Source organism: Rhodococcus sp. IEGM 1381 (assembly GCF_030056795.1).
Taxonomy (GTDB): domain Bacteria; phylum Actinomycetota; class Actinomycetes; order Mycobacteriales; family Mycobacteriaceae; genus Rhodococcoides.
In genome coordinates this window covers 1-57671 of record NZ_JASHKQ010000011.1, presented here as the reverse complement: position 1 = coordinate 57671, position 57671 = coordinate 1, and the positions used below count along the sequence as shown (strand labels likewise).

Sequence of the window (57671 nt, the reverse complement as noted above, 5' to 3'; positions counted from 1 at the left end):
TTCGGTACAGCAACACACCCGGCCCACACAGTGGGAGCCGTTCTCGACTCACTGAGCATGCACCCCAAACGCAGCGCCGCTCATCACCTGAAGATCTACACCGCAGCGATCGGCGTGCCAGACAGCCGCGCCCTCGACGTGCTGCACCTGGTCGGCCTCGGCGATGCTGCCCACCGCCCCGCAGGCGGCTTCTCGCTCGGTATGCGGCAGCGTCTGACGTTGGCGACAGCTCTGCTCGGAGATCCCGAAATCCTCGTGCTCGACGAACCGGCGAACGGTCTCGACCCCGAGGGCATCGCCTGGCTCCGCGATTTCCTGAAGGCATTCGCGGCCTCGGGGCGGACGGTACTGATTTCGAGTCACATTCTTCGTGAAATCGAGCAGACCGTCGACAATCTGGTGATCGTCAGCGCTGGCTCGTTGATGTATCAGGGTTCGATCGCACAGTTGCGGTCCACCCGGCCGAGCCGCGTGCTCGTGGCGGCATCGGACCCGGCGAAACTGGCGATCGCCTTGGCATCGAACGGCCTCAACGACACCCAGCTCCTGCCCGACGGCCGCATCGGCGTCGCCGGCACCGACGCGGCCACGATTGCACGCATCGCCGCCGATGCCGATGTCACGGTGTTCGGCACCACCGCAGAGCACGTCGATCTCGAGCAGGTGTTCCTGTCGATGACGGCGGGGCAGTACACCGCGGCACCTGTCGGTCAGAATCCATACGGGCCGCCGCCGGGACAGCAGCAGGGTTATGCGCCGCCGCAGAATTACGGACCACCACAGAACTACGGCCCGCCGCGGGGGTACGGCCCACCTCCACCCGATTACGGTCCGCCGCAGAACTGGAACGGGGGCCAGCGATGAACGCGCTGCTGACGTCGGAGATCCGCAAGGTCACGACGCTGAAGTTCTGGTGGGCACTGGCGATCGCGCCGATCGTCGTCGGAATCTTCGCGTCCGTCATCACCTCGGTGATCGCGAACCAGCTGGGTCCGTACGAGGAGGACCTCGATATCTCGGGTGGCGTCGCCTCGATCGGCCTGTACGTCGCTGCCGGAGCCGCAATCCTCTTCGCCGGCATCTTCGGTGCCGTCAATGCCGGGACCGAGTTTCGCCACAAGACCATCACCACCAGCTTCTTGACGGCTCGCGGCCGCGACGGGGTGATCGCCGCCAAACTGATCGTCACCGCACTGTTCGGACTCGGGTACGGCCTGGTCGTACTGCTGGCCAGCCTGATCTGCCTGCTGATCTTCAACGACCGCACCGTGATCCTCGACGGCCCGTTCATCGGTGTGGTCGCGTCGTGCCTGCTGGCCGTCGTGCTGTGGTCGATGATCGGTGCGGGGCTGGGCCTGCTGCTCAAATCTCCGACGTGGGCGGCCATCGTGCTCGTCGCCTGGCTGCCGTTCGGCGAGGGTCTGCTCTCGCTGATCCTGTTCGGGGTGGGCTTGGGACCGGTTGCCACTGCGCTGCCGTCGAACCTGACCCTGCCGACGATGGCGGCCACCCAATTGGACGACGCCGGCGATCTGGCGTCGTGGCCGTGGGCACCGCTCGGGCTTGCGTTGTGGGCCGCGATCCTCACCGGCGGCGGCTGGTTTCTGGCCCGCACCCGCGACATCGACTGAGGTCGGAGCCGGTACCCGCGATCGCCGACGAATGCTGTCGGTGATCGGGTCTACTTTGGTTCATCGATGGCACACAGTAATTCGGTGACGAACCGCGGCGCGGCAGTGAATCGCGACGCGGCGAACAACGGCACCCTCGTCGAGTCCGTTCCGCCACGTGATGATGTCCCGGCCGACAGCACGGCGTCGAGCACCCCACGTGGTTGGGTCCGCCGCCTGACAGCGCAATGCATGCTGCACCGGCGCACGGCGCTGGGCGCACTGGGTGTGACGATGATCGCCGCGGTCATCGACATCTCGTTCCCGCTGCTCACCAGAGTGGCGATCGACGACGCGACCGCAGGCAAGGGCGACGTGATTCTCACGGTCGCCGTCGCCATCGCACTGCTGGGTCTGGTGCGATTCGCCTGCCAGTTCGGCAGACGCATGCTCGCCGGCAGGCTCTCGATCGACGTTCAGCACGATCTACGTCTGGATCTGCTTGCATCGTTGCAGCGGCTCGACGGTCGCAAGCAGGACGAGATTCGTACCGGCCAGGTGGTGTCGAGATCGATCACCGACCTGCAACTCGTCCAGGGTCTACTGGCCATGGTGCCGCTCTCGGCCGGAGCGATTCTGCAGTTCGTCCTCGCCCTGGTGGTGATGGCGTATCTCTCGCCGTTGCTCACCGTCGTCGCAGTCCTCATCGTTCCCGCGGTGAGCATCGTGGTCTATCGAATGCGGCCGACCCTCTTCGCCGCCACGTGGTCGGCTCAACAACGTGCCGCCGATCTGGCGCAACATGTCGAAGAGACCGTCACCGGAGTTCGAGTGGTCAAGGGTTTCGGTCAGGAAGCCCGCGCGGTCGATCGCATCGAAGCACTCGGCCGCACGTTGTTCGCCGAGCGCATGCGGTCGGCGAAGATCAACTCGCGGTTCGCGCCGTCGATGGCCACCATTCCGCAGCTCGGTCTCGTCGGAGTCATCGCCCTCGGCGGATACCTCGCGCTGCAGGGCCACATCACCATCGGCACGTTCCTGGCTTTCGCGACCTACGTCGCCACCCTGTCCGCCGTCACCCGAACCGTCTCGTCCGTGGTGATCATGGCCCAACTCTCCCGCGCGGCCGTCGAACGCGTCTACGAGGTGGTCGACACCGAGCCGTCCGACCCGGAACCGGCGCAGCCTCTTTCCTTGCCGGACGGACCTCTCGGGGTTCGCATCCGCGAGGTGTCGTTCGGGTTCGAGCCCGAGCGGGACGTACTCACCGATCTGAGCCTGACCATCTCACCCGGGGAGACCGTTGCCGTCGTCGGACATGCGGGTTCCGGGAAAACCGCACTCGCCCTCCTGCTCCCCCGCTTCTACCGTCCTGCCCAGGGGCACATCGAGCTGACGTCCGACGGCACCTCCATCGATATCGACGACCTCGACTCCACGTCACTGCGCGAGGCGGTGTCCTTGGTGTTCGACGAGCCGTTCCTGTTCTCCGACACCATCGCCGCCAACATCGCCCTCGGCAGACCCGACGCCACTGCCGACGACATCGAACGCGCGGCGCGCCTGGCGCAGGCCTCCACCTTCATCGACGCATTGCCCGAGAGATACGACAGCCTGGTCGGCGAACGCGGGCTCACACTCTCCGGAGGACAGCGCCAGCGCATCGCCCTGGCGCGCGCCCTCCTCGTGGAACCGCGAATTCTGATTCTCGACGACGCCACATCCGCCGTCGACGCGGAAACCGAAGCCGCAATATTCGACGCGTTGCGCGGCATCCGGACGCGGGCGACTCTCGTTCTCGCTCATCGCCGTTCGACCCTGACACTGGCCGACCGCGTCGCCGTACTCGACAACGGTCGGATCATCGACACCGGAACGGTCGACGAACTCGACCGGCGCTGTCCGTTGTTCCGCGCTCTCCTGGCCGGTGGCGACGACGAACCGGGCACCGAGCCGGCCCACGACCCGATCGAGGAACCCTCTGCCGAGACGCTGTGGCCCGAGACCGCGCCGGAATCGTCGGCCGAGCCCGGCAGCGTCGCAGCGCCCGGAGGTGGCGGTGGGCACGGAACTGCGATGGCGGGGGCGTTCGGCTCGCTGGCACCGACACCTGCAATTTCCGCGGCCGTCGCGGCCCTGCCTCCGGCAACTGAGGACCCGGGCGCATCGGGGTCCGATCTCCGCCGACCCGACCCGGGATTCCGGTTGTCGAGATTGCTCGGCCCGGTCCGCATGTTGCTCGCCGCCGTGGTCGTTCTGCTCGCTCTCGACTCGTTGGCCTCCATCGCCTTTCCCTCGCTCGTTCGCTATGCGGTGGACAGCGGAGTGGCGCGCGGAGACTCGAACACGCTGTGGATCGCCACGTCGATCGGCGTCGCACTGGCAGCGTCGAGTTGGTTCGTCGTCTGTTGGACGACGGTCATCACCGCGCGGGCAGGCGAGCGGGTGCTCTTCGGTCTTCGTGTGCGTAGCTACGCACACATTCAGCGGCTCGGCCTCGACTACTACGAGCGGGAGCTCTCGGGTCGCATCATGACTCGGATGACCACCGACGTCGATGCACTGTCGTCGTTCATTCAGACCGGGGCATCGACCGCTGTGGTGAGCGTGTTGACCGTCATCGGTATCGCGGCCGCCCTGCTCGTCACGGACCCCACTCTCGGCCTGGTGGCGTTGGCGGTCGTACCGCCCCTCGCCGTGGCCACCGTGATCTTCCGCCGGATCTCCTCGGCGGCGTACTCGACGTCTCGCGAGCGAATCTCGATCGTCAACGCCGACTTCCAGGAGAACGTCACAGGCCTGCGCGCCGCGCAGGCATACCGGCGTGAGGAGTACGCCGCATCCCGGTTCGCCGAACGCTCCGACAGTTACCGGACCAGCCGAATGCGCTCGCAGACCGCAATCTCGGTGTTCTTTCCGCTCATCACACTGCTCTCCGACATCGCCCTCGCTGTCGTCGTGTTCGTCGGGGCACATCAGATCGCCACGGGCACCACCACCGCAGGCACCCTCGTCGCGTTCGTCCTGTATCTCGGGCTGCTCTTCGGACCGATTCAGCAGCTCTCGCAGGTGTTCGACGGTTACCAACAGGCACGTGTCGGCGTCGGACGCATCGGCGACCTGCTGCGCACCGCGAGTTCGATCGAAACCGCCACGACCGCGAACACCACCGCACTTCCCGGCGGGCGCCTACGTGCCGACATCGACCTCGTCGACGTGGGGTTTCGCTATGCCGGAGCTCGTTCCGACGCACTGAGTGAGGTATCTCTCACCATCCCCGCCGGCACTACCGTCGCATTGGTCGGGCGCACCGGAGCAGGTAAATCCACCGTGGTGAAACTGCTGGCCCGCTTCTACGATCCGACCTCCGGATCGGTGCGCGTCGGCGGCAACGATCTGCGCGACTATCGACTCTCCGACTATCGGCAGCGACTGGGCGTCGTACCGCAGGAAGCGCACTTGTTCACCGGAACCGTTGCGTCGAACATCGCCTACGGCAGACCCGATGCCAGCCGCGCCGACATCGAGAACGCGGCTCGCTCGGTGGGCGCTCTGACCACCATCGCTGCACTTCGCGGCGGTATGAACCAACCCGTCGGAGAGCGAGGCCAGGGGCTCTCTGCAGGCCAACGGCAACTGATCGCGCTGGCGCGAGCCGAACTGGTCGACCCCGATCTGCTCCTCCTCGACGAGGCAACCGCCACGCTAGATCCGGCTGCCGAACGCACCGTGCTCGCGGCCAGTGATGCCGTCGTACGCACGCGCACGGCAGTGGTGGTCGCACACCGATTGGCGACCGCCGCACGAGCAGATCTGATCGTCGTCGTGGACGGCGGACGTATCGTGGAGACCGGACGACATTCGGAACTTCGCGCCCAGGGCGGTTTCTACGCCCGGTTGTGGACTGCGGCCGAAACGAACCGGGGGAATAATTCGATAGTCCAAGGAGTCATCGACAACGAGGCCGATGGTTACCGGTGAGTACATATCACAGCTACGTCCCGGGCGCACGTGAGCTGGACCAAAGGTCTAGCCTGGACTTGTACGCGCGCTGAACGGGAACGAAGACAGAAACGAGGCGAACTACTGCCGTGAGCAGCAGCTCTACTACCCAATTCGGACAGAATCAATGGCTGGTCGACGAGATGTACCAGCGATTCAAGCAAGACCCTTCCTCCGTCGACGCGAGCTGGCACGAGTTCCTCACCGATTACGACCCCGAGGCCGTGGCCGACGAGACCGCCGTCAGCTCGAACGGTGCGTCCGGTAACAGCAACGGCGCAGCCTCGAACGGTAGTTCGGCCAAGTCCGCTCCCCCCGCAGCACCCGCGCCTCCCGCCAAGCCTGCCGCCTCGGCTCCGCAAAAGGACAGCGCTCCCAAGGCCGACGCTCCGAAAGCCGCAGCACCCAAGGCTGCCCCGAAAGCCGCCGCTCCCAAGGCCGAGCCCGCGAAGCCTGCCGCCGCTGCAAAGCCTGCCGAGAAGAAGGCCGCTCCGGCGAAGTCAGCCCCTGCAGCAGCCGAATTCGGCGAAGAGTCGAGCAAGATCCTGCGCGGCGCAGCAGCAGCGGTAGCGAAGAACATGTCGGCCTCGCTGCAGATTCCGACTGCAACCAGTGTGCGTGCGATTCCGGCGAAGTTGATGGTGGACAACCGTCTCGTCATCAACAACCACCTCGCTCGTACCCGCGGTGGCAAGATCTCGTTCACCCACCTGCTCGGCTACGCCATCGTGCAGGCCGTCAAGGCGTTCCCGAACATGAACCGCCACTTCGCCGAGGTCGACGGTAAGCCGAACGCCGTTACTCCGGCCGCGATCAACCTCGGTCTGGCGATCGACCTGCCCGGCAAGGACGGCAACCGCTCGCTCGTCGTCGCCGCCATCAAGAACACGCAGAACTTCACGTTCACGCAGTTCTACAACGCGTACGAGGACATCGTCCGGCGCGCCCGCGACGGCAAGCTCACCGGTGAGGACTTCCAGGGCGTCACCATTTCGCTGACCAACCCCGGCGGAATCGGAACCGTGCACTCGGTGCCGCGTCTGATGAACGGCCAGGGTGCCATCATCGGTGCCGGAGCAATGGAGTACCCAGCGGAGTTCCAGGGTGCCAGCGACGAGCGTCTCGCCGAGTTCGGCGTGGGCAAGCTCATGACACTGACCTCGACCTACGACCACCGCATCATTCAGGGTGCCGAGTCGGGTGACTTCCTCAAGACGATCCACAACCTGTTGATCAGCGACGAGTTCTACGACGAGCTGTTCCACTCGCTCAAGATCCCGTACGAGCCCATCCGCTGGCGCAAGGATCTGCCCGAGGGCACGGTCGACAAGAACACCCGCGTGCTCGAGCTCATCGCGGCGTACCGCAACCGCGGTCACCTCATGGCCGACACCGATCCGTTGCAGTTCACCAAGGACAAGTTCCGGATGCACCCGGACCTCGACGTGATCAGCCACGACCTCACGCTGTGGGACCTCGACCGCGAGTTCAAGGTCGGCGGATTCCACGGCCGGGACAAGATGAAGCTTCGCGACGTGCTCAGCGTGCTGCGCGACTCGTACTGCCGCCACGTCGGCGTCGAGTACACCCACATCCTCGAGACCGAGCAGGTCTCGTGGCTGCAGGAGCGCGTCGAGGCAAAGCACGTCAAACCGACTGTGGCGCAACAGAAGTACATTCTGAGCAAGCTCAACGCGGCCGAGGCTTTCGAGACCTTCCTGCAGACCAAGTACGTCGGCCAGAAGCGCTTCTCGCTCGAAGGCGCGGAAGCGGTCATTCCGATGATGGACTCCGTCATCGACCAGAGCGCCGAGTACGCCCTCGACGAGGTTGTCATCGGTATGCCGCACCGCGGCCGACTCAACGTGCTCGCGAACATCGTCGGCAAGCCCTACTCGAAGATCTTCACCGAGTTCGAAGGCAACATGAACCCGGCTGCCGCACACGGCTCCGGCGACGTGAAGTACCACCTCGGCGCCGAGGGTACGTACATCCAGATGTTCGGCGAGAACGACATCAAGGTCTCGCTCACGGCGAACCCGTCGCACCTCGAAGCCGTCGACCCTGTTCTCGAGGGACTCGTCCGCGCCAAGCAGGACCTGCACGACAAGGGCACCGGCCAGGGTGGCTACTCAGTCTTGCCGTTGATGTTGCACGGAGATGCTGCCTTCGCCGGCCAGGGCGTTGTCGCCGAAACACTGAACCTGTCCGATCTGCGGGGTTACCGCACCGGTGGAACAGTGCACATCGTCGTCAACAACCAGGTCGGCTTCACCACGTCGCCGGAGTTCTCGCGTTCGTCCGAGTACTGCACCGATGTGGCCAAGATGATCGCCGCGCCGATCTTCCACGTCAACGGCGACGACCCCGAGGCCTGCGCCTGGGTCGCTCAGCTGGCGGTGGACTTCCGTCAGAAGTTCCACAAGGACGTCGTCATCGACATGATCTGCTACCGCCGTCGCGGTCACAACGAGGGCGACGACCCCTCGATGACCCAGCCGGCGATGTACGACGTGATCGACACCAAGCGCAGCGTCCGCAAGAGCTACACCGAATCGCTCATCGGCCGTGGAGACATCTCGCTCAAGGAAGCCGAGGATGCTCTTCGCGACTACCAGGGTCAGCTCGAACGCGTCTTCAACGAGGTACGCGAACTCGAGAAGTACACCCCGGAGCCCAGCGAATCGGTCGAACTCGACCAGCAGCTGCCCGCCAAGCTCACCACGGCCGTCGACAAGGCTGTCCTGCACCGCATCGGCGACGCCCATTTGAACGTCCCCGACGGCTTCAACGTGCACCCGCGCGTCAAGCCGGTGCTCGAGAAGCGTCGTGAGATGTCGTACGAGGGCAAGGTCGACTGGGCCTTCGGCGAACTGTTGGCACTCGGATCGTTGGTGGACGAGGGACGCAATATTCGCTTCTCCGGCCAGGACACCCGCCGCGGCACGTTCACCCAGCGGCACTCGGTGATCATCGACCGCAAGACCGGTGCCGAGTACACCCCGCTGCAGAACATCGGCAGCGACAACCCCGGCAAGTTCATGGTCTACGACTCCGCGTTGAGCGAGTTCGCGGCCGTCGGCTTCGAGTACGGCTACTCCGTGGGCAACCCGGACGCGCTGGTGATGTGGGAAGCGCAGTTCGGCGATTTCGTCAACGGCGCGCAGTCCATCATCGACGAGTTCATCTCCTCCGGCGAAGCCAAGTGGGGTCAGCTCTCCGACGTCGTGCTGCTGCTGCCGCACGGCCACGAGGGCCAGGGTCCCGACCACACCTCAGGACGCATCGAACGCTTCCTGACGCTGTGCGCCGAGGGCTCGATGACCGTCGCACTCCCCTCGACCCCCGCGAACTACTTCCACCTGCTGCGCAGGCACGCGCGTGACGGCATTCGTCGCCCGCTGATCGTCTTCACCCCGAAGTCGATGCTGCGCAACAAGGCAGCAGTGAGCAACATCGAGGACTTCACCGACGGCAAGTTCCACTCGGTGTTCGACGAGCCCACCTACGACACCGGCACCGGTGACCGCAGCGCGGTCAAGCGAGTGCTGATGGTCAGCGGCAAGCTCTACTACGAGCTCCTCGCTCGCAAGCAGAAGGACAACCGCGAAGACGTCGCGATCGTTCGCGTCGAGCAGCTGTACCCCGTGCCGGTCCGCCGGATCCGGGAAGCGCTCGAGAGCTACCCGAACGCAACGGAATTCCGTTGGGTTCAGGAAGAGCCTGCGAACCAGGGTGCATGGCCGTTCTTCGGTCTCGCACTCCCCGAGCTCATGCCCGAGAAGCTGGTCGGCATCAAGCGCATCTCCCGTCGCGCAATGTCCGCACCGTCTTCGGGCTCGAGCAAGGTGCACGCCGTCGAGCAACTCGAAATCATCGACGAGGCCTTCAACGCAGTCGGCCAAGGCTAGAGACGTTCGGTAACGACAGCGGCCCACTTCTTCGGAAGTGGGCCGCTGTTGTCGTTGCTGGGCTCCCGTTCCGCGTCAATGGACCCTTGCATACGTCTGAGCAGTGGAATGGTCCATTGACGCAGAGCGAGCGGCTACGTGAATGGACCCTTGCATACGTCTGAGCGGTGCAATGGTCCATTGACGCGGGCGGGGGCGGGCAGCGGGGGGCGGGGGCGGGCAGCGGGCGGGGGCGGGCATCGGGGGCGGGACGTCGCGGTGGGGGCGCGCTCAGGCGTCGGCGTCGGCTCCCAGGAGTGCGGAGATCATGCTCGGTGCCAGGGCGACGGCCGGCAGGGCATTGACATTGAGGTCGATGAGTTCGTCACGGCTGATGTGGGGATCCCGCAGCCAGGTGATGGTCGCTTCCTCCACGAAGGCGATCCAGCCGCGGACGGCGAGGTCGATGGTGGGGGTCACTTCCATGTCGAGGCCGGCGAGTTGGACGAGGGTGCGCTCGGCCATGGTGGTGCGGGTCTGCTCGAACACCTCGCGCATCAGGGGGTCTCCGCTCGCGGTGCCGCGAAGCAGGGAGATGAAGGTGTCGCGCTTCTCGGTGACGTAGTCGACGTAGTTGGCGATGGAGTCGCGGAGAATCTCGAAGGGTTCGAGGCCGGGATCGGGGGCGGTGCGTTCGATCATCGACCGGGAGGCCTCGCGAACTATTTCGAGGTGAAACTCCTGCTTGGACGAAAAATAGTGGAACAGTAGTCCTCGGGAAACACCTGCTTGGTCTGCGATGTCTTCGACGGAGATCTGTTCGAGTGGGCGGTCGGCCAGCATCTCGGTGCCGAGCTCGATCAGCTGAGCTCGGCGTTGCTCAGGACTGAGTCTGGTCCTCTTCGTCGTGGATGCGCCGGGGCTGTTCACGAACGCCATGCAACCACCCTACTGAATATTAGTCAACAACTATTGACTCACACTCAATAAGCTTCTACGCTCCCCTACATGAGTCTTCCCGTAACAGACACTTCGGACCGTGCAACGTCGCCGCGTCACGTCGATACGCTGATCATCGGCAGCGGATTCGCCGGCCTCGGTGCCGCGATCAAGCTGACGAAGGCAGGCAAGAAGGACTTCGTCGTCATCGAACGCGGCCACGACGTCGGCGGCACCTGGCGCGACAACACCTACCCCGGGGCCGCCTGCGACGTGCCGTCGCACCTGTACTCCTACTCGTTCGCCCTGAACCCCGACTGGACCCGGTCGTTCTCCACGCAGCCCGAGATCCAGAAGTACATCGCCGGGGTGGCCCGCAAGTACGGCGTCATGGACAAGCACGTGTTCGGCACGGATGTGACCTCGGCTCGCTGGAACGCCGAGACCAACCGCTGGGACGTCGAGACCACCTCCGGCAACTACACCGCAAAGATCGTCGTCTCGGCCGTCGGCGCACTGTGTGAACCGAATCTGCCCGACATCAAGGGCATTCACGACTTCGAGGGCGACGTCTTCCACTCCGCCCAGTGGAACCACGACGTCTCCCTTGCCGGCAAGCGCGTCGCCGTCATCGGCACCGGCGCGTCGGCAATCCAGATCGTGCCCGCCATCGCGGGCCAGGTGACACACCTCGACGTGTACCAGCGCACCGCGCCGTGGATCCTCCCGCGCGCCGATCGTCCGTACACCAAGCTCGAGCGCTTCGCCTTCAAGCACGTTCCCGGCTTCCAGCGTCTGTCTCGCGCCGGCATCTACGCGATGCGTGAGACCCAGGTCGTCGGACTGGCCAAGGCTCCGGCCTTCATGAAGCCCCTGCAGTGGGCGTCGGAGAATCACCTGCGTACCCAGATCAAGGACAAGGCGTTACGCGCCAAGGTGACGCCGAACTTCCGCATCGGCTGCAAGCGCATGCTGATCTCGAACGCGTACTACCCGGCTCTCGCCCAGAGCAACGTCGATCTCGTCACCGACGGCATCGCGGAGGTCCGCAAAGGATCCATCGTGACCAAGGACGGCACCGAGCGGCCGATCGACGCACTCGTCGTCGCCACCGGCTTCCACGTCACCGACTCCCCCGCCTACCGCGGAATCACCGGCAAGGACGGCCGGACACTGGCCGAGACATTCGAGGACGGCGGTCAGCAGGGCTACAAGGGCGCAGCGGTGGCGAACTTCCCCAACATGTTCTTCCTGGTGGGCCCCAACACCGGTCTGGGACATACCTCGATGGTCTTCATGATCGAGTCGCAGATCAACTACTTGGTCGACGCGCTGAACACCATCGACAAGCACGACATCGGCACCATCGAGGTGCGCAAGGACGTGCAGGACGAGTACAACGTGACTCTGCAGGACCAGCTGTCCAAGAGCGTCTGGATGAACGGCGGCTGCGCAAGCTGGTACCTCGACAAGCACGGTAACAACACGACACTGTGGCCCGGCTTCACGTTCGAGTTCCGCAGAATCACCAAGCAGTTCGATCTGGATGCGTACCGTAGCGTCGCCAGTGCAGACCTCACCTCCGCAACCTCGGCGAACACCGCCGGCAACAACACAGACAAGGTGGTCGCTCGATGAGCGCATTCACAGGCAAGGTAGCCGTCGTCACCGGCGCGGGTTCGGGAATCGGCCGCGCATTGGCCCTCGAGCTGGCCGGGCGCGGAGCGAAGTTGGCACTGTCCGACGTCGACACCACCGGGCTCGACGAGACCGTTCGACGAGCCGAGGCGTTGGGTGCCGAGGTCAAGTCGGATTTCTTGGATGTTTCCCAGCGCGAGACGGTACTGGACTACGCCGAGGCCGTCGTGGCGCATTTCGGCAAGGTCAACCAGATCTACAACAACGCCGGCATCGCGTACCACGGTGACGTCGACAAGTCATCGTTCAAGGACATCGAGCGCATCGTCGACGTCGACTTCTGGGGAGTCGTCAACGGCACCAAGGCATTTCTGCCGCACATCCAGGCCTCCGGCGACGGCCACATCATCAATATCTCCAGCCTCTTCGGCCTGCTCGCGATCCCGTCGCAATCCGCGTACAACGCAGCGAAGTTCGCCGTCCGTGGATTCAGCGAGTCGCTACGCATGGAAATGCTGATCGCCAAGGCACCGGTGAAGGTGACCGTCGTCCACCCCGGCGGCATCAAGACCGCCATCGCGCGCAACGCCACCGTCGCCGAGAATTACGACCAGGCGGACTTCGCGAAGTTCTTCGACACCAAGCTCGCCAGGACCACCCCGCTCGACGCGGCCAAGACCATCCTCAAGGGGGTCGAGAAGGGCAAGGGACGCGTGCTGATCGGCTCCGATGCGATCGCCCTCGATCTGCTGCAGCGCATCACCGGCTCTCGATACCAGGGCCTGATCGTCGCCGTCTCCAGGCGCGCACTGCCGCGCACGAAGAAGTAGGCGGGTCGCGTCGTGAAAGCCTTCTACGTTCCCCTGCCGATCGTCGCGGCAGCGCTGAAGCCCTTCTATCGCCTCGCACTGAATCCGCGCCTGTCTTTCCGGGCGCAGCGGGCCTTCCTCGAGGCCGCGGCTCCGGCGCAGACGCTTCCGCACGGAACGGTCTCGCAGAAGATGACACTCGCGGGCCGAAAAGCCGAGCGTGTCACCGTCGGCGCGACCGAACGCGACACCGCGATTCTGTATCTCCACGGCGGCGCGTACACGATCGGATCGATCAACACGCACCGCTCGCTGGCCGCGCACCTGGCCCGGGAATCGGCCAGTGCCGTCTACGTGCTCGATTATCGGTTGGCCCCGGAAAACCCGTATCCGGCCGCACTCGACGACGCGGTGGCCGCGTTTCGTGAGCTGGTCCGATCACACGGATTCACTGCCGATCGCATCGCCATTGCAGGCGATTCGGCCGGCGGCGGTCTGACGGTGGCTACTGCCCGCCGTCTGGTGGACGACGGAACGAGCCCGGCCGCCCTCGGACTGATTTCGCCGTGGGTCGATCCCGGCGCGCGCGACGCTCCGAAGGACCGCGATCTGGTGGTCAACACCGGCTGGTCGTACAGCTCGGCCGACGCGTACCTGGGCGCGGGCGATCCGCTGGATCAGGGTTTCGCACCACTGCTGGGAAACCTGGACGGCCTGCCACCGATCGTCATGCACGTCGGCACGGACGAGGTCTTGTACGCACAGATCACCGCGTTCGCGGACAAGCTGCGCCTGTCCGGCGCAGAGCTCGAACACGTCGAGTACAAGAAGCTCTGGCACGTAGCTCATCTGCAGGCGTCGATCCTGCGTGAGGCGGCTCAGGCCGTCCAGCACATGGGCGCTTATCTGGGCCGCAAGGTCAGGGCCACGACGAACGACGCCTCACAGGTTGTGCTCACCGAGCCAGCGGCCAGCGACATCGCCTGACGCAACACCACTGCGGACCTCGCCGATCATGTCGGCGAGGTCCGCTGTCGTCAGCTCCCCCGCCACCACCGAGAACGACCTGAGGGCACTCTCGCTGAGCACTCCGTTGCGGTAGAGCGGAACGACGTTCTGCGCCGGATAGACGTGGTCGTCGTCGGGCAGCGTTGTGAGATCTTTCGCCAATGGGCCGAACGACGCGGTGCGAATTGCGAGAGCACCCACCGCACCCGAATTCAGGTCGTCGACGGCGAACTGTGCGTCCGGATACACCATGAACTCGGAAAATCCGGCCCCGGTGAAGGTGGGTTCTTTTCGCGGAAGGACATTCATCACATCCAGGGGATCTACTTCGCCCTCTACCGTCCCGATAGTCGCGTCCGCACCGAAGACGAGGTCGCGGGGTGTGGTTTCCGACGTCGATCCAGGAGCCACCGCAATGGCGATCCGATCCTCGGCCGTCGCGTAGTCCCCCACCGACAATCCTGCGGGCAGTGAGCGGTTCAGCTCGGTGAACACGTCCTCGGCCTCGGTTGCACCGGCGAGCGTGTCGAAGGTGCGCAACAGGTCGCCGGTCAGTTCGGGAACCACGGACACCTCGCCGCGATCCAGAGCTGCCAGGTAGTCGGCCCGATCCCCCAGGCCGTCCGTCACTTCGACGTCCACCCCCGTCGAGCGCAACCCACCGGCGTAGATCTGGGCGAGCAACAGGGAGAGGTCCGAGCTGCCGGATCCGACGACGATGGGCTCACCAGCAGGCCCGGCCGAGTCGGCGGTACTGCAGCCGCCGAGGAGTCCGGCGATCGACACCACCACAGCCGTGGCCAGAACCGACGAACGCACTGTATTTTCTCCTGTTCACTGCCCGTGTGGTTTACCGATCCCGACCGCGGGGCACTAGTGCGAACGAGACGGTAGTCGAACCAACCTTATGGCCACGCTGATTTCGACTACCATCCCGAGCAGCCCGAGTCCTGGTTCTTCCGATGCCCCCAGGGGCCGATCGGCGGAAATGGGTATCGGCTGTGCCCGAACCGATGGAAGGACACCATGACCACCTCCCGAATACTGCGCGCGATCTCCGCTCCGAGGACAGTGGCAGCCGTTGCCGCGTTGACCCTCTCGGTCACCGCCCTGACCGCCTGCGGCGGAAATTCGGATCCACTGTCCAGCGGTGGAGGCGAAAGCAACACCGACACGAACTCCATCATCATCGGTTCGGCCAACTTCCCCGAGTCCGAGACCGTCGCGAACATCTACGCCGAGGCGCTGCGCGCCAACGGCTTCGAAGTGAGCACCAAGCTCAACATCGGCAGTCGCGAGGCGTACATCCCCGCAGTGCGTGACGGGTCGATCGACATGATTCCCGATTACACCGGCAACTTGCTGCAGTACTTGGACGAATCCGCGACAGCCACGTCCTCCGAGGACGTGCTGGCGGCGTTGCCTGCCGCACTCGGCGACGACCTCGCTGTGACCGCCCAGGCCCCCGGCGAGGACAAGGATGCCGTCGTCGTCACCCGCGCCACCGCTACCGAGCGCAATCTCACCACCATCGGCGACCTCGCACAGTTCTCCTCCGAGGTGACCCTCGCCGGCACTCCGGAATTCCAGGAACGCGTCGGCGGCCTGCCCGGCCTGAAGACCAAGTACAACTTGGACATTTCGGCGGGCAACTTCATCCCGATCTCCGACGGCGGCGGCCCGGCAACGGTCGAGGCGCTCGTCTCCGGACAGGTCGTCGCGGCGGATATCTTCACGACCTCGCCTGCGATCGCGCAGAACGATCTGGTGGTACTCGAGGACCCGGAGAACAACTTCGCCGCTCAGAACATCATCCCGGTGCTGCGTACGGCCAAGCAGTCCGACAAGCTCACCCAGGTTCTCGACGCCGTGTCCGCGCAGATCACCACCGAAGAACTGATCGCACTGAACACTTCGGTGTCCGGTGACGAGAAGGTCGAGCCGGCGGCGGCAGCAGCGGCGTGGGTCAAGGACAAGGGCCTGGACCAGCCGGTCAGCTGATGATCACCTTCGAGCACGTCAACAAGACCTATCAAGACGGCACCACGGCGGTCGACTCATTGGACCTGGTGATCGAGCCTCACTCGTTCACCGTGTTCGTGGGGCCGTCCGGCTGCGGCAAAACCACCTCGATGCGGATGATCAATCGCATGATCACACCCACCTCGGGCGTGATCACAGTGGACGGTCGCAACATTGCCGACACCGATGCCGTGAAACTGCGCCGAGGCATCGGCTACGTCATCCAGAGTGCCGGGTTGCTTCCGCATCGCACCGTCGTCGACAACGTCGCCACGGTGCCGGTACTGAACGGCGAAACTCGTCGCGCTGCACGCAAAGCTGCGCTCGACGTCCTCGAGCGCGTCGGCCTGGATCCGGCGTTCGCCTCGCGCTATCCGGCACAACTGTCCGGTGGGCAGCAACAGCGCGTGGGGGTTGCCCGAGCGCTGGCCGCCGATCCGCCGATCCTACTGATGGACGAGCCCTTCAGCGCGGTCGACCCGGTGGTTCGCGAGGACTTGCAAACCGAGATGCTGCGACTGCAGGCGGACCTCCAGAAGACCATCGTGTTCGTCACCCACGACATCGACGAGGCCGTGCGACTGGGCGACCACATCGCCGTCTTCGGTCCGCAGGGCCGACTGCAGCAGTACGACAAGCCCGAGACCGTACTCGCTGCACCTGCCACTCCGTTCGTGGCTGGTTTCGTCGGTCGCGACCGCGGCTACCGAGGCCTGTCTTTCCGGTCGGCGCAGTCGGTGACGATGCACCCGATCCAGACGGCTAAGCAGGATGAGGTGGGCAGTCTGCGGCTCGAGCATGGGCAGTGGGTTCTGCTGGTGGACTCGCAGCGACGTCCGCTCGGGTGGATCGATGCAACCGGCGTCGAGAAGGTGCGCAACGGCCGAAGCATCGACGAGAGCACGGCGGCGGGCGGATCCCTCTTCCTCGAGGGCGGCGATTTGCGTCAGGCACTCGATTCGGCGATCTCGTCGCCGTCGGGCATCGGGGTTGCAGTCGACGCGGCCGGCGCGGCCGTGGGCAGCGTCGACGGCGCGGAGATCCTCGAAAACCTTGCTGCACAACGCAAGTCCGAGGACTCCGAGCGTAACCGGCACCACTTCCTCGCGACCGGGGACACGGACCAGTGACCTGGCTGTTCGACAATTTCGATGTCGTTCTCGGGTACACGAAGACGCACCTGTATCTTTCGCTCGTCCCGCTGTTCGTCGGACTGCTGATCGCCATCCCGCTGGGCACCGTCATTCGTAACACCCGCTGGGTTCGTCGAATCACGTTGACGGTGGCCAGTATTGCGTTCACCCTTCCGTCGCTGGCATTGTTCGTCACCATCCCGGCAGTGGTCGGTCTGCCCGTTCTCGATCCACTGAACGTCGTGATCGCGCTGGCCGTCTACTCGACGGCACTGCTGGTGCGCGCGGTACCCGAGGCTCTCGACTCGGTACCGTTCGCCGTCGTCGATTCCGCGGAAGCAATGGGCTACTCGACACTGCGCCGAGCAGTGACCGTCGAACTGCCACTGGCACTTCCGGTGCTCATCGCCAACATCAGGGTCGTCGCGGTCACGAACATCTCACTGGTCTCGGTGGGCTCGGTGATCGGTATCGGCGGTCTCGGTCAGCTGTTCACGCAGGGCTACCAGCGTGACTATCCCGACCAGATATTCGCGGGCATCATTTCGATCGTGTTCCTGGCGTTGGTGTTCGACGCGGCCCTGTTCTTACTGGGTCGTCGGCTCACCCCGTGGACGCGCCTCGGCACGGGCTCGTCGAAGAAGAAGGCACGCGCATGAATCTGTTCTCGGAGGCGTTCTCGTACATCCTCGACGGCGGAAACTGGTCCGGGCCAACGGGAATCGGCGCACGGCTGATCGAACATATGTGGTACAGCTTGCTGGCGGTGTTGCTCTCTGCAGTGATCGCCGTCCCCATCGGCCTGTTGATCGGCCATCTACGACGCGGTGAAGCGGTGATCGTCGGACTGGTCAACGCACTACGTTCGCTGCCCACCCTCGGCATCCTGGTGTTCCTGGTTCTGGTGATCGGGTTGGGGCTGGTGCCACCGATCATCGCGCTGGTGCTGCTCGGCATTCCGCCGCTGCTGGCCGGGACGTACTCCGGTATCGCCAACGTCGACGCGAACGTGGTCGACGCCGCCCGCGCGATGGGCATGACGGAAACCCAAGTCCTGCTCCGGGTCGAGATTCCGAATGCCCTTCCTTTGATTCTCGGCGGACTCCGCAACACCACTCTCCAGATCATCGCCACCGCGACGATCGCGGCCTACGTCAACCTCGGCGGGCTCGGCCGCTACATCTTCGACGGCCTGGCGCTGTACGACTACCAACGGGTACTGGTCGGCGCGATCCTGGTGGCCGTGCTGACCCTCGTCGTCGACGCTCTGCTCGCCCTTGCGGTGTGGACCTCCGTTCCGGGAACCGGCCGGCTGCGGCGGATGCCCACCGGACTGGCGAAGGTCTGAGGCCGGTTCGAACGAAAGACACCGGCGAGCCACTGGCCCGGGTAGGGCTGGGTTCGCCGGTGTTTCTTCCGTTTTCCTACGCGACGCCCTCGGCTCGCGCTGCTGCCGCAACTGCGTCCGCAACGGCCGGGGCGACACGAGGATCGAGTGGGCTGGGCACGATCTTGTCCGCAGCCAACTCGTCGCCGAGAACCGAGAGGATTGCCTCGGCAGCGGCGAGCTTCATGCCTTCGGTGATACGGCGAGCGCCCGCGTCGAGCGCGCCCTTGAACACACCGGGGAAGGCGAGAACATTGTTGATCTGGTTAGGAAAGTCGCTGCGTCCGGTCGCGACGATGGCGGCGTACTTTCTCGCCACCTCCGGGTGAATCTCCGGATCTGGGTTCGACAGCGCGAACACGATGGCCTCCGGGGCCATCGAGGCGATGTAGCCCTCGTCGACTTTGCCCGCGGACAGACCGAGGAAGACGTCTGCTCCGGCCAATGCCTCGGCCACTCCGCCGGACAGTGCACGCGGGTTGGTGCGCGCAGCGAGATCGGTCTTGACGCTGGTGAGGTCGTGGCGATCGGAGGAGACGATCCCCTTGGAGTCCAGCACCACCACGTCCGGGATACCGGCCAGAAGGAGCATGTTGGCGCAGGCGACGCCCGCTGCGCCGGCTCCGGAGACGACGACCTTCAGTTCGGACGTGCTGCGGCCCTGAACCTTCGCGGCCCCGTTGAGCGCAGCGAGGACGACGATGGCGGTGCCGTGCTGGTCGTCGTGCATGACGGGGCATTCGAGCGCCTCGATCACGCGGCGTTCGATCTCGAAGCAGCGCGGGGCCGAGATGTCCTCGAGGTTCACGGCACCGAAACTGTGCCGCAACCGCACGATCGTCTCGACGATCTCGTCGACGTCGTTGGTGTCGAGGACGATCGGGATGGAGTTCAGACCGGCGAACTTCTTGAACAGTGCCGCCTTGCCCTCCATCACCGGCAAGGACGCCCGTGGGCCGATGTCGCCCAGGCCGAGCACCGCGGAACCGTCGGAGATGACGGCGACGAGGCGATCGGTCCAGGTGTAGCGCTTGGCGAGCGCCGGGTCGGCGGCGATGGCGCGGCTGACCTGGGCTACCCCGGGGGTGTAGGCGATGGACAGATCACGCTGGGTCTCGAGCGGCGCCGCCAACTCGACCGACAGCTTTCCGCCGAGATGTCCGGCGAAGATCTCCTCGTCGGTGATCGCGGCCGGCACGGCCGGTGCCGAGTTCGGTGCTGTGGTGTCTTCGACTGCCGTCACGGTGAAAGCTCCTTGCACTGTCGACCTCGACCAGCAAGGCGACGCATGTCAACGAAGTGAGTGGTTTTGGGACTCGGGAGCGCTCGGAGTGCGCCAGTGCTGGCTGCAAACTGCCGAAAGCGTCTCTCGCAGGTGCGGCGGGTGTGCCGACACGATCAGCGATGGGCTGTAGCCCAATCGGTGGCCCCAGTGTGCCACACCGCTCGTCCATCTGACCACAGAGTCAGAAGCGAACTCGGTCCACTGTCGTCATTGCCACCACTGTCCTCATTGCCACCATTGTGTCCACAGCACCAGGCCCGTGACGACGAAAACGACGAGTGTACCGACGAACGCGGAGAACCCGCGCCGATGGTCCGCGATGCGCTGGGCAACGACGGCGACCGCGGCGGCGGCGATGTGCGCACCGACGGAAAGACCCCCTGGCCCCGGGAAGCCGCGGGAGTGCCCGAGATATTGAGTGACGGCTACACCGATCGCGAGCACCACCAGACCGGCGGTGACGACACCGCTGATCCCGCGCAGGAATCGGAGCCCCGCTCCCGCTCCGGCCCCGGTCATCCGCCGGCCACGAATCCGCGGACAGAGTCCGCGATCAACTGCACCGCGATGGCGGCGAGCAGCAGACCTGCGATGCGCGCCAGCAGCGAGATGCCACCTTCACCGAGAAGACGGATCAGTACCGTCGAGAATCTCAGGATCAGGAAGAACAGCACGTGAATAGTGATGATGCCCAACGCAATCGCCAGCAAGGAGCCCGCATCACCGTCGGCCTGGCTGACGTAGACGATCACCGCGGCGATGGCACCGGGACCTGCCATCAGCGGAGTCCCGAGCGGCACGAGGGCTACGTTGACGTCCTCCGCCGCGGAGTCTCCGCCCGCACCCTTGCCGGTGAGCAACGACAGGGCGATGAGCAGTAGCAGTAATCCGCCCGCGCCCTGCAGTGCCGGGATGCCGATGTGCAGGTAACTCAGAATCGCCTGACCGCCGATGGCGAACACCGAGATGACGGTCAGCGAGACGGCGGGCGCTTGCCACGCGGCCTTGTTACGAGCTTCCTTGCTCTTACGGCCCACCAGGGACAGGAACACCGGGATAGCGCCCGGCGGGTCCATGATGACGAACAGGGTGATGAGCACGGTCAGGTAGAGCGTCACATCGAAGGTCATGGGCGAGCCGCCGCAACTATTCGATCGTATTGGTCCGGGGCAGTGGTGTATTCGCCGAGTTTCACCGTCTTGTTGGTCCCGTGGTAATCCGAGGAGCCCGTGACGATCAGGTCCAATTCCGCGGCAAGATCGGCCATCACCACAGTGTCATCGTGCGAATGATCCATGTGATGCACCTCTACTCCGCCGAGCCCCAACGGCGTCAGTTCTCGAATGTGGTCCAGATCGAGGATGCGTCCGCGCGCGCGGGCCCGAGCATGCGCGAGCACACTCACCCCGCCGGCTGCCGCGATCATCTGTATCGCGGCCTCGAGGGGAGTGTCCACCTTCTCCACGTAGTACTTGCCGCTGGTCGCCAACGGACCGGCGAACGCGGCGTTCATGTCCGGGACGTATCCGGCGTCGATCAGCGCACGGCCGAGATGGGGACGTCCGGCTGCGGCACCGGCCGAGGCCAGCACTGCGTCGGGATCGATCGGCAGACCGTCGGCTGCCATGTTCTCGGCGATGGCTCGCAACCTCGTCACCCGTTCGCCGCGTAGACGCGCGCGCTCGGCCGCGAACGCTTCGTTCTCGGGGTCGAAGAGGTACGCGAGCAGGTGCACAGGAACCGGTTCGCCGTCCTCGCCGCGTCCGGTGCACGAGAGTTCCATACCGCGCACGAGCGTCAGACCGGGAGGAACGGCCGCGGCCGCTTCGTCCCAGCCCGACGTGGTGTCGTGGTCTGTCAGCGCCACTACCGACAGTCCCGCCGCCGACGCCGCGTGGACCAGCTCGGCCGGGCTGTCGGTGCCGTCTGACGCCGTCGAGTGGGTATGAAGATCGATGAGCACCTCGACAGTGTTCCAGGCTCGCCGTCTCGTCGTTTTGCTGGCGTACGATTGCCCGCCATGCCGTCCCTTCCACCTCGACCGTCGTTACCGTCACTGCATCGACGGGGACCCAAGGCCGCAACCGATCCGGGCCCGAGAATTCCGGTGCCCACGGCCCGCGCGATCGTCGACTGCGCGGTGTACGTCGACGGCTCCCGATTGCCCGGCAGATTCACCCACACCTCGGCGATTGCGGAGGTACGTGCGCGCGGCGAGGGGTTCGTGTGGGTCGGCCTGCATGCGCCCGACGACCATCAGATGAGCGCGATCGCGCAGTGCTACGGACTGCACGAATTGATGGTCGAGGACACCGTGCACGCACACCAACGTCCGAAACTCGAACGCTACGACGACGTCGCGTTCCTGGTGCTGCGCACGGTGAAGTACGTCGAGCACGAGTCGGTGACCACCGCCAACGAGATCGTCGAGAGCGGCGAGATCATGGTGATGGTCGGCAGCGACTTCGTCATCACCGTCCGGCACGGGGAACATTCTGGGTTGGCCGGCGTTCGGCAGCGCCTCGAAGCGAACCCGGAACAGCTCTCACTCGGGCCGTCCGCGGTGCTGCACGCTGTGGCCGACCACGTCGTCGACGAGTATCTGGCGGTGACCGAGTCGATCGAGCGGGACGTCGACGGAATGGAAGAGGAAGTGTTCTCCCCGCACCACCACGTGCCCATCGAGAACATCTACCTGCTCAAGCGAGAGGTCGTCGAGCTGCGCCGGTCGGTGACGCCGCTGTCGACCCCTCTTGCGCGTCTGGTGCAGGAGCCGAGCGTCCCGAAGGCCGTACGGCGGTATCTGCGCGACGTACAGGACCACCACACCACCGTCGCCGAGCGGATCTCCGAATACGACGAGGTACTCAGTTCGCTGGTCGACGCCGCATTGGCCCGGGTCACCATGCAGCAGAACCTGGACATGCGCAAGATCTCGTCGTGGGTGGCCATCGCGGCTGTCCCGACGATGGTCGCGGGAATCTACGGGATGAATTTCGACAACATGCCCGAGTTGCACTGGACCTACGGCTACCACCTGATGGTCGGGGTCGTCCTGTGCGTGTGCATCGGCCTGTGGCGCACGTTCCACAAGAACAACTGGCTCTAGCAGACACACGGCGCGTTGGACATCGTCCAAGTCAGACCGACGGTTGTTGGTGATTGCCCCGACCCCCGCCGGGTGACGGGCCCACATGTTCTCACCGGATGAGACTGCAGAAGCCCTGCATTGTCATTCGGAAGGGATCGATGAGAATCCGCACGCTGGTATCGGCCGTGGCCGTCGCCGTGATCTGTTCGGCCGCGCCGGGGGCCGCGTCGGCTCAGCCGGTTCATGCCGATCCCGCCGGTCCGCCGCTGACCGTCGCGCAGGCCGATCTCGACAAGGCACTCACGTGCACCACGGATCTGCACGACGCCACCCGCGATCCGGTTCTGCTCACCCCGGCTTTCGCCACCGATCAGCAATCGTTCGGCTGGAACTACCTGCAGTCGCTGCCTGCTATCGGATTCCCGGTGTGCAGCCTCTCGCTCCCGGACGCCGGGTACGGAGACCTACAGATCTCCGCCCAGTACGTGGTGCACGCGGTTCGTACGATGGCCGCCGACAGTGGCCGCAAGGTGGTCATGATGGGCCACCAGCACGGTCCACTGAACGAGCTCTGGGCGTTGACGTTCTGGCCGGATCTGCCTGCCCTGGTGTCGGATGTCATCTCGCTCGCCACCCCGTACAACGGGACCGATTCGGCCCGCTCGGGATGCGACGACTCACAGGAGTGTCCGCCGGCGAACTGGCAGATCGCGCAACCGGATCGAAGTTCCTGACCGCATTGGCGACCCGACCCCTGCCCGTAGGCCCCAGCTATACCTCGATCTTCACGCGATTCGACGAATTGATCCATCCGCAACCACGCGCGAGCACCCTCGCCGGAGCGTCGAACATTGCCGTGCAGGACGTCTGTCCGCTCCGGCCGGTCGAGCACTTCACGATTCTCGGCGACAACGTCGCCTTTCATCTCGTCCTCGACGCACTCGATCATGATGGACCTGCGGTGCGCGAACGCATTTCGGACAATCTGTGCTTCACATTCAGCACGCCGAACCTGCGCTCCAACACGGGATCCGCGACCAACGGGTTGAAATTCCTGCTTCAGGTACCCCAGCATTTCGAAGACGACTCCGTGGGTACCGAACCCGAGCTGGCGTCCTACGCGCGATGACGACGGTCAGAGACTGGCTGCCGACCGATTCGGATCGCGGACGTCGATTCCCGCCTCGGCCCAGGCCTCACGCAGCGCATCGGCTCCGCGCAACCGCACCCAGGCTGCCTCGGTGCCGGTGAGAGGGACGGCGGCGAGAAATCGAACCGGATCGTAGGGCTCGGGCAGTGTCAGGTCTGCGATATCGCTCGCCCCGAGCAGCACTGCCGTGAACGGCGCGTTGGTCCACAGCGGCTCGCTCAGATCGAGCAGTGCGTCCTCGACGAGTACGACGCCCTCCACCGCGGGTGACGCAGCAAGGACGGCCAGGCTCTTGTGCACACCCGATGCCACGCCTGCACCGCCTCGGAGAGTCAGCACCAGTTCGGCTCGGGGGCCACGCGAGGGATCTGCGACGAGTTCGTTGGGATCGGCCATGGGGTGCCGAGAACAGCCGAGACTGACGTACCGGACCACGTCGGAGTCCGCGCCGAATCTCAGGACGTCCAGCGGCTCGAGACCGAGGAACGTCACCGATGCCGACGACGGATTCTCGTCGCCGATCTCGGTCAGCAGATGTGCGCGTACCGCTGCAATGACACTGTCGCTCACGTCACCCATCCAACACCACCGATGCCCGAGAAGTCCGTTCGGAGGTGCCAGTCGAGGGAGGTGGGTACCGTCGTATTCGTGGTCTCCGTTCTCGCAGTGTCCGACGAAACGATCGAATCCCTGTGGAGTCCGCAGGTGAAGTCGCTCGGAGTCGACTTGATTCTCGGCGCAGGCGACCTTCCGTTCGACTACCTCGAATATCTCACCGATGCCTTGAACGCACCGTGCGTATTCGTTCCCGGCAACCACGACGCGGACCTCACCGGCTACTCGGCAGGACGTGCGGGATGGATGCGCGCCGGGCTCCCCACCACCTGGCCCGGACCCGTCGGTGCCGTGAACGTCGATCGCCGAATCGTCTCCGCGGCGGGCCTGCGGATCGCCGGTCTCGGCGGCTCCATCCGCTACAACGGTGGGCCCAACCAATGGACCCAGCGGCAGCAGCGTCGACGCTCACGCACCCTGACCCGGACGTTCGCGTGGCATCGCAACGTCCGCAAAGACTCTCGGCCCCTGGACGTTCTGTTGACCCACAGTCCGCCACTCGGCGTCGGAGACGACACCGACCCCGCGCACATCGGTTTCGACTGCCTCGACGAGGTGACGCGAAGACTCGCCCCACAGTTGTTGTTGCACGGCCATATTCATCCGCACGGCGCTACGCCGGAGGATCTGACCCTGCACGGCGCAGCGGTGATCAACACCGTCGGGTACACCCTGCTCGAGATCGAACCGGGCGGACAGAGAACCGAATTCGAGGCACCGAGGATCGTGAGGCGCAGGCATGGCACGTGACACCGGATTTCCGGCCGCCGACGCGGAAAACGACTTCACCCGCCAGCGCCGACGCGCCGACGTCGCCCGTCTGGTGGGATGGCTGCGGCGTCAACCCGACGACGTCAACACCATCCTGCCGTTCGACGAGGTGGTTGCCGCGCTCGGCAAGGTGGGCGAGCGTCACCTCGGCCTGCAGGTCATTCGCGTCGAGACCATCGTCGGAAGCGTCGACCGCACTCGCGATTTCGACCGCTTCTTTCGTCCGACGTCGGCGCGCATTCGTGAACGCTGGCAGCGACTGGCCGCCGCTCAACGCCGCGGGGAGGCGATGCCCCCGATTCAGGTGTACCGAATCGGAGGCATGCACTTCGTCGTCGACGGTCATCACCGAGTGTCCATCGCGTTCGCGATGCACCGAACGTCGATCGACGCGGTCGTCACCGAGATCATCACGCGCATCTCCCCCGAGGGCATCACCCGACGCGGCGATCTGCTGATCAAGGATCACCGGCGCATCTTCCTCAGTCGTGTCCCATTGGTGGGCAAGGCACGCGAGGCCGTCCAGGTGACCGATCCGTTCGATTACGCCCAGCTCAGCGAGTCGGTCGAGGCGTGGGGCTTCCGGCTGATGCAGGAGGTCGGTGAATTCGTCGACCGCGGTACCGTCGCGCGGCGTTGGTTCGGCGAGGAGTACCTGCCGGTGGTGCGCATGGTGCGCGCGGCGGAAATCCTCGAAGATCGCACCGACGCCGAGGCGTACCTCTGGATGAGCCGGGAGCGTTACCGCCTGGTGCGCGAACACGTCTGGAACGACGAGATCGTCAGCGAACTCCGGCAGAAAGCGCTGGGCAAACCGACTCGGCTGCAATAGGACCGTCGCCGGTGCTCGACCGTGGTTTCCCGAGCCCGCTTTCCTGGTACACCTACATCTGATAGTTACTTAGATGCGTTCATCACTTTGTTCGTCTCGGTTCCACTGCATCGTCGATACCTAACGAGGTCGTTCTTTCATGTCCACCCGCCGCATACTGCTGCCCGGACTCTGTTTCATCGTCATGACTCTCGCCGTTCTGCAGACGATGGTCGTCCCCATCGTGTTGACCATCGGCACCCAACTCGGGGTCAGCACCACCGCTGCCGGATGGGTACTGACGGCCAATCTCCTCGCGGCGGTGATCGCCACCCCGGTCATCGGTAGGCTCGCCGACCTGCACGGTAAGCGTCCGGTGCTGATCGGTGTGCTCACCGTCGTCCTCGCCGGATCTCTGCTCGCGGCGCTGACCCACTCGTTGCTGTGGCTGATCGTCGGCCGGGTCCTGCAGGGCGTGTCCTATGCACTGTTCCCCATCGCGCTTGCCGTCCTTCGTGACGAGATGCCTCCTCGTAAGCTCGTAGGTTCGATGGCCGTCCTGTCCGGCACGCTCGGCGTCGGCGGTGGATTCGGACTGGTGTTGACCGGGCTGCTGACGGCCAACGGAGCCGACTACCACCGCGTGTTCTGGCTCACTGTTGCGTTCGTGCTGCTCGCCCTCGCGATCGCCTGGTTCGGCGTACCGGCGCGCCCGAGAACCAGCGGCGGCACCGTCGACTGGTGGGGAGCTGCACTGCTCGCGGTGACTCTGCTTCTGCTGTTCCTCGCGCTGACCCAGGGCCGCACGTGGGGGTGGGGTTCGATTGCCACCATCGGCTGCGCGGTCGTCGGTGTATTCGCGGGGGCCATCTGGTGGAACTTCGAGAAGCGCGCCGACGAGCCACTCGTCGCACCCCGGATGCTCACCCACGGGCCGTTGCTCGCCACCAACGTCGCCACTCTGTTCGTCGGTGTCGGGATGTTCGTCAATTTCCTCGCCTGCTCGTACTTCGTGCAGACACCACGAGCCGTGGCGGGCTACGGCTTCACCGCGAATGTTCTCGAGGCGAGCGTCGTCTATCTGCTGCCCGGCGCGGCGGTCGGAGTAGTCGCAGCCGTCGGTAGTGGCCGTCTCATCCGGTCGTTCGGGCCGCGCCGAGTGCTGATCGCAGGAGCCGTGATCGGGCTGGTCGGATTCGTCTTCGTCGCACTCGCCCACGATCACACCTGGCAGCTGATCACCGCAGGCATCGTCATCAACATGTTTGTCAGTCTTGCGTTCGCTGCTCTGCCGAACCTGCTCATGGCCGAGGTCAGCGCTGCGGACACCGGGGTGGCGAACAGCGTCAATTCGATCGTCCGGACAGTCGGTACCTCGATTGCCAGCGCTACGCTGTCCACCGTCCTGGCCATGTTCACGATCGACGGGACAGCCGTTGCCCGCGAAAGTGTGTACACCGCAGCCTTTGTCGCAGGCGCGGTAGCCTGCCTCGTCGTCGTACTCGCGGCCCTGGCCATCAGGAGCACCCCCGCCGCTCGGGGATCGGTGCGAGTGGCCGAGTCCGAAGCGACCACCACGTCGAACATGCCGCTCTGAGCCTGCGGCATGTGCACAGAACTTCGTAGCCCACTACGAAGTTCCGTGCACATGCGCGCAGCGCTCTACAGCGTCAGATTGGCACCCGAGGCCTGGTCGAACACCGAGATCTTCGCCGGGTCGAACCACAGTTCCACCTGACCGCCCTCGGCGGCCTTGGACTCGGCCGCCAGACGTGCAACCACCTGTGCGCCACCGAGATCGGCGATACCCGCATCGGCCGCGAGCTCCTGCAGCTCGCTGGATTCGACCTTGGCACCCTTCAACGTGAAGTAGACGTACTTGTCGCTGCCCATCGACTCGAGCACGTCGACGGTGGCGGTGAAGGTGGCACCGCTCATCTTCTGATACCCGTCGATCAGTGCCGCGTCCTCGAAGTGCTCGGGGCGGATGCCGACGACCACCTCGCGACCCGGGTTCTTGGCCTTGATCGCATCCATCCGCTCGAGCGGGATGTCGATTTCACCGAGCGCAGTCGACACACCGTTCGAGGTGAGCTGTCCGGGAACGAAATTCATCGAGGGCGATCCGATGAAGCCGCCCACGAACAGGTTTCGCGGCTTGTCGTAGAGCTCCTGCGGGGACCCGATCTGCTGCACCAGCCCGCCGCGCAGCACCACGACGCGATCGCCGAGAGTCATGGCCTCGGTCTGATCGTGCGTGACATAGACGGTGGTGGTGCCGAGCCGCTTCTGCAGCCGTGAGATCTCGGCGCGCGTCTGGACACGCAGCTTCGCGTCGAGGTTGGAGAGCGGCTCGTCCATCAGGAAGGCCTTGGGCGTGCGAACGATGGCGCGGCCCATGGCAACTCGCTGTCGCTGACCACCGGAGAGGTTCGCCGGCTTGCGGTCGAGGTGCTGACTGAGGTCGAGGATCTTGGCAGCTTCTTCTACCTTGGTGTTGATCTCGGTCTTCGAGAGCTTGGCCAGGGTGAGCGGGAAGGCGATGTTCTGCCGCACCGTCATGTGCGGGTACAGCGCGTACGACTGGAACACCATCGCGATGTCGCGATCCTTCGGTGCCCGCTCGTTGACGCGCTCCCCCGCGATGCGCAGCTCGCCCGAGGAGATGTCCTCGAGTCCGGCGATCATGTTGAGGGTGGTGGACTTTCCGCAGCCGGACGGCCCGACGAGGATGATGAATTCGCCGTCGGCGATGGTGATGTCGACGTCGCTGACCGCAGCCGCGCCGTCGGGGTAGAGCTTGGTGACTTTGTCGAGAACTATTTCGGCCATGACGGTTATCCCTTCACTGCGCCGGACGTCAAGCCCGCCACGATACGTCGTTGGAAGAAGAGCACAAAAATGATGATCGGGATCGTGATGACGACTGCTGCCGCCGCGATCGACCCCGTGGGCTCCTCGAACTGAGAGCTACCGGTGAACTGCGAGATGGCCGCCGGGACGGTGACCGAACGTTCCGTTGCCGTCAACGAGATGGCGAGCAGCAGGTCGTTCCAGGCGAAGATGAACACCAGAATGGCGGCGGTGACGATGCCGGGGGCGGCCAGCGGGGCGATGACCTTGCGGAACGCCTGTGCGGGCGTCGCGCCGTCCATCTTCGCTGCCTTTTCGAGCTCCCACGGAATCTCGCGGAAGAACGCCGAGAGGGTGTAGATCGCCAACGGCAAAGCGAAGGTGATGTACGGAATGATCAGTCCCGGCCAGGTGTCGAACAGTCCCAGCGAGCGGGAGATGTCGAACAGCGGTGTCACCAGCGAGATCTGGGGGAACATCGCGATCAGCAGCGCCGCACCGACGAGAGCCTTTTTTCCCGGGAAGTCAAGGCGAGCGACGGCATACGCGGCCATCGTGCCGATCACCACGGCGATCACCGTCGTGATCAGTCCGATGCCGATGGAGTTGACCAGCGCCGAGGTGAACTGATTGGTCGAGAAGATGCCCTTGTAGTTCTCCAGTGTGAACGAGCGCGGGATGAAGTTACCGTCGGCGATGGTGGCCGTCGACTTGAACGAGAGGCTGATGATCCACAGCAGCGGAACCAGCGCGTAGAGCAGGACGAGGACGTTGACTACCGTCCAACCGACCTTCTTGCGAGGCGTAACAGTGGTCATTACTTGCGGCCTCCGTCGTCGGATCCCGGTGCCGAGGCACCGAACAACTTGATGAACACGAACGCGATGATCGCGACGCAGAAGAAGATCAGGATGCTGATCGCCGACCCGAGTCCGAGGTTGAACGCACCGAACAGGTTGTCGTAGCCGAGAATCGAGACCGATCCGGTTTCGTTGCTACCTCGGGTGAGCACGTAGATGTTGTCGAAGATGCGGAACGCGTCGAGGGTGCGGAAGAGCACGGCGACGAGAATGGCCGGCTTCATCAGCGGGATAGTGATCCGCATCAGCCTGGTCCAACCACCGGCTCCGTCGACCTCGGCCGCCTTGAGCAGATCGTCGGGCACCAGAGCCAGACCGGCCAGCAACAGCAGCGCCATGAACGGGGTCGTCTTCCATACCTCGGCCAACACGACGATCGCCAGTGACGGGAATTGCTCGGTGAGCGGGGCACTACCGTCGGGCAGCAGATTGGCGAGGTATCCCGTACCGGGAGTCCACGCGTAGTACCAGCTGTACGCGGCGGCGACGGTCACGATGCCGTACGGGATGAGCACCACGGTTCGCACCAGTCCGCGACCGAAGATGGTGCGGTGCATGACCAGAGCCACCGCAAGACCGAGGATGAACTCGATGATCACCGAGATGATCGTGATTCCTACGGTGACGCTGAATGCCGTCCACCAGTACCCGTCGGAGAGCACCGTGACGTAATTGGAGATGCCGACGAACTCACGGTCCTCGGGGAACGCGAGGTTGTACTTCTGCAGGCTGAGCCAGAAGGCGTAGATGATCGGATATCCGGTGACTGCGATCATCAGAATCGCCGCGGGTGCGATGAGCAACAGCCCCAGCCGCCGTTCGGCCTTCTTGCCGTCGGAGACGTTCTTCAGGGCGCCCTGCCTGTCCTGAGTTTCGCTCATGGAATCAACCCTTCGGAATTGACGGCCTTGGTGACCAGATCTGCGAGCTTGTCCACGTCGGCTACCGGATCGATGTTCTGCGGCGGGTTGAGCGCATCGGTCAGCAGGATCGAAATGCTCTGGTAGGCAGGCGAAACGGGTCGGACCGCGGCCGACTCGATGGAACCGAGCACCCCTTCCCATGCGGGATAGACGGATTGGAACTCAGGATCGGAGTACAACGACTTCAGCACCGGCGGTACACCGCCGTTGACGGCGTTGTTGCGCTGGTTCTCTTCGTTGGTGAGGCACTCGACGGCCTCCCACGCGAGATCCTGATGCTGGGTTGTCTTGGCGACGCCGATGTTGAACCCACCGATGGTGACCTTGGCGGGCTCGCCCGGATTCACCTCCGGGTACGGGGCGCTACGGAAGACCTCGGCGATCTTCGCGTCCTGCTGATCGGCAGGCACACCGGCCAGGTTCAGGAACGAGACAGCGCCGGCGATGGCGTTCTCCTTCAGGCCGGGCAGCACGAACGGGTAGTTGACCTGGAAGGCCATCCGTCCCGATTCCATGCCGAGACGGGCCGTGGCCTCGTCGCTCTGAGAGACCGACGGATCGTGGCCGTCGGCTGTGGCCACCCGCTTGATGATCTCGAGAGCCTTCTCGGTGGCGGCACGGTGCTCAGGAGTGTCGTTGAGCGTCACCGTCGTTCCGTCTTCTGCGACGACCGAACCACCCGCGCTCTCGAGCAGCGAGTTGAACCAGACCATGAAGCCCTCGTACTGCTTGGCCTGGACGCCGATCTGGGCGGGCTTACCCGCGGCCGCGTTGGCTTCGGCCTCGTCGATCAACTCGTCCCACGTCTGTGGCGGGGTGCCGTCGGGCACCTCGTCCGGCCGGTACCAGAGCAACTGGGTGTTGGAGTTGAGCGGAACGGCGTACAGCTGGTCCTGCCATTCCGCGGTGGCCAGCGGACCTTCGAGCGTGGAGCCGTCACGCAGCTTCGCGGACAGGTCCTCGGGGACGGGCAATGCCCATCCGGCTTCGGCGAATTCGGCCGTCCACACCACGTCGAGCGTCATCAGATCCAGCGTCTTGTCGTTTCCGGCGAGGCGTCGCGCGAGCTGGAGACGCTGGTCGTTCGCACTCTTGGGAAGAGTCCGCTGCTCCACCCGGTATCGACCGTTCGAAGCATCCGAACACACCTGTGCCGCAGCGGCGTACTGCTCTGCGCCGTCTGCGGCGGTGTAGAAACTCAGAACCGGAACCGAACTGTCGGACTAACCACACGCTGCGAGCAACGGACTCGTGACCAGAGCCGCTGCTGCCAACACCCCTATTCTTGTCGTTCTTCCACGCCTACGACCACGATGTCTCGGCACTATCCGCCTCCGTACGTTCAATTACTCGCGCAGCACACTGTGTGGGACTGCCGTGCACGAAAGAAACGTAACCGAACTCACTGGCATCGAGGGCGATTTGGGGCTATTCCGTTACCTGTCGGTTGCCTGGTCGTCCACCAGGTGTGATCAGATCGACAGTTTGGCGAGCAGTTCGCGTGCTTTCTCGGCCGTACGAGGCTCGCAGAGGACGTCGTATCGACCCGCGACCAACTGCATGCTCGACGCGAAATCTCGCTGTCCCTTGGTGGCCGCGTACGGAATGGACGCCGAGATCAAACCGAAGATGATGCCGCCGCCGACGCCGATGAGCAGGGCTCCGAAGATGTTCTCGCTGAAGATGCCGAGCACCAGGCCGAGGAACACTCCCAGCCACGCACCCGAAACGATGCCTCCACCAATGACTTTGGGCCACGTGAGGCGGCCGAGAACGCGTTCGACCTGCATCAGGTCGACGCCGACGATCGTGACGTCCTGCACCGAGAACTCTTCATCGGAGAGATAGTCGACGGCGCGCTGCGCCTCGGCATAGGTGGGGTACGAACCGATGGGCCAACCGGAGGGCGGCGTCGGTAGTCCCTGCCCTGGGCGACCGGACTGAGAGAGGGGATTGGTCATGGCTCCATTGTGCCCCGAAATGGACACCGTCACACCCATTGTTCTGTCCGCGAACACGGCATGGATCAGGAGGTGGGCGGCTCGAACGTAGTCGTGCGCGTCAGGCCGGCCGCGCGCCCCTTCGCCGAGACGACCAACGCCATCTTGCGGCTCGCCTCGTCGATCATCTCGTCGCCCAGCATCACCGCACCGCGAGCGCCGCCCGCAGCAGAGGTATGGAATTCGTAGGCGTCGAGAATCATCTCGGCCTTGTCGTAGTCGGATTGGCGCGGCGCGAAGATCTCGTTGGCGGCCTCGATCTGCGTCGGATGCAGTACCCACTTACCGTCGAAACCGAGGCCGGCCGTGCGGCCGGCCGCCCGACGAAAGGCGTCGAGGTCACGAATCTGCAGGTACGGGCCGTCGATCGCCTGCAGTCCGTGCGTCCGTGCGGCGAGCAGAATGGTCATCAGAATGTGGTGATAGGCGTCGCCGGTGTCGTATCCCACCGGCTGTTCGCCGACGACGAGGGTGCGCATGTTCACGCTGGCCATCAGGTCCGCGGGCCCGAACACCAACGTCTGCACCCGGGGACTCGCGGTCGCGATCTCGTCGATGTTGCGCAGGCTGCGAGCGCTCTCGATCTGCGGCTCGATCCCGATCGCACCGACGTCGAGACCGTGCTCCTTCTCGAGCTGAGTGAGCAGAAGATCCAACGCCTGTACGTGCGCGGCGCACTCGACCTTCGGCAACAGGATGGCGTCGAGATTGCGGCCTGCACCCGAGACGACGTCGATGACATCGCCGTACGTCCACTGCGTCGTCCAGTCGTTGACGCGCACCACCTTGATCTGATCGCCCCAGCCATCGGAGTTCAGAGCATCGACGATGCGAACCCGAGCCTCGACCTTCGCGATAGGGGCGACGGCATCTTCGAGATCGAGGAAGACCGCATCGGCAGGTAGGCCCTTGGCCTTGGCGATCATCTTGTCCGAACTACCCGGAACGGCCAGTACCGATCGCCGTAGGCCCGACGCATTCACCGCAGCACAACCCCTGTCTGATTCATACTCTGTATTGTCCTGCCTCTAACCTTGCCATCATGGCAGCACTGAGCAAGGTATTCGCGGCCAGGCTCGCAGGCCTGGGCGTCCTGGGACCCGACGGCGAATCGATCGGACGGGTTCGCGACGTGGTCATCTCGATGCGCGTCGGCAGAGCGCAACCGAGAGTCCTCGGCCTGGTGGTCGAATTGGCAACTCGCCGAAGAATTTTCGTGCCGATGCTCCGCGTGACCAGCATCGAGCCCAACTCCGTTCAACTCACGACCGGTAACGTCAGTCTGCGCCGATTCACCCAGCGCGCCAACGAGATCCTGGTGTTCGCGCAGATCCTCGACTCCAAGGTGCGCGTCGACGACCCGGAGCTCGACGAGCTGCACGACGCCGACTCGATCGTCGTCGACCTCGGTATCGAGCTCACCCGAACGCGGGACTGGGTGGTCGCGCGGGTGGCTGTACGTAAGCAGCGTCAGCGCCTCGCGCGCCGCGGTGCGATCCACGTCGTGGACTGGCAGCACGTGCAGGGGCTCACGCAGAACGAGCTGTCGATGCCCGATCAGGGTGTGGCGCAGCTGCTCATGCAGTTCGAGGATCTTCGCGCGGCCGATGTGGCGAACGCGATGCGCGAGCTGCCCGTCAAGCGCCGCATGGAGGTGGCGCGAGCTCTCGACGACGAGCGGCTCGCGGACGTCGTTCAGGAGCTGCCCGACGACGATCAGGTGGAGTTGATGCACTACCTCGGTGTGGACCGTGGTGCCGACGTGCTCGAGGCAATGGACCCCGACGACGCCGCCGACCTCCTCGGCGAGCTGCCCGAGACCGAAGCGGAATCGCTTCTGCGCCTGATGGATCCGGAGGACTCCGCGCCTGTCCGTCGCCTGCTCGAGCACTCCCCCGACACCGCAGGCGGTCTGATGACCCCCGAACCCGTCGTTCTCACCGCGTCGACGACGGTGGCCGAGGCTCTTGCCCGGGTGCGCAACCCCGACCTGACGCCTGCGCTGGCGTCCTTGGTGTTCGTCGTGCGGCCCCCGACCGCGACGCCGACCGGGCCTTACCTCGGCTGCGTCCATTTGCAGCAGCTACTGCGAGAACCCCCGGCGAGCCTGGTCGGCGGAGTGGTGGACAGCGCTCTTCCGCGGTTGTCACCCGACGACAGCCTCACCGCCGTGACGCGATACTTCGCGACGTACAACCTCGTCTGCGGCCCGGTGGTCGACGACGAGGACCACCTCGTCGGGGCCGTGACCGTGGACGACGTCCTCGATCACCTGCTACCCGAGGACTGGCGAGATCAGGAAGTGGCCGGACAGTGAAAGAAACAGCACGCCAGAGAATGGACACGCCGCGCGGATCGCGGATGTTCAACGTCAATCTCGACTTCGATCTCGGCAAGTCGGGCGAGAAAGCTGCCCGATTCCTCGGCACCGGGCGCTATCTGGCTATTCAGACCGGCATCGTCATCGTCTGGATCTTCCTCAATGTCGTTGCGGTCAATCTGCAGTGGGATCCGTATCCGTTCATTCTGCTCAACCTCGCCTTCTCTACTCAGGCTGCGTACGCCGCGCCGCTTATTCTGCTGGCCCAGAATCGGCAGGACGACCGCGATCGCGTGTCCCTCGAGGAGGATCGCTCCCGCGCCCAACAGACCAAAGCCGACACCGAATTCCTGGCCCGTGAACTCGCTGCGCTGCGTATCGCCGTCGGTGAGGTCGCCACCCGCGACTACCTGCGCCGCGAACTCGACGAGATCAAGGCGCTGCTCGAGCAGGCAACGGGTCAGCCGGTCACATCGCCGAAGAAGTCACGCAAGAAGGCAGCCTCGCGGGTGCAGGACGACGTGGGTGTTCCGGACGCGTCCGATGACGATCCGCCCTCCTGACCGCACGGCATCGCCGCTGATAACAGGCCGATAACAGAACAGTCTCGAATCAGGTACCCTCGATCCCGTTCAGTCGGTCGGGCCCCGGACGTCGTCCGGGGAAATCAGGAGGTACAGCACGCGTGGGTCGTCACAGAAAAGCATCGACTTCCAAGGTTCGACGGAATTCGGTGATTGCTCTGGCTGGTCTCGTCCCCGCAGGACTCGTCACCGCCGCCACCAGCGCCGGAGCCACGGAATACATTCCTTTCGTCAGCGCAAAAACCTCGCCGGCTGCGCAGGAGTCGAACTCGGTGGTCGAGACCCCGCAGCCCATCACCCAGGACCAGCAAGCCCAGCCGGTGGCTCAGGCCGAGCTTCCGGTACCGGCACCGGTCCCTGCACCCGCACCGGTCCCTGAGATCCCGCCCACACCGGAGCTCCCCACCAACCTGGCGTTCAGCCCCATCGCGATTCCGGTGGTCAACGTCTCCGCCTACAAGAACGCCGAGCGGATCCTGGCCCAGCAGCAGCCCGGCTGCGGCATCAGCTGGACCGTCATTGCCGGCATCGGCCGCGTCGAGTCCACCCACGCCAACAACGGCAAGGTCGACGACTCGGGCGAACTGCACGAGCCCATCCTCGGACCGGTTCTGAACGGCAGCCTCGCCGGCAATCAGGTGATCCGTGACACCGACGGCGGCGCACTCGACGGCGACACCCAGTACGACCGCGCAGTGGGACCGATGCAGTTCCTGCCCTCGACGTGGAACCTCTATCACGCCGACGGCAACGGCGACGGAGTCTCCGACCCACAGAATCTGTACGACGCAGCCCTGGCCACCGGCATGTATCTGTGCGACGACGGCACCAACATGCGTGACCTGGGATCGACCACCAGAGCGATCCTGCGCTACAACGATTCGATGGCCTATGTGGCGAACGTGCTGGCATGGTCGGCGGGATACGCCACCGGCATCGTCCCGACGTCGGACCAGCTTCCGCGCATTCACTGATCGGCGCTGCCCTGCTGTTCATCGGGAGTCGGCGCACCGCCTAGCATGAGGCAATGGCTGTACTGACCGAATCCGACGTTCGGACCGCGCTGACGAAGGTCATCGACCCGGAGATCCGCAAACCCATCACCGACCTCGGGATGGTCAAGAGCATCGAGGTATCCGCCGACGGTTCCGTCGGTGTCGGCATCTACCTCACCACCTCCGGCTGCCCGATGAAGACCGAGATCACCGATCGCGTCAAGAACGCCGTCGCCGACGTCGCAGGCGTGGGCACCGTGACAGTCGAACTCGACGTCATGAACGACGAGCAGCGCACCGAACTACGCAAGTCTCTGCGCGGCGATTCCGCCGAGCCGATCATCCCGTTCGCGCAACCCGGGTCCCTGACCCGCGTCTACGCGGTGGCGTCGGGCAAGGGCGGCGTGGGCAAGTCCAGTGTGACGGTCAATCTCGCGGCATCACTGACTGCTCGTGGGCTGTCGGTCGGAGTGCTCGACGCCGACATCTACGGCCATTCCGTGCCCCGCATGCTCGGAAACGACGCGCGGCCAACGCAGGTCGAGAAGATGATCATGCCGCCGCAGGCGCACGGCGTGAAGTTCATTTCGATCGCTCAGTTCACGCAGGGCAACACTCCGGTCGTCTGGCGTGGACCGATGTTGCACCGCGCATTACAACAATTCCTGGCCGACGTCTTCTGGGGCGACCTGGACGTGCTGCTGCTCGACCTTCCCCCCGGCACCGGCGACGTGGCAATCTCTGTTGCACAACTCATTCCGAGTGCCGAGATCCTCGTGGTCACCACTCCACAGCAGGCCGCGGCCGAGGTTGCCGAGCGAGCCGGAGCAATTGCTCTGCAGACCCGCCAGCGCGTCGCAGGCGTTGTGGAGAACATGTCGTGGCTCGAACTGCCCGACGGCACCCGCATGGACATCTTCGGATCCGGTGGTGGACAGGACGTATCGGACAGACTGACGAAAGCTGTCGGTGCCAGCGTTCCTCTGCTGGGCCAGATTCCCCTGGACACCGCCGTCCGCGAGGGCGGTGACGCCGGGATGCCGATCGTATTGAGCAACCCGGAATCGCCTGCGGCACAAGCCTTGGAGGCGGTAGCGGCGAAGTTGGCAGTCCGCGAACGTGGACTGGTCGGAATGTCGCTCGGAATCGACTCGGCCCGCAAGCTCTAGAAACGACGGTTATACCCGAAGAACGACGTCGGGAACAGGGTCGAAGCCTTAGGATTTGCCTTCAATCCTACTGTCGATAGAGAGTGGCCTTCATGAAGAAGCCGCATCGGATCAGGCCGGTCGTCGTTCCGGTTCTGATCGCCCTGATGATGACCCTGCTCGGATCGCTGCTCGGTCCTGGCCTGGCATCCGCACAACCCGCCCCGCCCGCGCAGAACTACTCGATCGCGACCGACACCACTTTCGCACCGTTCGAATTCCAGGACGAGAGCGGCAAACTCGTCGGAATCGACATGGACCTGCTGGCCGCGATCTCGGTGGATCAAGGCTTCGACTACACCGTCGAGCAGGTCGGGTTCGATACCGCGCTTCAGGGCGTCACCAGCGGCCAGTTCAACGGAATGATCGCCGGCATGTCGATCACCGACGAACGCAAGGCCACCTTCGACTTCTCCGAGCCGTACTTCGATTCCGGTGTCCAGATGGCAATTCTGGATTCCAACGACGAGATCACGGGCTACGAGGACCTGCGCGGTAAGTCCGTCGCAGTCAAGAACGGCACCGAGGGCGCGACCTTCGCCGCGTCGATCGCAGATCAGTACGGCTTCACCATTCGCAGTTTCGACGACTCCGCCACCATGTTCGAGGAAGTGCGCACCGGAAACTCGGCGGCCGCCTTCGAGGACTACCCGGTGCTCGCCTACGGCATCACCCAGGGCAACGGCTTCAAGACCGTCACCGAGAAAGAAGCCGGTGCCAGTTACGGATTCGCCGTCGCCAAGGGCACCAACGCGCAGTTGCTCGAACAGTTCAATACCGGGTTGGAGAACCTGCGCGCCAACGGCCAGTACGACCAGATCCTCGACACCTATCTCAATGCCGACGCCTCCACCGCAGACACGTCCATCCCCGGCCTGATCGCCAGCAGCTGGCAGTTGCTGCTCAAGGGTTTGTGGCTGACCATCGTGTTGACCGTCATTTCCATCGCCATCGCGTTGATACTCGGCGGAATCTTCGGCCTGTTCCGCGTCTCGACCAACATCGTGCTCCGCGGAATCGGCACCACCTACGTCGACATCTTCCGTGGCACACCGCTTCTGGTGCAGGCATTCTTCATCTACTTCGGTGTGCCAGCGGCACTGAACTTCCAGATGTCGGCGTTCACCGCCGGCATCATCACGCTCTCGCTCAACGCCGGTGCCTACATGGCCGAGATCGTCCGCGGCGGCATCCTCGCAGTCGACAAGGGACAGATGGAGGCCTCGCGCAGCCTCGGCATCAGCTACCTCAAGTCGATGCGAAAAGTGGTGATGCCACAGGCAATTCGCACGATGATCCCGTCGTACATCAATCAGTTCGTCATCACGCTCAAGGACACTTCGCTGCTCTCGGTGATCGGCCTTGCCGAGCTGACGCAGACGGGTCGTCTGATCATCGCTCGCAACTTCGAGTCGTTCAACATGTGGCTCATCGTCGGCGTCCTGTACTTCATCATCATCATGGCTCTCACCAAGCTGTCGAACCGGCTCGAGAAGAGGATCAACAAATGAGCACCGAACTGACCAAGGACCTGCCGGTCGACAACGGTCCGGGAACGAAGATCTCGATCAAGGGCCTCCAGAAGGCGTTCGGCGACAACACGGTTCTCAAGGGCATCGACGCCGAGATCGTCAACGGTGAAGTGGTGTGTGTGATCGGCCCCTCGGGCTCGGGCAAGAGCACGTTCCTGCGCTGCCTCAACAAGCTCGAAGACATCACTGCCGGATCGGTCGTCGTCGACGGCACCGACCTCACGGCCAAGAACGTCGACCTGGACAAGGTGCGCCAGAACATCGGGATGGTGTTCCAACACTTCAATCTCTTCCCGCACATGACCGCCCTGCAGAACGTCATGCTCGCGCCCGTCGAGACCAAGAAGATGTCGAAGTCGCAGGCCAAGGAAGCGGCCGGGAAGTTGCTCGAACAAGTCGGCCTGTCCGAGCGCGCCGACTACAAGCCGGCCAACCTCTCGGGCGGGCAGAAGCAGCGTGTCGCCATCGCGCGAGCGTTGGCCATGAGCCCGTCGATCATGCTCTTCGACGAGGCCACCAGCGCACTCGACCCCGAGATGGTCGGCGAAGTACTGCAGGTGCTCCGCGACCTCGCCAAGGGCGGCATGACGATGGTCGTCGTCACCCACGAGATGGGCTTCGCACGTGAAGTCGCGGATCGAGTGATCTTCATGGCCGAGGGCGTCATCGTCGAGGAGGGGACCCCCGACGAGTTGTTCGGTAACCCACAGAACCCACGTACTCAGGACTTCCTGAACAAGGTGCTTTAGCCCGCTCCCCCGTTGCGTCAATGGACCACTGCCGCGCTCAGACGTGTGCAGTGGTCCATTCACGCAGCAGCGGGGTCGGCGTGAATGGACCACTGCCGCGCACAGACGTATGCAAGGGTCCATTCACGCGGACGGGTGAGACCGAACGAGGAAAGATTCAGGCTTACGTGGCGTCGGCGTCGATCGGCGGAGTATCGCCCGCCGCGAGTTTCGGCTCGTTCTTGCTCATCGACACGCTAGCCCCCGCCGTACTGCCCGCTGACGAACTCCCAGAGGACACGCCGTTCTGTGGCGTCGGCCCGCCCAGGTTCTTCGGCTTGGTGTCGAAAGGCTTGCCCTTGAAGGTGTCGTCCAAGGGGTTCTTGAAGATCGAATCGTCGCCGTCGAGCAGGTGCTTGGTGATCACCGCGCGGGGGGTCATTCCCCGCAGCTGGTTGAGATCGGCGAGCGGTTTGCGAAGGTCCTCGAAGTCGGTACCCAACTCGTCCTTGAGCTGCTGACTCGCGCCGTTGGCGTAGTCCTTGACCTGGCGGATGGACTTGGACACCCAGCTGATGGCGCCGGGAAGGCGATCCGGGCCGAGGATGACCAGAGCTGCTACGAGGAGGATTACGAGCTCTCCCCAACCGATGTTCCCGAACACGCCTGCCAGCCTACGTCGTCAGTCCGAAACCGGTGTAACGGAGACGTCCACCAGCCGTCCCGAACGGACGAGTTGTACGGGTACCGCCTGGCCGATCGTGGTCTCCTGCACCGCGACCACCAGTTCGTCCGCGTCTCCCACTGTGCGGTCGCCGACCTTGGTGATGACGTCCCCTTCGACAATTCCGGCCTGCTGCGCCGGGCCGTCGGTGCGCACGTTGGCGACCTCGGCACCGGCCGAGGTGTCGTTGATGACCGAACGGGCGTTGATGCCGAAGTCCGGATGTCTCATGACGCCGTCCCGGATCAGGCTCTGTGCCACCTCGGTGACCTCGTCGACCGGAATCGCGAAGCCCAAGCCCACCGACCCGCCGCTCTCGCTTCGGATCGCCGAGTTGATACCGATGACGCGGCCCTCGAAGTCGATGAGCGGGCCACCGGAGTTGCCGGGGTTGATAGCGGCGTCGGTCTGCACGGCGTCGATGACCGCGTCGGTGTCGGTGCCCTCACCCGACAGCGCGACGGGACGGTCGAGGGCGCTGACGATGCCGGAGGTGACGGTCTTGTTCAATCCCAGGGGCGATCCGACGGCGATGACGTCCTGGCCGACACGAACGTCGCCGGAACTACCGAGTTGGGCCTCGGTGAGGTTGCCGACTTCGGTCTTCAGGACGGCAAGGTCGGTTTTGGTGTCGCGACCGACGATGCGGCCGGGCACCTTGGTGCCGTCGGAGAAGGTGACTTCGAGTGTCGAGTTGTCGGGGTCGGATGCGGCAAGGGAGATCACGTGGTTGTTCGTCACGATGTAGCCTTCGTCGGCGTCGATCACCACGCCCGAGCCCGTGCCGCCGGTCTCCCCGAGCGTCACCTGGATGGACACGACGGACGGCAGGACCGCGTCGGCGACTTTGCTGATCTGCCCACGCGGGATGTCGTCGCCGCTGGACTGGGTCAGCGTCACTTTCTGGCTGGTCAGTGCGCCGGCCACCTCGGCGGTCAGCCGGCCGAACAAACCACCGACCAATCCGATGACGAGCGCGACGACGCCGAGGACGACGAGGGCTTTGATGGACACCGATCGCCCGAACAACACGTCGCGCACACCGAGCTTGGTTCCGGGAGGTAGTGCAGGAGACGGCGGGGTGTCGACCGCCGCGCTGCCGAGAAACACCCGTGACGCGGGATCACGCCACGGATCGGCCGGCTCCGATGGGGCGGTGTCGCCGTCGTTTTCGGCATCGGGATCACGCTGGAGCGATTCCTGAGCGTTTTCCGGACGTCCGAATGCCTCGGCGAGAATCGGATCGGGTGGTCGCACGGATACACGCGACGGCAATTGCTCGTCGGGGCGGCGCGGCGAGAACGAGCCGTCGACGTCGTCGGGACGTCCGAACACCGAAGCCGACACCGGATCGACGGAGGGCCGATACACCGGACGCGGTGGCAACCGTGGACCTTCCGGACCGTTCTCCGCGTCCTCGAAATCTGACGGGTCGGTGCCTGCGGTCTCGGTGCTGGTCGAATTCGATGTCACGCGTCCGGTTACCCCTCGCATACGTCGGTGTGAGAGTTCAGTATCACTCGAGCGGTCGGCTCGACTCGATGCAGGTGAGAAGTCGTCGCGCAGATCTCGGTGTGGTCAGCGCCGGCGACGACGGACATCGGCGACGGCGGCCATGAAGGAACGCTTGGTGTGGGCCGGCCGATCCTCGCCCGCGCAGGACGGGATCTGACTGAGCAGGCCGAGCAGTGAATGCGGCATCGACATCTCGCCCGCCCCGCGCAACGCTTTGCGCGCCTGCTGCTGAGCTTCGACCTCGGCCGCGCATTCCGGGCATTCGGCGAGGTGGTGGGCAGCACGAAGATATGCGGGCATACGCAATTCGCCGTCGACGTATGCCGCAACGGCCTCACTGGCCAGATGTTCGGTGGAGCTGAATTGCCGGGGCTTGCGCGCCTGCGTCATCCAACCCTCCTCGTAGCTAGTGGACACTTGCGTGACCGGAGTCGACCTTCCCGTGCACTCGAAGGTACTCGCGTAGCGCCTGGCGTCCACGGTGAATGCGACTGCGGACCGTTCCGAGCTTGACGCCCAGTGTCGCACCGATCTCTTCGTAAGACAGTCCTTCGATGTCGCACAGCACGATTGCGGCGCGGAACTCAGGTGCCAGCGAGTCGAGGGCAGACTGCAGATCGGGGTCGAGCCGCGCGTCGTGGTAGATCTGCTCGGGGTTGGGCCGGTCGGAGGGGACGCGGTCGTAGTCCTCGGGCAGCGCCTCCATACGGATGCGGCTGCGGCGACGGACCATGTCCAGGAACAAATTCGTGGTGATGCGGTGCAGCCAACCCTCGAAGGTGCCGGGCTGGTAGTTGGACAGGGAACGGAACACGCGGATGAACGTGTCCTGAGTCAGGTCTTCGGCATCCTGAGCGTTGCCGGACAGGCGGTATGCCAGTCGGTAGACGCGGTCGCCGTGCTCGCGAACCAACTCGTCCCAGGACGGCATGGTGGAGTCCTCGCCGGTCGCATCGAACGCTGCGGTTCCGCTGAGGTCCTCGGGCGCGGGTACGGACTCGGGTAGACGCGCGGTGTCGCGATCGCCGTTGATCTTGTAAATAGCTGGATCCTCCTGCTCAGGACTGCGTACGTCCTTCTGATTCAACCGACGACTACCCTCGGATGTTCCAGCTCACACTTCGCAATCGAGACGGACCTTCGATTCCTCCATAGCCTGACCGACCCGCGTGTGGGTCCGGTATGAATCAGCTGAGGCGCACCTGAGAATGTGTGCGTGAGATCGAGCCTCCGGCACGATAGCCTCGGGGCGTGCCGACCAACGCCGAGAAGATGCTCGCCTACGCCGAAGACTCCGCTCAGGAGGACGAGGTTCTCATCGCAGCCAGAGAGCGCGCCATCGACCTCGGTGCCGCCCCGGTACCGCCGTCGGTCGGGGCGATTCTGAGTATCTTCACCCAGATGCTCGGGGCCAAGACGGTCGTCGAAATCGGAACCGGCGCAGGCGTCAGCGGCCTGTGGCTACTCGACGGGATGCGCGCGGACGGCGTTCTCACCACCATCGACACCGAGCCGGAGCACCAGCGCGCGGCCCGAGAAGCGTTCCGCGCCGGAGGAATTGCGCCCTCACGCACCCGGTTGATCAACGGCTGGGCACTGGACGTGCTCCCCCGATTGGCCGACGACACCTACGATCTGGTGTTCATCGACGCCAGTCCCGCTGACCATCCACACTTCGTTGCCGAGAGCGTTCGGCTACTCCGCCCCGGCGGAGTTCTGGTGCTGCACAACGCGTTGCTCGGTGGACGAGTCGCTGATCCCACTCAGCGCGACGCCACAGCAGTGGCTGTTCGATCCGCCGCACGGGCGATCGCCGAGGACGAACGGCTCACGACGGTGCTGCTGCCCCTCGGCGACGGTTTGATCTGCGCGTCGAGAGCGTGAGTGCGCTACGCGCAGTGGTGCGGTCGAGTGCCGTCTGGGGCACATAACCGCACCACTGCCGCAGGCACTAGATCCAGACGCCCTTACCGACCGAGACCACTCCCCCGGCGCTGACGTTGAAGCGTTCACGATCGCGTTCGTGGTCCACACCGACGATCTCCCCGTCGCCCACGACGACGTTCTTGTCCAGGATCGCGTGCCGCACGACGGCGCCCTTACCGATCTTGACGCCGGGCATCAGGACACTGCCCTCGACCGTCGCGCCACTGTCGATCATCACGTTCGAGCTGAGCACGGAGTTGCGGACGGTGGCGGCCGACAGAATGCAGCCGGCACCGACGACCGACTCTTGAGCCAAGCCGCCCTGAACGAATTTCGCGGGCGGCAGATTCTCGGCCGATCCGCGGATGGGCCAACGGCGGTTGTAGAGATTGAAGATGGGGTGCACCGACACCAGGTCCATGTGAGCGTCGTAGAAGGCATCGATGGTGCCCACGTCTCGCCAATAGCCGCGATCGCGTTCGGTGGCACCGGGCACGACGTTGTCGTTGAAGTCGTAGACGGAAGCGACGCCCGCTTCGACGAGCGCCGGGATGATGTCGCCGCCCATGTCGTGGTCGGAGTCGGTGTTCTCGGAGTCGGCCTTGATGGCGTCGACGAGCACCTTGGTGGTGAACACGTAGTTGCCCATGGAGGCGTAAGTGACGTTGGGGTCGTCAGGGGTGCCGGGCGGTTGCGCAGGCTTTTCGAGAAACTGGGTGATCTTGCCATTGGAGTCGGAGTCGATGCAGCCGAACGCGAATGCCTCGCTGCGCGGAACCCTGATGCCGGCGACGGTCACGCCCGCACCGGAGTCGATGTGCTGCTGCACCATCTGTTCGGGGTCCATCCGGTACACATGGTCGGCACCGAACACCACGATGTACTCGGGGTCCTCGTCGTACACCAAGTTCAGTGACTGGAAGATGGCGTCGGCGCTGCCGGTGTACCACCGGGGCCCGAGACGCTGCTGCGCCGGAACCGGAGTGATGTACTCCCCGGCGAACCCGGACAGTCGCCACGTCTGCGAGATGTGGCGGTCCAGTGAATGGGACTTGTACTGAGTGAGCACGCAGAGCCGGAGGTAGCCGGCGTTGACGAGATTGCTCAGCACGAAGTCGATGAGTCGGTAGGCGCCCCCGAAGGGAACGGCCGGCTTGGCTCGGTCCGCGGTCATCGGGTAAAGACGCTTACCCTCGCCGCCGGCAAGCACGATCCCTAGTACGTGCGGTTGTGTCCTCACCCACTCAACCTATCCGCACCGAGAGAACCGTGCGAGCAGTACACGCACAACTGCTGGGGAATGTAGGTTCGTTCACGTGCGCGTAGCAATGATGACCAAGGAATACCCCCCGGAGATCTACGGTGGCGCAGGAGTTCATGTCACCGAGTTGTCCGCGCAGCTGAAGTCGCTGTGCGACGTGGACATCCACTGTATGGGCGCGCCCCGCGACACTGCGCAGGTGCACGACCCGGATCCCGCTCTCGCCGGAGCCAACGCTGCGTTGACGACGTTGTCGACCGAGCTGCGAATGGCGAACGCGGTCTCGGGCGCAGACGTGGTGCATTCACACACCTGGTACACCGGCCTCGCGGGCCACCTCGCCGCCGAACTGTACGACGTTCCCCACATCCTCACCGCCCACTCGCTCGAACCGCGACGCCCGTGGAAGGCCGAGCAACTCGGCGGCGGCTACCGCATCTCGTCGTGGTCGGAGAAGAACGCCGTCGAGTACGCCGACGCCGTCATCGCCGTCAGCGAGGGTATGGCCAAAGATGTGCTCGACGCCTATCCACGACTCGACAAGAGCCGGGTTCATGTGGTGCGCAACGGAATCGACACCGAGCGCTGGTTTGCCGATCACGGTACCTCGACCCTGGACGAGATCGGCGTGGATCGAAGCAAGCCGATCGTCGCCTTCGTCGGGCGCATCACCCGACAGAAAGGCGTCGGGCACCTGATCGCAGCCGCTCACCACTTCGATCCGTCCATCCAGCTCGTACTGTGCGCGGGCGCGCCCGATACACCTGAAATCGCTGCGGAAACCGAACGCGCGGTGGCACTGCTCGCCGAACAGCGCGGCGGCGTGTTCTGGGTCAAGGACATGCTTCCCACCGACAAGATCCGCGAAATACTCACTGCAGCAGCAGTATTCGTATGCCCGTCGGTATATGAGCCGCTCGGCATCGTCAATCTCGAAGCAATGGCATGCGAAACCGCAGTCGTGGCATCGGACGTCGGCGGTATCCCCGAGGTGGTCGACGACGGCCGCACCGGACGCCTGGTTCACTACAACTCCTACGAACCCGACGTATTCGAGCGGAATCTGGCCGACACCGTCAACGCAGTCGCCCTCGACCCCACACTCGCGACGGCAATGGGTAAGGCAGGACGCGAGCGCGCCGTCGCCGAGTTCTCGTGGGCGTCGATCGCGCAGCAGACCCTCGCCGTCTACGACGCAGCGTTGGCGCGGCGGCGATAGGTCGACACGATCACCGACGCGGTGACCTCGATGCCGTCCGGTAGCTGCGACAGCGCTGCAGAACGCGACTCGGGGTCACCGTGCCTCGCCGACGGGCCCATTCCGATCAACGTCTCGATGTCGTGGTGCGAGAGCAACATCGAGTACTCCAGTGAAGATTCTGCCACCGGCTCGAACAGGCCGGACAGCGATTCGCCGAGCCTGCGAGTCTTGTTCTCCTCGACGCCGATGAGGCCGAGCGGGCCCCGCAGCTCGTGCTGATGCCGCGCCGTGGGCGTCACGACCACCAGCACGCCGTCGGGTACGAGAACTCGGCTGAACTCACCGGCGTTGCGTGGAGAGAACACACACGTCACCGCGGACGCGCTCGCCGTCCGCACCGGTAGTCCACTCCAGATGTCCGCGACCACAGACCCCAGACGACCGTGCGACCGCGCAGCGCGGCGTGCAGCGAACTTCGAGACGTCGACGCCTATGCCCCGGGCATCGGGACGGGCGTCGAGCACAGCCGCGAGATAGTGACCGGTACCGACCCCGACGTCGACTACCACCTCGCTGTCCGACGGAACGGCAGCCGAGACCGCTGCCGCGATCGAGTCGAAGTGGCCCTTCGCCAGGAACGTCTCGCGAGCGGCGATCATCTCCGCCGAGTCACCGGTGAACTTGCCGCCGTCTCCGGTCGACAAACTGACGTAGCCCTGACGAGCGACGTCGAACGAATGCCCTCGATCGCACAACAGCGTCCGATCGGTATCACCGAAGTCCATGCCGGATCCGACGTCACGTGCCCAGCACTGCGGACACAGCAGCAGATCGACGACATCGGTCAGCATCGAGCACCTCTCTCACACCGGAACGAACACTCGTCGACACAACACTCGTCGACACAACACAAAGCCCCGCTTGCCGGTACGGCGAGCGGGGCTGAGCGACGATCGATCGACGTGACTATCAGCCGGTGACACCCTTCAGTTCGTCTCCGAGTGCCGCGGCCTCGTCGGGGGTCAATTCGACGACCAACCGGCCGCCCCCCTCGAGCGGGACACGCATGACGATTCCTCGTCCCTCTTTGGTTGCTTCGAGGGGACCGTCCCCGGTCCGGGGCTTCATCGCCGCCATCCTCTGCTCCCTCCAGATCTGCGCCCATCAGCACGGCGCCTCGGCCTAAAAGATATATTTCGTCGCGGGGCGACGGGTGTTGAGTCCTATTCTTCCCTATCGACCTCGATACCGGGAATCGGAGTCGGTATTCGTGACCTGCACACAACACCCCGACAGGTGATCGTCGACCATTCCGGTGGCCTGCATCAAGGCATAGGCGGTTGTCGGACCGACGAACCGCAGCCCGCGACGCTTGAGCTCCTTGGCCAGAGCCTTCGACTCCGAGGTCGAGGCAGGCACGTCGGAGGACTCCGTCAGCCGCCCGGGTCTGGGTTCGGGCGCAAAGGACCAGAGCAAAGTGTCGAGGTCGGTGTCGTTCAAATCGACGATGACCCGAGCATTGTTCACCGCAGCGTGGATTTTGAGGCGATTACGCACGATCGACGCATCGCTCATCAATCTTTCGACATCGGCGTCGCCGAATCGGGCCACTCGTTCCGGGTCGAAACCGGCGAAGGCACTGCGGAAGCTGTCGCGCTTGCGCAGGATCGTGATCCACGCCAGGCCGGACTGGAACGCCTCGAGACACAGCCGTTCGTACAGTTCGTTGCGCCCGTGGAGCGGCTGTCCCCACTCGGTGTCGTGGTAGTCCCGATACTGCTCGTCGTCGGTGGCACCCCACGGGCAGCGCAGCCTGCCGTCCGGTCCGGCGACGGCACTCACCGCTCGTCCGGTTCGGCGACACCCGGCTTCTGCCCCTCGGAAGCCCGCGACCACAATTGTGCGCTGGCCTCCGCTGCGGACAACCGCGACCGAAGCATGTCTATCTCGCCGCCGAGCCGCTCGAGTGCCCAATCGACCTCGCTCGGCTTGTACCCCCGTACGGTCTGCTGGAACTTCAGCGAGCGCACGTCGGTACCGGTGACGCCCTCCGCGGGCAGCACGGTCGCGGTGGTTCCCTCGGGCAGTGGGCCCAGTTGCTCACCGCGACCGAACACCGTCGACGCCACGAAGAACAGTGCAGCAGCGACGACGGCAATGACGACGACGTAGATCAGCAGCGTCAACATGCCACGATCTTGTCACGCCCGCCCGACACGACTACTTCAGCGAGTTCATCGCCGGTCGATCCATCAGCGACACCTCGGTGGAGAACGGCTCGAAAGAATCACCGTCGACCCGGAACTGCATCAGCCCGGCACCGGAATCGACCATGCCGCACCGGTTCAGCATTGTTCCGACGATCTGTCTGCTCATCGCCCCGAGCTCTACCAGCGGACGGTTGCGGTGCTTGCGCACACCGAGATTCACCTGACCGATCGCCTCGAGACCGAGCCTGTCGTACGTATCGAGCAACAGCCCGATCTCCACTCCGTAGCCAGGCGCGAAGGGCACCGCGGACAGCAGTTCGCGAGTGCCCGCGTATTCCCCGCCGAGCGGCTGGATGACGCCCGTCAACTCCGGCCGCAGTGCAGCGAGCAGTGGCCTGGCCACGAGCTCGGTGACACGTCCACCGCCGTTGGCATCCTCGGTTCCGCTGACCCGCAGCGGACGGCGGTAGTAACCCTTGACGAGGTGGATACCGTCGCCCATCAGCAGAGGGCCGAGCAATTTCGGTACGAAGGCCGGATCGGGATTGATCAGATCGGAGTCGACGAACGCAATGATGTCGCCGGTCGACGCCGCGACCGATCGCCACAGCACCTCGCCCTTGCCCGGCACCGGGTCGATCCCGGGGACCGCTTCTTCGCGGCTGATGACTCGCGCGCCTGCCGCTGCCGCGCGGACGGCTGTTTCGTCGGTCGAACCGGAGTCCAACACGATCAGCTCGTCGACGAGTCCCCCGAGCAGCGGATGAATCGTGTCGATGACCGCGGCAACGGTCTGTTCCTCGTTGAGCGCCGGGAGTACCACCGACACCGTCCGGCCCGCCTTCGCGGCTTCCAGTTCGGCGATAGTCCAGTCGGGTACGTCCCAGCTGTTGGTCTCGGACCATGCCATGGTCACGTCCGTTCGATCTGCAAGTGTCATGCCAGACCCCTGACCGTCCGCGCCGGGGTTCGAAGCCCCTGGATCGCTGCCACCATGTCTACGACTCTTCTGGTCGACGCAACCTCGTGCACCCGGAACATTCGGGCTCCGCCTGCTGCGGCCAATGCTGTCGCTGCCAATGTTCCCTCCAACCGGTCGACGAGCTCTACCCCTAGAGTCTCGCCTACGAAGTCCTTGTTGCTCAGCGCCATGAGCACAGGCCACCCGGTGTTTACAAGATCGTCCACGCGCCGCAACAACTCGAGCCCGTGATAGGTGTTTTTCCCGAAATCGTGCGTCGGATCGATCAATATCGAATCCTTCTTCACCCCCTCGGCGACAGCATTCTCGGCGGCTGCGGTGACTTCCGCGATCACGTCCGCCACCACATCGGCGTACCGGACGCGGTACGGACGCGTGCGTGGCACGGCGCCACCGGTGTGCGAACAGACGATGCCGACGCCCTCGGCCGCAGCGACGCGCACCAACTCGGGGTCCGCCCCGGCCCACGTGTCGTTGATCATGTCCGCGCCGACTCCGCAGGCCAACCGAGCGACCTCGCTACGCCAGGTGTCGACACTGATCAGCAGCTCCGGATAAGCACCGCGGATGGCCTCGACGAACGGAACGACGCGGCGGATTTCCTCGTTCGCGTCGACGATTGCGCCCGGACCGGCCTTCACACCGCCGATATCGACCATGTCGGCACCCTCTGCGACAGCTCGATGCACCGACGCCATCGCAGCATCGTCGGCAAAGTTCGCACCCCCGTCGTAGAACGAATCGGGGGTTCGATTGACGATGGCCATCACCAAAGCGCGATCGTCGGCGACCGGTTTGCCGCAGAGGGTACTCATGAAATCAATAGTGACACGGCCTAGCCCTTGGGTGCCTTGCCTGCGGCGACCTCGTCGACGTACCCGTCGTACGCCTTCTCGTAGCCACCGGACTTGCCCCGCAGCACGTACAGCTCGCTGTCACTGTCTTCCTCGTAACCGAGCTTGCGCAGCGCCACTTTTTGGCTCTTGAACGTCGACGTCTGCTCGAGGCTGTCGACTGTGCGGATGAACAGCGGTACCGCGTAGGTCGGGAGCTTGTCGTAGAGATGCTCTGCAAAGGACTTGCCGTCGAAGGTCTCACCCTCGCGCAACGTCACCGCAGCCATGCCCGCCTTGCCGTCGGTTCCCTCGATGTCGACGCCGTAGACGACAGCTCCGTCGACGGCCGAGTGCCCGCCGAGAGCACCCTCGACCTGGGTGGTGGCGACGTTTTCGCCCTTCCAGCGGAAGGTGTCACCGAGGCGGTCGACGAATGCGACGTGCATCCAACCCTGTTTGCGAACCAGATCACCGGTGTCGAACCAGGCATCGCCGTCCTTGAACCCGTCGCGCACCATTTTCTTCTCGGTGGCGTTGTCGTCGGAGTAGCCGTCGAACGGTGCCCGGTCGGTGATCTTGGACAGCAGCAGTCCGATCTCCCCGTTGCCGACCTTGCGCAGCTTGCCGTCCTGGCCGCGCTTGGCCTTGCCGGACTCCTCGTCGTACTGCACCACGGCATACGGAAGCGGGCAGATGCCCGCGGTCTTCTTCATGTTCAGTGCGTTGACGAATGCGATGTTGCATTCGCTGGCACCGTAGAACTCGGCGACACGGGAGATGCCGAATCGCTCGGTGAACTCTTCCCAGATCTCGGGGCGCAGTCCGTTGCCGACGATCAGCTTGATCGTGTTGTCACGGTCGGAGTCCTTCTTGGGCTGAGTCAGCAGGTAGCGGCACAGCTCACCGATATAGGTGAACGCGGTGGCTTTGTTGACGCGGACGTCTTCCCAGAAGTTGCTCACCGAGAACTGCTTGCCGATGGCCATCGTTGCGCCGCCGGCGAGCACCGAGGACAGCGTCACCGTCAGCGCATTGTTGTGATAGAGCGGTAGGCAGCAGTAGATGACGTCGTTGCTGCGCAGCCGCACGCCCATGTTGCCCAGACCGGACATCGACTTGAGCCAGCGGAAGTGGCTCATCAGGCTGGCCTTCGGCATGCCGGTGGTGCCCGAGGTGAAGATGTAGAACGCCTTCTCCTTGGCCTGGATCTCCGAGGTGACCGACGGGTTCTTCTTCGACTCATGTGCAGCGAGCTCGGCCAGCTTCTTCAGTGGCAGCACCGCTCCCACCTTCGGCTCGCCGTCGAGCGAATCGAGAGCTTCCTGCGCGTTCTCGTCCAGGACCAGGACCTTCGCGTCGAGAATGCCGAGGCTGTGCTCGAGCACGTCGCCGCGCTGGTTGTAGTTCAGCATGCCCGCGGTGGCACCGAGCTTGACGGCGGCAAGCGCGGCGAACAACGCCTCCGGGCGGTTCTTGCTCAGCACGCCGACGACGTCACCGCGCTCGACACCGTGGTCGGCAAACACTGCGGCGTACTGGTTGACCAACTCGTTGGCGTCCTTGTACGAGGTCGACTCGCCCTCGAACCGCACGAACGGGCGGCTGCTGTTCTTGGCGGCAGCCTCTTGGAAGATCAGGCCGATCGACACCTTGTGATCGGGCTTGCGGGTGAACCCCGCCAGGCCCTTGAGCAGGCTCGGCACCTCCGTCACCATTTTCGGCAACGCGACCGCGAGGTCGGTCACTCCAATTTTCTGACGGGCATCGACGGCCATGAACTCCCCTTTGAAGACGATGTGAGATTGCTAACCCTACTTGAGAGTAACAACTTTGAGTTGTTCACTCCGTGGCCGAGGTTCGTGACCTGTCACAACGTCGCGCATGCATTCAAAGCCGAGTCGACCGTCGTCGTCCTGATCAGTGCGTCGAGAGCTCGCTGTTGCACGAATCCGGTCGCCCGAAGACCGTCGATCCATTGCATCATTCCATCGAAATGTCCGAACGGGTCGAGCATCACCATCGGCTTGCTGTGCATGCCGAGGTAGCCCGCAGTCCACGTCTCGAACAGTTCCTCGAGTGTTCCGATACCGCCGGGCAGCGTGATGAACGCGTCGGCGCGATCCTCCATGATCTTCTTGCGCTCGCGCATCGTGTCGGTGACGATCAGCTCATCGGCGTCGACGTCGGCGACCTCGCGGTGCACGAGCGCCTTCGGGATGACGCCGACGGTGTTCCCGCCTGCCGCTCGCGTCGCCGCGGCCACCGCGCCCATCATCGAGACGTTGCCACCGCCCGAGACGAGTTGCCAGCCACGTCGGCCGATCTCGGTTCCGACGTCACGCGCGAGTTCGATGAAAGAAGAGTCGACGGGTCCCGACGCGCAATAGACGCAGACGCTGAGCGAATGTCCCTCAGTTGCTGGATTGTTCACTGTTGGGCCTCGCGGACGATGCGCACGGCCTCGTCGACGCTGTCGGTGCAGTGGATGAGGTCGAGGTCCTTCTCGGACACTTTGCCTTCTTTCACGAGCGTCGTCTTGATCCAATCGAGCAGTCCCGACCAGAAGTCTTTGCCCAACAACACGATCGGGAACTTCGTGACCTTGGCGGTTTGCACCAGAGTCAGTGCCTCGAACAGTTCGTCGAGGGTACCGAAGCCGCCGGGCAGGCATACGAACGCCTGGGAGTACTTGACGAACATGGTCTTGCGCACGAAGAAGTATCGAAAGTTGACGCCCAGATCGACCCACTCGTTGAGTCCTTGCTCGAACGGCAATTCGATGCCAAGTCCGATCGAGTAGCCGTCGGCCTCGCTCGCACCGCGGTTGGCACCTTCCATCACACCCGGGCCGCCGCCGGTGATGACGGCGAAGCCCTCCTCGGCGAGGGCTGCTCCGAGCTGCCGGGCTCGGGCGTACTCGGGATGGTCGACGGGGGTGCGGGCCGAGCCGAATACCGTCACGGCTTTCGGCACCTCGGCGAGCGCGCCGAATCCCTCGACGAATTCGCTCTGGATGCGCAGCACGCGCCAGGTATCGGAGTGAATCCAGTTTCCTGATCCTCGCTGGTCGAGCAGGCGCTGATCCGAGGTGGACGTCTCGGTGTTTCGGCCACGCCGCAGCACGACGGATCCCATGTGCTTGGCCGGCTTCTCGGTGCCCGTATCCTGGTCGCTGTTCATGCCGTTCAGGCTATCCGGCAGAGAGGTAGCTCCGGAGAACCTGTGTGACATGGGTGATCTGCTCGACGGGGACGCGTTCGTCCCGTTTGTGGGCGAGGTTGGGATCGCCGGGCCCGTAATTGACCGCCGGGATGCCGAGGGCCGAGAACCGAGATACGTCGGTCCAGCCGTACTTGGCGCGGAACTGCCCTCCCGCCGCCTCGATGAGGGCCGCGGCAGCAGGCTTGTTCAGACCGGGTAACGCACCCGGCGACGAATCGGTGACCTCGAAGCCGAGATCGAGCCCTTCGACCACCTCACGAACGTGCTCGACGGCCTCGGTGACACTGCGATCCGGCGCGAATCGGAAATTGACGTCGAGTTCGGCAGCGTCGGGAACGACGTTTCCCGCGACTCCGCCGGAGATCCGAACCGCTTGCAGCCCTTCGCGATATACACAGCCGTCGATGTCGACGGTGCGGGCTCGATAGGCGGCAAGACGGTTGAGAACCGCACCGAATTTGTGAATTGCGTTGTCGCCCAGCCAGGAACGGGCGCTGTGTGCCCGCGTTCCCGACGCCGTCAGCCGAACCCGCAGTGTCCCTTGGCACCCGGCCTCGATGAAACCACCGGACGGTTCGCCGAGAATGGCGACGTCGGCTTCGAGCCACTCCGGCAGTTCTCGCTCGATGCGGCCGAGCCCGTTTCGCGAGGCCGCGATCTCCTCGCAGTCGTAGAACACCAGAGTCAGATCGTGCGCGGGGTTGTCGATGGTCGCGGCGAGATGAAGGAAGACGGCGTCCCCCGACTTCATGTCGACGGTTCCGCACCCGTACAGGATGTCGCCCTCGGCACTGTCGTGTTCCCGCCTCGACGGCACGTTGTCGGCGATGGGCACCGTGTCGAGGTGGCCGGCCAGCATCACCCGCGATCCGAGCCCGCGGTTGGTCCTGGCCAGAACGGCGTTGCCGCTCCGAATGATCTCGAAGCCCGTGGTCTGCGCGCGGAGCGCCTGCTCCACCTCGTCGGCGATGCGCGATTCGTCCTCACTGACACTGGGGATATCCACCAGTGCAGCGGTCAGATCTATCGGGTCGGCGTGCAGTTCGAGCGTCACGCCGACAACCCTAGGCTTTGGGTCCCGGAATCTCGCGGACCACGCCGTCGAACCCTGCGCCGAACAATCGGCCGCTCGAAAAACCCTGTTCGGACCGTCCATAAACGACAACACTCGTCAACCTGGTACCGGTGCCTACAACACAGGTGGCCCCCGGCGCATCGATGCGGACGACAGATCCGCCGGCATTGAGCGGTACCACGGGGCGTCCGGCGGCATCGAGAGTCAGGCCGTCCGGGGCTCCGAAGGAGCCAAGTCCCGACAGGTCGAGCAGACTTTCCGGTGCCGACGGGTTGGCGATCGGAATTCGGCTGACCCCTGGGTTCACGAATGTTCGCGAGACGTACAGATACTGATCGGCCGCGTCGAGGACGGCGCCGTTGGCGCTCGGCAAGCGAGCCCAGTCCGGGTCGACGGAACCGTCGGGGCCGATCCGACCGATGAGCGAGCCGAAGTCGTTGGTGGCGTACACAGTTCCGTCGGCAGCGACAGCGAGTCCGTTGGCTGCACTCAGTCCGGTCGCAAACGGGGTGACGGCAAGCGTGTTCACGTCGAGTCGAACGATACCGGCCGCCTTGACGAGGTCGCCGACGAGGACGCGAGGGTCGGCTCCGTAGCCGACCAGGAGTGTGCCGTCGGGCATCCAGGCCAGGGCTCCGCCGCCGCCGCTCGGAACCTTGGCGATGGGGTACGCGGGCCGGCCCGGCGCGTCGATTCGGAACACCCGGCCGGAGACGATGTCGGTGACGTAGGCGCGGCACGACGCGTCGACGGCCAGGCCTTCGAGAGCTGCCCCGGGGATGCGCGCGACCACGGCCGACCAACCGCCGGCTCCGGCACAGGTGGGATCGGCGGCTGCGGTGCCCGAACCGATGACAGTACTGCTCACGGCGATCAGCGCCGCAGCGATCACCGTCACTGCCGAACGCGTACGTGTGGACTTGCTCGAACCCATGACGTCCCCCCAGACTCGGCGACCCCCTGTCAGCCGATGGGCATGTCTACCAAGCTCCTGCGACAACCAAACCCAGGGCGATTCCGAGGACGATCGTCGTGGCCAAGGTCGTCACCAAGCCGGTGAAGGAGAATCCATCGGCCATCACCGCGGCGGCTCCGCGGCTGCGCGAGCCGGTACGGGTGATCACCGGTGAAACTCTGTCAGCTCCCCGGCCGCCTACCCATCCATCGGTATCCCGATGAGATCACACTCGACCGTCGAATCGGTAACGAACCGACGCGGCATCAGGATCGGATTCCGTAAACAGTCCGCGTACCCGCGATGACGGGTGAACCCGCGCGCGAAACCCACCGCGTATTCTTCCTGCCGTGAGCGCACAGGGAGCATCAGCAGTAGGTATTGCCAACATCACGACGTCGGGTGTCGTTCTCGACACCTGGTTTCCGAGCCCCGAGCTCGGGTCGGGCTTCGAGACCGGCACCACTCGACTCGAGGGATCCGACATCCCGGAGGAGTTCGCTTCACTCGTCGGACCGGACGACGCGCGCGGGGTCGAGGTCGTTGCGGTTCGCACCAGCATCGCCTCCCTCGACGACGCCCCGATCGACGCGCACGACGCGTATCTGCGACTGCATCTGCTCTCGCACCGGCTGATTCAGCCGCACGGGCAGAACCTCGACGGAGTGTTCGGCCTGCTCGCCAACGTCGTATGGACCAACTTCGGCCCCGCAGCGGTCGACGGCTTCGAAACGGTGCGCGCGAAGCTGCGCGCCCGCGGCCACGTGACGGTGTACGGCGTCGACAAGTTCCCGCGTCTGGTCGACTACGTCGTTCCCACCGGAGTTCGCATCGCCGACGCCGACCGGGTGCGCCTCGGTGCTCATCTGGCCAGTGGAACGACGGTCATGCACGAGGGCTTCGTCAACTTCAACGCAGGCACGCTCGGCAACTCGATGGTCGAGGGGCGCATCTCAGCAGGCGTCGTGGTGGGCGACGGTTCCGACGTCGGCGGCGGCGCGTCGATCATGGGCACACTCTCCGGCGGCGGAAAGAACGTCATCTCCGTCGGAAAGAGCTGCCTACTCGGTGCCAACTCCGGACTCGGCATCTCTCTCGGTGACGATTGCGTCGTCGAGGCGGGGCTCTACATCACCGCGGGAACGAAGGTCAGCGGACCGGATGGAACCGTGGTGAAGGCGGCGACACTGACCGGAAAGTCCAACCTGCTGTTCCGTCGCAACTCGCTCTCGGGCGCGGTAGAGGTGGTGCCGTGGAAGGGAACCGGCGTCGAACTGAACGCGGTATTGCACGCCAACGACTGAGAGCTTCGTTCTCGAAATAGGTTGACGGCCAATCTCTTCCAGCCCCGCACCGTGTTCTCGGTGCGGGGCTGGATTTGCATGTGGGTGTGGCCGGGCTCAGGCGATGTGGGGGCCTGCTCGGGCGTGGGATTGTCGGGGTTGTCGGTAGGGGTCGACGGTGACTGGCGGTACGAACCAGGGATGGTTGTCGGCGGCGATGAACACTTCCCAGTCACTGTGGTGAATGAGTCGGTGGTGGAATCCGCAGAGCAGAACCAGGTTGTTCATGTCGGTCGGGCCGCCGTCGGTCCAGTGCC

At 64.6% G+C, this 57671-nt stretch carries 56 protein-coding genes and 1 pseudogene (1 of these 57 running past the window's edge); 26 read left to right on the top strand and 31 right to left on the bottom strand.

Annotation, left to right across the window (positions count from 1 at the left end):
* From QM797_RS20120 to QM797_RS20105, 4 genes are all read left to right on the top strand, one after another.
* A protein-coding gene (locus QM797_RS20120) for an ABC transporter ATP-binding protein (RefSeq protein ID WP_283277428.1) crosses the window boundary here: on the top strand, positions 1–864 show its 3' portion. 213 nt of this gene lie to the left of the window's left edge; the window shows 864 of its 1077 coding nt (coding positions 214–1077); the start codon falls outside the window, past its left edge; it ends in the stop codon at positions 862–864.
* On the top strand, positions 861–1631 hold the full coding sequence (locus QM797_RS20115; protein WP_283277427.1) for an ABC transporter permease: 771 nt from the start codon (positions 861–863) through the stop codon (positions 1629–1631). Before QM797_RS20120 ends, QM797_RS20115 begins: the two co-directional genes overlap by 4 nt.
* A gap of 231 nt (positions 1632–1862) precedes the next feature.
* A complete protein-coding gene (locus tag QM797_RS20110; protein WP_283277483.1) occupies positions 1863–5591 on the top strand; it encodes an ABC transporter ATP-binding protein in 3729 nt (1242 codons plus the stop codon).
* A gap of 110 nt (positions 5592–5701) precedes the next feature.
* The gene (locus tag QM797_RS20105; RefSeq protein ID WP_283277426.1) at positions 5702–9523 is read left to right on the top strand and encodes a multifunctional oxoglutarate decarboxylase/oxoglutarate dehydrogenase thiamine pyrophosphate-binding subunit/dihydrolipoyllysine-residue succinyltransferase subunit; all 3822 of its coding nucleotides are present in this window, start codon (positions 5702–5704) and stop codon (positions 9521–9523) included.
* Between the two features lie 270 nt (positions 9524–9793).
* Here the strand turns inward: QM797_RS20105 and QM797_RS20100 are convergent, their stop codons facing one another.
* Positions 9794–10441: a TetR/AcrR family transcriptional regulator gene (locus tag QM797_RS20100; protein ID WP_283277425.1), complete on the bottom strand. Its 648-nt coding sequence runs from the start codon at positions 10439–10441 to the stop codon at positions 9794–9796.
* Between the two features lie 69 nt (positions 10442–10510).
* Here QM797_RS20100 and QM797_RS20095 point away from each other — a divergent pair, with 69 nt between their 5' ends.
* The 3 genes from QM797_RS20095 to QM797_RS20085 are packed head-to-tail and all read left to right on the top strand — an operon-like array spanning position 10511 to position 13875.
* Positions 10511–12079 (top strand): flavin-containing monooxygenase, encoded by a 1569-nt coding sequence (locus QM797_RS20095; RefSeq protein WP_283277424.1) that lies wholly within the window; start codon positions 10511–10513, stop codon positions 12077–12079.
* A complete protein-coding gene (locus QM797_RS20090) occupies positions 12076–12909 on the top strand; it encodes an SDR family NAD(P)-dependent oxidoreductase (RefSeq protein ID WP_283277423.1) in 834 nt (277 codons plus the stop codon). The genes QM797_RS20095 and QM797_RS20090 overlap by 4 nt, the downstream gene beginning before the upstream one ends.
* A 12-nt stretch (positions 12910–12921) precedes the next feature.
* Positions 12922–13875, top strand: a complete 954-nt coding sequence (locus QM797_RS20085; protein WP_283277422.1) for an alpha/beta hydrolase — start codon at positions 12922–12924, stop codon at positions 13873–13875.
* On the opposite strand, the gene QM797_RS20080 is transcribed toward QM797_RS20085, so the two are convergent.
* A complete protein-coding gene (locus tag QM797_RS20080; protein ID WP_283277421.1) occupies positions 13831–14715 on the bottom strand; it encodes a glycine betaine ABC transporter substrate-binding protein in 885 nt (294 codons plus the stop codon). The two genes, QM797_RS20085 and QM797_RS20080, sit on opposite strands and share 45 nt — an antisense overlap.
* Positions 14716–14922: 207 nt before the next feature.
* On the opposite strand from QM797_RS20080, the gene QM797_RS20075 reads away from it, so the two are divergent.
* From QM797_RS20075 to QM797_RS20060, 4 genes are read left to right on the top strand one after another with little or no spacing between them, the layout of a single operon-like run.
* Complete coding sequence (locus QM797_RS20075) at positions 14923–15897, top strand: ABC transporter substrate-binding protein (RefSeq protein ID WP_283277420.1); 975 nt, start codon at positions 14923–14925, stop codon at positions 15895–15897.
* Positions 15897–17048: an ABC transporter ATP-binding protein gene (locus tag QM797_RS20070; protein WP_283277419.1), complete on the top strand. Its 1152-nt coding sequence runs from the start codon at positions 15897–15899 to the stop codon at positions 17046–17048. The genes QM797_RS20075 and QM797_RS20070 overlap by 1 nt, the downstream gene beginning before the upstream one ends.
* Entirely contained in the window at positions 17045–17710 is a 666-nt protein-coding gene (locus QM797_RS20065; RefSeq protein WP_032403036.1) for an ABC transporter permease, read from the top strand. Before QM797_RS20070 ends, QM797_RS20065 begins: the two co-directional genes overlap by 4 nt.
* Complete coding sequence (locus QM797_RS20060) at positions 17707–18399, top strand: ABC transporter permease (protein ID WP_283277418.1); 693 nt, start codon at positions 17707–17709, stop codon at positions 18397–18399. Before QM797_RS20065 ends, QM797_RS20060 begins: the two co-directional genes overlap by 4 nt.
* A 76-nt stretch (positions 18400–18475) precedes the next feature.
* On the opposite strand, the gene QM797_RS20055 is transcribed toward QM797_RS20060, so the two are convergent.
* The 4 genes from QM797_RS20055 to QM797_RS20040 all read right to left on the bottom strand — a co-directional run bounded on the left by QM797_RS20055 (position 18476) and on the right by QM797_RS20040 (position 21686).
* Positions 18476–19681, bottom strand: a complete 1206-nt coding sequence (locus QM797_RS20055) for an NAD(P)-dependent malic enzyme (RefSeq protein WP_283277417.1) — start codon at positions 19679–19681, stop codon at positions 18476–18478.
* 267 nt (positions 19682–19948) lie between these two features.
* Complete coding sequence (locus QM797_RS20050) at positions 19949–20242, bottom strand: hypothetical protein (protein ID WP_283277416.1); 294 nt, start codon at positions 20240–20242, stop codon at positions 19949–19951.
* Positions 20239–20853 (bottom strand): MarC family protein, encoded by a 615-nt coding sequence (locus QM797_RS20045; protein ID WP_032375910.1) that lies wholly within the window; start codon positions 20851–20853, stop codon positions 20239–20241. The genes QM797_RS20050 and QM797_RS20045 overlap by 4 nt, the downstream gene beginning before the upstream one ends.
* Positions 20850–21686: a PHP domain-containing protein gene (locus QM797_RS20040; protein ID WP_283277415.1), complete on the bottom strand. Its 837-nt coding sequence runs from the start codon at positions 21684–21686 to the stop codon at positions 20850–20852. Before QM797_RS20040 ends, QM797_RS20045 begins: the two co-directional genes overlap by 4 nt.
* A 57-nt stretch (positions 21687–21743) precedes the next feature.
* On the opposite strand from QM797_RS20040, the gene QM797_RS20035 reads away from it, so the two are divergent.
* The 3 genes from QM797_RS20035 to QM797_RS20025 all read left to right on the top strand — a co-directional run bounded on the left by QM797_RS20035 (position 21744) and on the right by QM797_RS20025 (position 23943).
* On the top strand, positions 21744–22832 hold the full coding sequence (locus QM797_RS20035) for a magnesium and cobalt transport protein CorA (RefSeq protein WP_283277414.1): 1089 nt from the start codon (positions 21744–21746) through the stop codon (positions 22830–22832).
* A gap of 140 nt (positions 22833–22972) precedes the next feature.
* Complete coding sequence (locus QM797_RS20030) at positions 22973–23548, top strand: esterase/lipase family protein (RefSeq protein ID WP_283277413.1); 576 nt, start codon at positions 22973–22975, stop codon at positions 23546–23548.
* Entirely contained in the window at positions 23500–23943 is a 444-nt protein-coding gene (locus QM797_RS20025) for a hypothetical protein (RefSeq protein WP_283277412.1), read from the top strand. Before QM797_RS20030 ends, QM797_RS20025 begins: the two co-directional genes overlap by 49 nt.
* Positions 23944–23949: 6 nt before the next feature.
* On the opposite strand, the gene QM797_RS20020 is transcribed toward QM797_RS20025, so the two are convergent.
* Complete coding sequence (locus QM797_RS20020; RefSeq protein ID WP_080730375.1) at positions 23950–24534, bottom strand: suppressor of fused domain protein; 585 nt, start codon at positions 24532–24534, stop codon at positions 23950–23952.
* Positions 24535–24612: 78 nt separating this feature from the next.
* Between QM797_RS20020 and QM797_RS20015 the strand changes: the two genes are divergently transcribed.
* The 3 genes from QM797_RS20015 (at position 24613) to QM797_RS20005 (ending at position 27758) form a co-directional block, all read left to right on the top strand.
* Positions 24613–25329, top strand: a complete 717-nt coding sequence (locus QM797_RS20015; protein WP_283277411.1) for a metallophosphoesterase family protein — start codon at positions 24613–24615, stop codon at positions 25327–25329.
* Positions 25319–26182, top strand: coding sequence for a chromosome partitioning protein ParB (locus tag QM797_RS20010; protein ID WP_283277410.1), 864 nt, complete (start codon positions 25319–25321; stop codon positions 26180–26182). Before QM797_RS20015 ends, QM797_RS20010 begins: the two co-directional genes overlap by 11 nt.
* A 139-nt stretch (positions 26183–26321) precedes the next feature.
* The gene (locus QM797_RS20005; RefSeq protein WP_283277409.1) at positions 26322–27758 is read left to right on the top strand and encodes an MFS transporter; all 1437 of its coding nucleotides are present in this window, start codon (positions 26322–26324) and stop codon (positions 27756–27758) included.
* Between the two features lie 65 nt (positions 27759–27823).
* Here QM797_RS20005 and QM797_RS20000 read toward each other — a convergent pair whose 3' ends face one another.
* The 6 genes and pseudogenes from QM797_RS20000 to QM797_RS19975 all read right to left on the bottom strand — a co-directional run bounded on the left by QM797_RS20000 (position 27824) and on the right by QM797_RS19975 (position 33780).
* Positions 27824–28993 (bottom strand): ABC transporter ATP-binding protein, encoded by a 1170-nt coding sequence (locus tag QM797_RS20000; protein WP_283277408.1) that lies wholly within the window; start codon positions 28991–28993, stop codon positions 27824–27826.
* Positions 28994–28998: 5 nt separating this feature from the next.
* Positions 28999–29832 carry a carbohydrate ABC transporter permease gene (locus QM797_RS19995; RefSeq protein WP_269607222.1) on the bottom strand — a complete coding sequence of 278 codons (834 nt, stop codon included), beginning with the start codon at positions 29830–29832 and terminating at the stop codon, positions 28999–29001.
* Positions 29832–30755, bottom strand: a complete 924-nt coding sequence (locus QM797_RS19990) for a carbohydrate ABC transporter permease (RefSeq protein WP_283277407.1) — start codon at positions 30753–30755, stop codon at positions 29832–29834. The genes QM797_RS19995 and QM797_RS19990 overlap by 1 nt, the downstream gene beginning before the upstream one ends.
* Positions 30752–32074 (bottom strand): annotated as a pseudogene (locus QM797_RS19985) (ABC transporter substrate-binding protein). The gene QM797_RS19990 and the pseudogene QM797_RS19985 overlap by 4 nt, the downstream one beginning before the upstream one ends.
* A 195-nt stretch (positions 32075–32269) precedes the next feature.
* Complete coding sequence (locus QM797_RS19980; RefSeq protein WP_283277406.1) at positions 32270–32758, bottom strand: YflT domain-containing protein; 489 nt, start codon at positions 32756–32758, stop codon at positions 32270–32272.
* Positions 32759–32823: 65 nt separating this feature from the next.
* Entirely contained in the window at positions 32824–33780 is a 957-nt protein-coding gene (locus QM797_RS19975) for an HpcH/HpaI aldolase/citrate lyase family protein (RefSeq protein WP_283277405.1), read from the bottom strand.
* A 59-nt stretch (positions 33781–33839) separates the two neighbouring features.
* Here QM797_RS19975 and QM797_RS19970 point away from each other — a divergent pair, with 59 nt between their 5' ends.
* The 6 genes from QM797_RS19970 (at position 33840) to QM797_RS19945 (ending at position 40185) form a co-directional block, all read left to right on the top strand.
* The gene (locus QM797_RS19970) at positions 33840–35114 is read left to right on the top strand and encodes a magnesium transporter MgtE N-terminal domain-containing protein (protein WP_032375920.1); all 1275 of its coding nucleotides are present in this window, start codon (positions 33840–33842) and stop codon (positions 35112–35114) included.
* A gap of 20 nt (positions 35115–35134) precedes the next feature.
* On the top strand, positions 35135–35680 hold the full coding sequence (locus tag QM797_RS19965; protein WP_283277482.1) for a DUF1003 domain-containing protein: 546 nt from the start codon (positions 35135–35137) through the stop codon (positions 35678–35680).
* 122 nt (positions 35681–35802) lie between these two features.
* Positions 35803–36675 carry a lytic transglycosylase domain-containing protein gene (locus QM797_RS19960; protein ID WP_283277404.1) on the top strand — a complete coding sequence of 291 codons (873 nt, stop codon included), beginning with the start codon at positions 35803–35805 and terminating at the stop codon, positions 36673–36675.
* A 53-nt stretch (positions 36676–36728) separates the two neighbouring features.
* The gene (locus QM797_RS19955; protein ID WP_283277403.1) at positions 36729–37865 is read left to right on the top strand and encodes an Mrp/NBP35 family ATP-binding protein; all 1137 of its coding nucleotides are present in this window, start codon (positions 36729–36731) and stop codon (positions 37863–37865) included.
* Between the two features lie 92 nt (positions 37866–37957).
* A complete protein-coding gene (locus QM797_RS19950; RefSeq protein ID WP_283277402.1) occupies positions 37958–39415 on the top strand; it encodes an amino acid ABC transporter substrate-binding protein/permease in 1458 nt (485 codons plus the stop codon).
* On the top strand, positions 39412–40185 hold the full coding sequence (locus QM797_RS19945; RefSeq protein WP_283277401.1) for an amino acid ABC transporter ATP-binding protein: 774 nt from the start codon (positions 39412–39414) through the stop codon (positions 40183–40185). Before QM797_RS19950 ends, QM797_RS19945 begins: the two co-directional genes overlap by 4 nt.
* A 163-nt stretch (positions 40186–40348) precedes the next feature.
* Here the strand turns inward: QM797_RS19945 and tatB are convergent, their stop codons facing one another.
* From tatB to sigE, 4 genes are all read right to left on the bottom strand, one after another.
* A complete protein-coding gene (gene tatB, locus QM797_RS19940; protein WP_283277400.1) occupies positions 40349–40828 on the bottom strand; it encodes a Sec-independent protein translocase protein TatB in 480 nt (159 codons plus the stop codon).
* Positions 40829–40846: 18 nt separating this feature from the next.
* Positions 40847–42382 carry a S1C family serine protease gene (locus tag QM797_RS19935; RefSeq protein WP_371833952.1) on the bottom strand — a complete coding sequence of 512 codons (1536 nt, stop codon included), beginning with the start codon at positions 42380–42382 and terminating at the stop codon, positions 40847–40849.
* An 84-nt stretch (positions 42383–42466) separates the two neighbouring features.
* Positions 42467–42793 carry a zf-HC2 domain-containing protein gene (locus tag QM797_RS19930; protein WP_283277398.1) on the bottom strand — a complete coding sequence of 109 codons (327 nt, stop codon included), beginning with the start codon at positions 42791–42793 and terminating at the stop codon, positions 42467–42469.
* A gap of 16 nt (positions 42794–42809) precedes the next feature.
* Entirely contained in the window at positions 42810–43436 is a 627-nt protein-coding gene (gene sigE, locus QM797_RS19925) for an RNA polymerase sigma factor SigE (protein WP_283277481.1), read from the bottom strand.
* Between the two features lie 239 nt (positions 43437–43675).
* On the opposite strand from sigE, the gene QM797_RS19920 reads away from it, so the two are divergent.
* Positions 43676–44287 carry an O-methyltransferase gene (locus QM797_RS19920; protein ID WP_283277480.1) on the top strand — a complete coding sequence of 204 codons (612 nt, stop codon included), beginning with the start codon at positions 43676–43678 and terminating at the stop codon, positions 44285–44287.
* A 67-nt stretch (positions 44288–44354) separates the two neighbouring features.
* Here the strand turns inward: QM797_RS19920 and glgC are convergent, their stop codons facing one another.
* Positions 44355–45569: a glucose-1-phosphate adenylyltransferase gene (gene glgC / locus QM797_RS19915; RefSeq protein WP_283277397.1), complete on the bottom strand. Its 1215-nt coding sequence runs from the start codon at positions 45567–45569 to the stop codon at positions 44355–44357.
* A gap of 76 nt (positions 45570–45645) precedes the next feature.
* Between glgC and glgA the strand changes: the two genes are divergently transcribed.
* Positions 45646–46809 carry a glycogen synthase gene (gene glgA, locus QM797_RS19910; protein ID WP_283277396.1) on the top strand — a complete coding sequence of 388 codons (1164 nt, stop codon included), beginning with the start codon at positions 45646–45648 and terminating at the stop codon, positions 46807–46809.
* Here glgA and QM797_RS19905 read toward each other — a convergent pair.
* The 12 genes from QM797_RS19905 to QM797_RS19850 form a co-directional block, all read right to left on the bottom strand.
* Positions 46779–47642: a methyltransferase domain-containing protein gene (locus QM797_RS19905; protein WP_283277395.1), complete on the bottom strand. Its 864-nt coding sequence runs from the start codon at positions 47640–47642 to the stop codon at positions 46779–46781. The two genes, glgA and QM797_RS19905, sit on opposite strands and share 31 nt — an antisense overlap.
* Positions 47643–47760: 118 nt before the next feature.
* Complete coding sequence (locus QM797_RS19900; RefSeq protein ID WP_008714277.1) at positions 47761–47928, bottom strand: DUF3117 domain-containing protein; 168 nt, start codon at positions 47926–47928, stop codon at positions 47761–47763.
* Positions 47929–48024: 96 nt separating this feature from the next.
* Positions 48025–48633, bottom strand: a complete 609-nt coding sequence (locus QM797_RS19895; RefSeq protein ID WP_502942367.1) for a DNA-3-methyladenine glycosylase I — start codon at positions 48631–48633, stop codon at positions 48025–48027.
* Positions 48630–48980: a DivIVA domain-containing protein gene (locus QM797_RS19890; RefSeq protein ID WP_283277394.1), complete on the bottom strand. Its 351-nt coding sequence runs from the start codon at positions 48978–48980 to the stop codon at positions 48630–48632. The genes QM797_RS19895 and QM797_RS19890 overlap by 4 nt, the downstream gene beginning before the upstream one ends.
* Before the next feature lie 31 nt (positions 48981–49011).
* Positions 49012–49941, bottom strand: a complete 930-nt coding sequence (locus QM797_RS19885; protein ID WP_283277393.1) for a glucosyl-3-phosphoglycerate synthase — start codon at positions 49939–49941, stop codon at positions 49012–49014.
* Positions 49938–50798: a dihydropteroate synthase gene (gene folP / locus QM797_RS19880; protein WP_283277392.1), complete on the bottom strand. Its 861-nt coding sequence runs from the start codon at positions 50796–50798 to the stop codon at positions 49938–49940. The genes QM797_RS19885 and folP overlap by 4 nt, the downstream gene beginning before the upstream one ends.
* Before the next feature lie 20 nt (positions 50799–50818).
* A complete protein-coding gene (locus QM797_RS19875; protein WP_283277391.1) occupies positions 50819–52594 on the bottom strand; it encodes a long-chain-acyl-CoA synthetase in 1776 nt (591 codons plus the stop codon).
* A gap of 92 nt (positions 52595–52686) precedes the next feature.
* On the bottom strand, positions 52687–53250 hold the full coding sequence (locus QM797_RS19870) for an LOG family protein (protein WP_283277390.1): 564 nt from the start codon (positions 53248–53250) through the stop codon (positions 52687–52689).
* The gene (locus QM797_RS19865) at positions 53247–53999 is read right to left on the bottom strand and encodes an LOG family protein (protein ID WP_283277389.1); all 753 of its coding nucleotides are present in this window, start codon (positions 53997–53999) and stop codon (positions 53247–53249) included. The genes QM797_RS19870 and QM797_RS19865 overlap by 4 nt, the downstream gene beginning before the upstream one ends.
* Positions 54000–54009: 10 nt before the next feature.
* Positions 54010–55095: a succinyl-diaminopimelate desuccinylase gene (dapE, locus tag QM797_RS19860; protein ID WP_283277388.1), complete on the bottom strand. Its 1086-nt coding sequence runs from the start codon at positions 55093–55095 to the stop codon at positions 54010–54012.
* A gap of 10 nt (positions 55096–55105) precedes the next feature.
* Positions 55106–56050, bottom strand: a complete 945-nt coding sequence (locus tag QM797_RS19855) for an SMP-30/gluconolactonase/LRE family protein (RefSeq protein WP_283277387.1) — start codon at positions 56048–56050, stop codon at positions 55106–55108.
* Positions 56051–56096: 46 nt separating this feature from the next.
* Entirely contained in the window at positions 56097–56240 is a 144-nt protein-coding gene (locus tag QM797_RS19850; protein ID WP_283277385.1) for a hypothetical protein, read from the bottom strand.
* A gap of 181 nt (positions 56241–56421) precedes the next feature.
* On the opposite strand from QM797_RS19850, the gene dapD reads away from it, so the two are divergent.
* Positions 56422–57375, top strand: a complete 954-nt coding sequence (dapD, locus tag QM797_RS19845; protein WP_094616616.1) for a 2,3,4,5-tetrahydropyridine-2,6-dicarboxylate N-succinyltransferase — start codon at positions 56422–56424, stop codon at positions 57373–57375.
* Between the two features lie 96 nt (positions 57376–57471).
* Here the strand turns inward: dapD and QM797_RS19840 are convergent.
* Positions 57472–57671 (bottom strand): HNH endonuclease signature motif containing protein (locus QM797_RS19840; RefSeq protein WP_283277384.1); only part of this gene is annotated, 200 nt, incomplete at its 5' end.

Excerpts from the sequence above, each read along its gene's own strand:
- QM797_RS19885 (WP_283277393.1), bottom strand. The coding sequence starts at position 49,941 with ATGACACTTGCAGATCGAACGGACGTGACCATGGCATGGTCCGAGACC.
- QM797_RS20030 (WP_283277413.1), top strand. The coding sequence starts at position 22,973 with ATGAGAATCCGCACGCTGGTATCGGCCGTGGCCGTCGCCGTGATCTGT.
- folP (WP_283277392.1), bottom strand. The coding sequence starts at position 50,798 with ATGAGTACCCTCTGCGGCAAACCGGTCGCCGACGATCGCGCTTTGGTG.
- QM797_RS19855 (WP_283277387.1), bottom strand. The coding sequence starts at position 56,050 with ATGGGTTCGAGCAAGTCCACACGTACGCGTTCGGCAGTGACGGTGATC.
- QM797_RS20115 (WP_283277427.1), top strand. The coding sequence starts at position 861 with ATGAACGCGCTGCTGACGTCGGAGATCCGCAAGGTCACGACGCTGAAG.
- QM797_RS20100 (WP_283277425.1), bottom strand. The coding sequence starts at position 10,441 with ATGGCGTTCGTGAACAGCCCCGGCGCATCCACGACGAAGAGGACCAGA.
- QM797_RS20010 (WP_283277410.1), top strand. The coding sequence starts at position 25,319 with ATGGCACGTGACACCGGATTTCCGGCCGCCGACGCGGAAAACGACTTC.
- QM797_RS19920 (WP_283277480.1), top strand. The coding sequence starts at position 43,676 with ATGCTCGCCTACGCCGAAGACTCCGCTCAGGAGGACGAGGTTCTCATC.
- QM797_RS20005 (WP_283277409.1), top strand. The coding sequence starts at position 26,322 with ATGTCCACCCGCCGCATACTGCTGCCCGGACTCTGTTTCATCGTCATG.
- QM797_RS20035 (WP_283277414.1), top strand. The coding sequence starts at position 21,744 with ATGCCGTCCCTTCCACCTCGACCGTCGTTACCGTCACTGCATCGACGG.
- QM797_RS19970 (WP_032375920.1), top strand. The coding sequence starts at position 33,840 with ATGGCAGCACTGAGCAAGGTATTCGCGGCCAGGCTCGCAGGCCTGGGC.
- QM797_RS20045 (WP_032375910.1), bottom strand. The coding sequence starts at position 20,853 with ATGACCTTCGATGTGACGCTCTACCTGACCGTGCTCATCACCCTGTTC.
- QM797_RS20060 (WP_283277418.1), top strand. The coding sequence starts at position 17,707 with ATGAATCTGTTCTCGGAGGCGTTCTCGTACATCCTCGACGGCGGAAAC.
- QM797_RS20070 (WP_283277419.1), top strand. The coding sequence starts at position 15,897 with ATGATCACCTTCGAGCACGTCAACAAGACCTATCAAGACGGCACCACG.
- QM797_RS20090 (WP_283277423.1), top strand. The coding sequence starts at position 12,076 with ATGAGCGCATTCACAGGCAAGGTAGCCGTCGTCACCGGCGCGGGTTCG.
- QM797_RS19930 (WP_283277398.1), bottom strand. The coding sequence starts at position 42,793 with ATGACGCAGGCGCGCAAGCCCCGGCAATTCAGCTCCACCGAACATCTG.
- QM797_RS19905 (WP_283277395.1), bottom strand. The coding sequence starts at position 47,642 with ATGCTGACCGATGTCGTCGATCTGCTGCTGTGTCCGCAGTGCTGGGCA.
- QM797_RS19950 (WP_283277402.1), top strand. The coding sequence starts at position 37,958 with ATGAAGAAGCCGCATCGGATCAGGCCGGTCGTCGTTCCGGTTCTGATC.
- QM797_RS19890 (WP_283277394.1), bottom strand. The coding sequence starts at position 48,980 with ATGTTGACGCTGCTGATCTACGTCGTCGTCATTGCCGTCGTCGCTGCT.
- QM797_RS20095 (WP_283277424.1), top strand. The coding sequence starts at position 10,511 with ATGAGTCTTCCCGTAACAGACACTTCGGACCGTGCAACGTCGCCGCGT.
- QM797_RS19995 (WP_269607222.1), bottom strand. The coding sequence starts at position 29,832 with ATGACCACTGTTACGCCTCGCAAGAAGGTCGGTTGGACGGTAGTCAAC.
- QM797_RS19980 (WP_283277406.1), bottom strand. The coding sequence starts at position 32,758 with ATGACCAATCCCCTCTCTCAGTCCGGTCGCCCAGGGCAGGGACTACCG.
- QM797_RS20075 (WP_283277420.1), top strand. The coding sequence starts at position 14,923 with ATGACCACCTCCCGAATACTGCGCGCGATCTCCGCTCCGAGGACAGTG.
- QM797_RS19965 (WP_283277482.1), top strand. The coding sequence starts at position 35,135 with ATGGACACGCCGCGCGGATCGCGGATGTTCAACGTCAATCTCGACTTC.
- QM797_RS19945 (WP_283277401.1), top strand. The coding sequence starts at position 39,412 with ATGAGCACCGAACTGACCAAGGACCTGCCGGTCGACAACGGTCCGGGA.
- QM797_RS19900 (WP_008714277.1), bottom strand. The coding sequence starts at position 47,928 with ATGGCGGCGATGAAGCCCCGGACCGGGGACGGTCCCCTCGAAGCAACC.
- QM797_RS19955 (WP_283277403.1), top strand. The coding sequence starts at position 36,729 with ATGGCTGTACTGACCGAATCCGACGTTCGGACCGCGCTGACGAAGGTC.
- QM797_RS19865 (WP_283277389.1), bottom strand. The coding sequence starts at position 53,999 with ATGAACAGCGACCAGGATACGGGCACCGAGAAGCCGGCCAAGCACATG.
- QM797_RS20050 (WP_283277416.1), bottom strand. The coding sequence starts at position 20,242 with ATGACCGGGGCCGGAGCGGGAGCGGGGCTCCGATTCCTGCGCGGGATC.
- QM797_RS19875 (WP_283277391.1), bottom strand. The coding sequence starts at position 52,594 with ATGGCCGTCGATGCCCGTCAGAAAATTGGAGTGACCGACCTCGCGGTC.
- QM797_RS19935 (WP_371833952.1), bottom strand. The coding sequence starts at position 42,382 with ATGCGAGGGGTAACCGGACGCGTGACATCGAATTCGACCAGCACCGAG.
- QM797_RS20000 (WP_283277408.1), bottom strand. The coding sequence starts at position 28,993 with ATGGCCGAAATAGTTCTCGACAAAGTCACCAAGCTCTACCCCGACGGC.
- QM797_RS20110 (WP_283277483.1), top strand. The coding sequence starts at position 1,863 with ATGCTGCACCGGCGCACGGCGCTGGGCGCACTGGGTGTGACGATGATC.
- QM797_RS19990 (WP_283277407.1), bottom strand. The coding sequence starts at position 30,755 with ATGAGCGAAACTCAGGACAGGCAGGGCGCCCTGAAGAACGTCTCCGAC.